Source organism: Streptomyces sp. NPDC004610 (genome assembly GCF_040609715.1).
In the GTDB taxonomy this organism is placed as follows: domain Bacteria; phylum Actinomycetota; class Actinomycetes; order Streptomycetales; family Streptomycetaceae; genus Streptomyces.
In genome coordinates, this window is record NZ_JBEXLA010000008.1 from 1 (window position 1) to 56,718 (window position 56,718).

At 72.6% G+C, this 56,718-nt stretch carries 48 protein-coding genes and 1 pseudogene (1 of these 49 only partly in view); 17 read left to right on the top strand and 32 right to left on the bottom strand.

What is annotated here, in order from left to right; translation table 11 throughout:
* Positions 1-1,282 precede the first annotated feature (1,282 nt).
* From ABZX40_RS10630 to ABZX40_RS10640, 3 genes are all read left to right on the top strand, one after another.
* Entirely contained in the window at positions 1,283-1,411 is a 129-nt protein-coding gene (locus tag ABZX40_RS10630; RefSeq protein WP_355746813.1) for a hypothetical protein, read from the top strand.
* 15 nt (positions 1,412-1,426) lie between these two features.
* Positions 1,427-2,191, top strand: coding sequence for a hypothetical protein (locus tag ABZX40_RS10635; RefSeq protein ID WP_355746816.1), 765 nt, complete (start codon positions 1,427-1,429; stop codon positions 2,189-2,191).
* A 220-nt stretch (positions 2,192-2,411) separates the two neighbouring features.
* The gene (locus tag ABZX40_RS10640; protein WP_355746818.1) at positions 2,412-2,972 is read left to right on the top strand and encodes a hypothetical protein; all 561 of its coding nucleotides are present in this window, start codon (positions 2,412-2,414) and stop codon (positions 2,970-2,972) included.
* A 164-nt stretch (positions 2,973-3,136) separates the two neighbouring features.
* Here the strand turns inward: ABZX40_RS10640 and ABZX40_RS10645 are convergent, their stop codons facing one another.
* Complete coding sequence (locus tag ABZX40_RS10645; RefSeq protein ID WP_355747026.1) at positions 3,137-3,604, bottom strand: hypothetical protein; 468 nt, start codon at positions 3,602-3,604, stop codon at positions 3,137-3,139.
* A gap of 616 nt (positions 3,605-4,220) precedes the next feature.
* Between ABZX40_RS10645 and ABZX40_RS10650 the strand changes: the two genes are divergently transcribed.
* Entirely contained in the window at positions 4,221-4,895 is a 675-nt protein-coding gene (locus ABZX40_RS10650; protein WP_355746821.1) for a class F sortase, read from the top strand.
* Between the two features lie 49 nt (positions 4,896-4,944).
* On the opposite strand, the gene ABZX40_RS10655 is transcribed toward ABZX40_RS10650, so the two are convergent.
* Complete coding sequence (locus tag ABZX40_RS10655; protein WP_355746823.1) at positions 4,945-5,799, bottom strand: polysaccharide deacetylase family protein; 855 nt, start codon at positions 5,797-5,799, stop codon at positions 4,945-4,947.
* Positions 5,800-5,976: 177 nt separating this feature from the next.
* On the bottom strand, positions 5,977-9,231 hold the full coding sequence (gene lysX, locus ABZX40_RS10660) for a bifunctional lysylphosphatidylglycerol synthetase/lysine--tRNA ligase LysX (RefSeq protein WP_355746826.1): 3,255 nt from the start codon (positions 9,229-9,231) through the stop codon (positions 5,977-5,979).
* 103 nt (positions 9,232-9,334) lie between these two features.
* Between lysX and ABZX40_RS10665 the strand changes: the two genes are divergently transcribed.
* Positions 9,335-9,814 carry a universal stress protein gene (locus tag ABZX40_RS10665; RefSeq protein ID WP_355746828.1) on the top strand — a complete coding sequence of 160 codons (480 nt, stop codon included), beginning with the start codon at positions 9,335-9,337 and terminating at the stop codon, positions 9,812-9,814.
* A gap of 8 nt (positions 9,815-9,822) precedes the next feature.
* Here the strand turns inward: ABZX40_RS10665 and ABZX40_RS10670 are convergent, their stop codons facing one another.
* Entirely contained in the window at positions 9,823-10,977 is a 1,155-nt protein-coding gene (locus ABZX40_RS10670) for a CapA family protein (RefSeq protein WP_355746831.1), read from the bottom strand.
* Between the two features lie 203 nt (positions 10,978-11,180).
* Between ABZX40_RS10670 and ABZX40_RS10675 the strand changes: the two genes are divergently transcribed.
* From ABZX40_RS10675 to ABZX40_RS10685, 3 genes are all read left to right on the top strand, one after another.
* Entirely contained in the window at positions 11,181-11,738 is a 558-nt protein-coding gene (locus tag ABZX40_RS10675) for a sigma-70 family RNA polymerase sigma factor (protein WP_355746834.1), read from the top strand.
* A gap of 158 nt (positions 11,739-11,896) precedes the next feature.
* Positions 11,897-12,412, top strand: coding sequence for a hypothetical protein (locus ABZX40_RS10680; protein WP_355746837.1), 516 nt, complete (start codon positions 11,897-11,899; stop codon positions 12,410-12,412).
* A 294-nt stretch (positions 12,413-12,706) separates the two neighbouring features.
* Positions 12,707-13,357 (top strand): zf-HC2 domain-containing protein, encoded by a 651-nt coding sequence (locus ABZX40_RS10685; protein WP_355746840.1) that lies wholly within the window; start codon positions 12,707-12,709, stop codon positions 13,355-13,357.
* 12 nt (positions 13,358-13,369) lie between these two features.
* Here the strand turns inward: ABZX40_RS10685 and ABZX40_RS10690 are convergent, their stop codons facing one another.
* The 3 genes from ABZX40_RS10690 to ABZX40_RS10700 all read right to left on the bottom strand — a co-directional run bounded on the left by ABZX40_RS10690 (position 13,370) and on the right by ABZX40_RS10700 (position 16,943).
* Positions 13,370-14,233 (bottom strand): DNA-formamidopyrimidine glycosylase family protein, encoded by an 864-nt coding sequence (locus tag ABZX40_RS10690; protein WP_355746843.1) that lies wholly within the window; start codon positions 14,231-14,233, stop codon positions 13,370-13,372.
* 120 nt (positions 14,234-14,353) lie between these two features.
* Positions 14,354-16,450 carry a SpoIIE family protein phosphatase gene (locus tag ABZX40_RS10695; RefSeq protein WP_355746846.1) on the bottom strand — a complete coding sequence of 699 codons (2,097 nt, stop codon included), beginning with the start codon at positions 16,448-16,450 and terminating at the stop codon, positions 14,354-14,356.
* Positions 16,451-16,559: 109 nt separating this feature from the next.
* The gene (locus ABZX40_RS10700) at positions 16,560-16,943 is read right to left on the bottom strand and encodes a hypothetical protein (protein ID WP_355746849.1); all 384 of its coding nucleotides are present in this window, start codon (positions 16,941-16,943) and stop codon (positions 16,560-16,562) included.
* A gap of 179 nt (positions 16,944-17,122) precedes the next feature.
* Here ABZX40_RS10700 and ABZX40_RS10705 point away from each other — a divergent pair, with 179 nt between their 5' ends.
* The gene (locus ABZX40_RS10705) at positions 17,123-18,538 is read left to right on the top strand and encodes a lipase maturation factor family protein (RefSeq protein WP_355746852.1); all 1,416 of its coding nucleotides are present in this window, start codon (positions 17,123-17,125) and stop codon (positions 18,536-18,538) included.
* Positions 18,539-18,559: 21 nt separating this feature from the next.
* Here ABZX40_RS10705 and ABZX40_RS10710 read toward each other — a convergent pair whose 3' ends face one another.
* The 8 genes from ABZX40_RS10710 to ABZX40_RS10745 all read right to left on the bottom strand — a co-directional run bounded on the left by ABZX40_RS10710 (position 18,560) and on the right by ABZX40_RS10745 (position 26,570).
* Positions 18,560-19,399, bottom strand: a complete 840-nt coding sequence (locus tag ABZX40_RS10710; protein ID WP_355746855.1) for an amidohydrolase family protein — start codon at positions 19,397-19,399, stop codon at positions 18,560-18,562.
* A complete protein-coding gene (locus ABZX40_RS10715) occupies positions 19,396-19,710 on the bottom strand; it encodes an L-rhamnose mutarotase (RefSeq protein ID WP_355746858.1) in 315 nt (104 codons plus the stop codon). Before ABZX40_RS10715 ends, ABZX40_RS10710 begins: the two co-directional genes overlap by 4 nt.
* Complete coding sequence (locus ABZX40_RS10720; RefSeq protein ID WP_355746860.1) at positions 19,707-20,642, bottom strand: aldo/keto reductase; 936 nt, start codon at positions 20,640-20,642, stop codon at positions 19,707-19,709. The genes ABZX40_RS10715 and ABZX40_RS10720 overlap by 4 nt, the downstream gene beginning before the upstream one ends.
* Complete coding sequence (locus ABZX40_RS10725) at positions 20,639-21,397, bottom strand: SDR family oxidoreductase (RefSeq protein ID WP_355746862.1); 759 nt, start codon at positions 21,395-21,397, stop codon at positions 20,639-20,641. Before ABZX40_RS10725 ends, ABZX40_RS10720 begins: the two co-directional genes overlap by 4 nt.
* The gene (locus tag ABZX40_RS10730; protein ID WP_355746864.1) at positions 21,394-22,743 is read right to left on the bottom strand and encodes an L-fuconate dehydratase; all 1,350 of its coding nucleotides are present in this window, start codon (positions 22,741-22,743) and stop codon (positions 21,394-21,396) included. The genes ABZX40_RS10725 and ABZX40_RS10730 overlap by 4 nt, the downstream gene beginning before the upstream one ends.
* Positions 22,744-22,880: 137 nt before the next feature.
* Positions 22,881-23,909, bottom strand: coding sequence for an ABC transporter permease (locus ABZX40_RS10735; protein WP_355746867.1), 1,029 nt, complete (start codon positions 23,907-23,909; stop codon positions 22,881-22,883).
* Entirely contained in the window at positions 23,902-25,503 is a 1,602-nt protein-coding gene (locus ABZX40_RS10740; protein ID WP_355746870.1) for a sugar ABC transporter ATP-binding protein, read from the bottom strand. The genes ABZX40_RS10735 and ABZX40_RS10740 overlap by 8 nt, the downstream gene beginning before the upstream one ends.
* Entirely contained in the window at positions 25,500-26,570 is a 1,071-nt protein-coding gene (locus ABZX40_RS10745) for a sugar ABC transporter substrate-binding protein (protein ID WP_355746873.1), read from the bottom strand. The genes ABZX40_RS10740 and ABZX40_RS10745 overlap by 4 nt, the downstream gene beginning before the upstream one ends.
* 227 nt (positions 26,571-26,797) lie before the next feature.
* Between ABZX40_RS10745 and ABZX40_RS10750 the strand changes: the two genes are divergently transcribed.
* Entirely contained in the window at positions 26,798-27,535 is a 738-nt protein-coding gene (locus ABZX40_RS10750) for an FCD domain-containing protein (RefSeq protein WP_355747029.1), read from the top strand.
* A 336-nt stretch (positions 27,536-27,871) separates the two neighbouring features.
* Complete coding sequence (locus tag ABZX40_RS10755; protein ID WP_355746876.1) at positions 27,872-28,522, top strand: HD domain-containing protein; 651 nt, start codon at positions 27,872-27,874, stop codon at positions 28,520-28,522.
* 196 nt (positions 28,523-28,718) lie between these two features.
* On the opposite strand, the gene ABZX40_RS10760 is transcribed toward ABZX40_RS10755, so the two are convergent.
* The 9 genes from ABZX40_RS10760 to ABZX40_RS10800 form a co-directional block, all read right to left on the bottom strand.
* Positions 28,719-29,129, bottom strand: a complete 411-nt coding sequence (locus ABZX40_RS10760; protein WP_355746879.1) for a DUF6281 family protein — start codon at positions 29,127-29,129, stop codon at positions 28,719-28,721.
* A gap of 12 nt (positions 29,130-29,141) precedes the next feature.
* Entirely contained in the window at positions 29,142-29,378 is a 237-nt protein-coding gene (locus ABZX40_RS10765; RefSeq protein ID WP_355746882.1) for a hypothetical protein, read from the bottom strand.
* Between the two features lie 414 nt (positions 29,379-29,792).
* The gene (locus ABZX40_RS10770) at positions 29,793-30,830 is read right to left on the bottom strand and encodes a GlxA family transcriptional regulator (protein ID WP_355746885.1); all 1,038 of its coding nucleotides are present in this window, start codon (positions 30,828-30,830) and stop codon (positions 29,793-29,795) included.
* 67 nt (positions 30,831-30,897) lie between these two features.
* Positions 30,898-33,918 (bottom strand): glycoside hydrolase family 38 C-terminal domain-containing protein, encoded by a 3,021-nt coding sequence (locus tag ABZX40_RS10775; RefSeq protein ID WP_355746888.1) that lies wholly within the window; start codon positions 33,916-33,918, stop codon positions 30,898-30,900.
* Between the two features lie 243 nt (positions 33,919-34,161).
* Complete coding sequence (locus tag ABZX40_RS10780; RefSeq protein ID WP_355746890.1) at positions 34,162-36,213, bottom strand: endo-beta-N-acetylglucosaminidase; 2,052 nt, start codon at positions 36,211-36,213, stop codon at positions 34,162-34,164.
* A complete protein-coding gene (locus ABZX40_RS10785) occupies positions 36,210-37,529 on the bottom strand; it encodes a glycosyl hydrolase (RefSeq protein ID WP_355747032.1) in 1,320 nt (439 codons plus the stop codon). Before ABZX40_RS10785 ends, ABZX40_RS10780 begins: the two co-directional genes overlap by 4 nt.
* A gap of 151 nt (positions 37,530-37,680) precedes the next feature.
* A complete protein-coding gene (locus ABZX40_RS10790; protein ID WP_355746893.1) occupies positions 37,681-38,598 on the bottom strand; it encodes a carbohydrate ABC transporter permease in 918 nt (305 codons plus the stop codon).
* Positions 38,595-39,569: a sugar ABC transporter permease gene (locus ABZX40_RS10795; protein WP_355746896.1), complete on the bottom strand. Its 975-nt coding sequence runs from the start codon at positions 39,567-39,569 to the stop codon at positions 38,595-38,597. Before ABZX40_RS10795 ends, ABZX40_RS10790 begins: the two co-directional genes overlap by 4 nt.
* A 6-nt stretch (positions 39,570-39,575) precedes the next feature.
* On the bottom strand, positions 39,576-40,868 hold the full coding sequence (locus ABZX40_RS10800) for a sugar ABC transporter substrate-binding protein (protein WP_355746899.1): 1,293 nt from the start codon (positions 40,866-40,868) through the stop codon (positions 39,576-39,578).
* A 316-nt stretch (positions 40,869-41,184) separates the two neighbouring features.
* Between ABZX40_RS10800 and ABZX40_RS10805 the strand changes: the two genes are divergently transcribed.
* From ABZX40_RS10805 to ABZX40_RS10815, 3 genes are all read left to right on the top strand, one after another.
* Positions 41,185-42,195: a LacI family DNA-binding transcriptional regulator gene (locus tag ABZX40_RS10805; protein WP_355747035.1), complete on the top strand. Its 1,011-nt coding sequence runs from the start codon at positions 41,185-41,187 to the stop codon at positions 42,193-42,195.
* A 97-nt stretch (positions 42,196-42,292) separates the two neighbouring features.
* Positions 42,293-42,958 (top strand): TetR family transcriptional regulator, encoded by a 666-nt coding sequence (locus ABZX40_RS10810; RefSeq protein ID WP_355746902.1) that lies wholly within the window; start codon positions 42,293-42,295, stop codon positions 42,956-42,958.
* A 277-nt stretch (positions 42,959-43,235) separates the two neighbouring features.
* Positions 43,236-44,792, top strand: coding sequence for an MDR family MFS transporter (locus tag ABZX40_RS10815; RefSeq protein ID WP_355747038.1), 1,557 nt, complete (start codon positions 43,236-43,238; stop codon positions 44,790-44,792).
* 109 nt (positions 44,793-44,901) lie between these two features.
* Here the strand turns inward: ABZX40_RS10815 and ABZX40_RS10820 are convergent, their stop codons facing one another.
* Together ABZX40_RS10820 and ABZX40_RS10825 are read right to left on the bottom strand one after the other, a co-directional pair.
* Complete coding sequence (locus ABZX40_RS10820; RefSeq protein ID WP_355746905.1) at positions 44,902-45,321, bottom strand: hypothetical protein; 420 nt, start codon at positions 45,319-45,321, stop codon at positions 44,902-44,904.
* A gap of 447 nt (positions 45,322-45,768) precedes the next feature.
* Positions 45,769-45,942 (bottom strand): hypothetical protein, encoded by a 174-nt coding sequence (locus ABZX40_RS10825; protein ID WP_355746907.1) that lies wholly within the window; start codon positions 45,940-45,942, stop codon positions 45,769-45,771.
* A gap of 457 nt (positions 45,943-46,399) precedes the next feature.
* Here ABZX40_RS10825 and ABZX40_RS10830 point away from each other — a divergent pair, with 457 nt between their 5' ends.
* A complete protein-coding gene (locus tag ABZX40_RS10830) occupies positions 46,400-46,960 on the top strand; it encodes a metal-dependent phosphohydrolase (protein ID WP_355746910.1) in 561 nt (186 codons plus the stop codon).
* Positions 46,961-47,265: 305 nt separating this feature from the next.
* Positions 47,266-47,499: a hypothetical protein gene (locus tag ABZX40_RS10835; protein WP_355746913.1), complete on the top strand. Its 234-nt coding sequence runs from the start codon at positions 47,266-47,268 to the stop codon at positions 47,497-47,499.
* A 16-nt stretch (positions 47,500-47,515) separates the two neighbouring features.
* Here ABZX40_RS10835 and ABZX40_RS10840 read toward each other — a convergent pair whose 3' ends face one another.
* From ABZX40_RS10840 to ABZX40_RS10860, 5 genes and pseudogenes are all read right to left on the bottom strand, one after another.
* Positions 47,516-49,045, bottom strand: coding sequence for an SDR family NAD(P)-dependent oxidoreductase (locus tag ABZX40_RS10840; RefSeq protein WP_355746916.1), 1,530 nt, complete (start codon positions 49,043-49,045; stop codon positions 47,516-47,518).
* Between the two features lie 658 nt (positions 49,046-49,703).
* Positions 49,704-51,047: pseudogene (locus ABZX40_RS10845) on the bottom strand (wax ester/triacylglycerol synthase family O-acyltransferase); the annotation flags it as partial.
* Positions 51,048-51,471: 424 nt separating this feature from the next.
* Entirely contained in the window at positions 51,472-52,692 is a 1,221-nt protein-coding gene (glgC, locus tag ABZX40_RS10850; protein WP_355746919.1) for a glucose-1-phosphate adenylyltransferase, read from the bottom strand.
* Between the two features lie 54 nt (positions 52,693-52,746).
* The gene (gene glgA / locus ABZX40_RS10855; RefSeq protein ID WP_355746922.1) at positions 52,747-53,898 is read right to left on the bottom strand and encodes a glycogen synthase; all 1,152 of its coding nucleotides are present in this window, start codon (positions 53,896-53,898) and stop codon (positions 52,747-52,749) included.
* 281 nt (positions 53,899-54,179) lie between these two features.
* Positions 54,180-54,929 (bottom strand): (2Fe-2S)-binding protein, encoded by a 750-nt coding sequence (locus ABZX40_RS10860; protein WP_355747041.1) that lies wholly within the window; start codon positions 54,927-54,929, stop codon positions 54,180-54,182.
* A 232-nt stretch (positions 54,930-55,161) separates the two neighbouring features.
* On the opposite strand from ABZX40_RS10860, the gene ABZX40_RS10865 reads away from it, so the two are divergent.
* Positions 55,162-56,352 carry a DMT family transporter gene (locus ABZX40_RS10865; RefSeq protein WP_355746925.1) on the top strand — a complete coding sequence of 397 codons (1,191 nt, stop codon included), beginning with the start codon at positions 55,162-55,164 and terminating at the stop codon, positions 56,350-56,352.
* A gap of 33 nt (positions 56,353-56,385) precedes the next feature.
* Here the strand turns inward: ABZX40_RS10865 and ABZX40_RS10870 are convergent, their stop codons facing one another.
* Positions 56,386-56,718: the end of a transglycosylase family protein gene (locus tag ABZX40_RS10870; RefSeq protein ID WP_355746928.1), read on the bottom strand. Its footprint extends 864 nt past the window's final position; only the last 333 of its 1,197 coding nucleotides appear in the window; the start codon falls outside the window, past its right edge; it ends in the stop codon at positions 56,386-56,388.

The window sequence follows — 56,718 nt, forward strand, 5'->3', positions numbered from 1 at the left end:
TGACGCCTGGACGGCGGAGGGCTTCGCGGCGGGGCGGCGGGGGGAGCCCCGCGCTGGGGCAGCAGCGGACGGGACGCGGGAAGGCGCCGGACCAGGCGCGGGCGGGACGGCGGGCGCGGGCTGGGGACTTGACGCCTGGACGGCGGAGGGCTTCGCGGCGGGGCGGCGGGGGGAGCCCCGCGCTGGGGCAGCAGCGGGCGGGACGCGGGAAGGTGCCGGACCAGGCGCGGGCGGGACGGCGGGCGCGGGCGGGCACGGCATCGGACTCAAGCGGGGCGCCGGGAGCGCCGGTGGACGGGGTGCGGCCGGTTGCGGGCAGGATGCCGGAGCGGCGGTGGGCGGGGCGCGGGAGGGGTGCCGGATCAGGCGCGGGCGGGACGGCGGGCGCGGGCTGGGGACTTGACGCCGGGGCGGCGGAGGGGGGAGCCCCGCGCCGGGGGCGGCGGCGGACAGAACGCGGGAAGGTGCCGTATCGGGCGCGGGCGGGACGCCGGACGCGGCGGTGGGCGGGGCGTCTGTGGTGTCGCGGGACGCGTGGGGCGGGGTGTGTCGGAACGCCGCGCGGCCGGGGTCCAAACCTCGTCGCTCCGAAATCCCCCTTTCGGGGCAATCCCCGGGTACCCGGGCGTGCCGTCCGGCACGGGCCCTCATGATCTGCGTCGTGCATGCACCCGAACGGACCCGATCCGCCGTCGCCCCCAGGGCGCTGGCCGTGTTGGCGCTGGCGTGGGCGCTGGCCGGCGCGCCCGCCGGGACGGCCACCGCGGACACCTGCGCCTGGGTTTCGACCGGCCCCGGCGGCACGGAGGCCGTGGCGGTCGCCGGGAGTGGCGGCACCAGCGCGGTGGCCGTCTCCCGGGGCGGTGGCACGGACACCGTGGCCGTCGTCGCCGTCGCCGGAGGTGGTGGCGGAGGCGGGATGACCTGGCCGACGCCGCCGACGTGTCCCCCGCCACCGCCCCCGCCCTGTCCCCCGGAACCGACGCCGACGCCGACGCCGACACCTACACCCACCCCGACCCCGACTCCTACCCCCACTCCCACCCCCACCCCGACTCCCACCCCCACCCCCACTCCCCCGAAGCCCACTCCCACGCCCGCCCCCACCCCGGAGCCGCCCCCACCCCCGCCCCCGGCACCCGCTCCCGCGCCGCCTCCACCGGCGCCCGCCCCTACTCCGACCCCCACCCCGACCCCCATCCGCACACCCACCCCGACCCCGACACCCACCCCCACCCCGACCCCGACCCCCACTCCAACACCCACCCCCTCGCCGACGCAGGTGAACTATCCGCCGTACCGGCCCGCGAACCATCAGCGGATCACCCATGGCGGTACATCGCCCGTCACCTTCGTCCTGCTCATCACCACGCCCGCAGTGATCGCCGTTGCCGCGCTGCGACCGCGCTGATTCTGGAGGCTTGTCTTGCCGGAATGGCTTGTTCTCACTCTCGCGATGCTGGCCGCCTGTTCCGTGGTGGTCATCATCACGCTCATCCGCAATCGCGCCGCCTCCGATGACGAGGACCCCTCCGAGACACCCGACGTCATCGAGTACATGACGATGTGGATCGGTGTCGTCTACGCCATCGTCCTGGGCCTGGCCATCGCGGGGGTCTGGGAGGCGCGCAGCATCGCCCAGGACCATGTCCAGGCCGAGGCGCAGGCGCTGCACGAGATCTCCGAGCGGGTGCGGGTCTATCCGGAGGAGGTACGGAACCGGATCCGGGACGATGTCAACACCTATGTCGGACACGTCGTCAGCACCGAATGGAAGACGATGGCCGACGAGGCAAGGATCACCGAGCGCGGCACCGAGCTGATGGATCGTATCCGCACCGATGTCACCGACTACCGGCCGCAGAACGACTTCGAGGCGCAGGCGTATCAGCCGCTGCTCGACCAGGTGACCGCCGCCGACCAGGCGCGCAACTCCCGGGCCGACTCGCTGGGGGCGACCATGCCCGGGGTGGTGTGGTTCGGGCTGCTGGGCGGGGCGGTGATCACCATCGGCATGGTGCTGGCGCTCCAGATCCGGCGGACCCCTCGGGAACTGGTCGTCGCCGGGCTGTTCTCCGCCCTGATCGCCTTCCTGCTCTTCCTCATCTGGGACTTCGACGCCCCCTACAGCCGGGGGGTCACGGCGTCGGTCGAGCCGTTCCTCAATCTGTTCCCCGGCATCGAGGGCTGACCGGACGGTCACCGCGGGCCGCCCGGCGCGGATCGCCACGCCGGGCCGGTCCCCCGGCCGTACCAGCGGTGTCCCTCCAGCGGCCCACAGTCATGCCCCATTCGCGCGACTGTGATCGCGCGCCTGTGCGGATCTCCCTAGCGTTTCGGTCATCGAGGTGCATTTCTGGCGCCTGCGGAACAGGTCCGCGGCTGCTCCTCGGGGACCCGGAGGATTCACCATGCGCGCGATACGCGTCGGCTCGGCCGCACTGCTGGCGGTCAGCGCCCTCAGCCTCACCGCTCCCGTCGCGCAGGCGCGCGGCGAGGAGGAGACCCGTCTGCGGGTGTCGGTGGCCCCGCAGACCATCGCCGCCGGCGGCCGGGTGACCCTGCGCGCCGAGGGCTGCGAACGCTCGGTCCGGGTCTCGTCGGGCGTCTTCGACGACGTCCACATCGAACGCGACCGGGGCACGGCGGTGGCCACCATCGACCGCGAGGCCAGAAAGGGCGCGGTGTACGAGGTCTCGTTCCACTGCGGGAACTTCCGGGAACGGGCCCAGCTCACCATCGCCGAGGGCCGCGGCTCCTCCTACGACGAGGGCTACGACGAGGGCGGTTACGACAGCGGGTACGACGACTCCTACGGCGACTATCCGCAGCGCGGGGTGCACGCCGGTGAGGGCGGCAGCTTCGGCGGGTTCGACCTCAAGGAGATCGGCCTCGGGTTCGCGCTGATCGCCGGGTCGGTCGGGGTGGCGTACCACCTGTCCCGGCGCCGCTCGGCCGAGCAGGGCGGCTGACCCGGGCCCGCGTCGGGTCGCGTGCGCACAGGGCTTCGCCCCGGATTCCCGTCGAGGGGTCCGGGGCGAAGCCCTGTGTCCGCGCTTGTCCGTGTTTGTCTGTGCTTGTCCGTGCTTGTTCGTGCGTGCGGGTCTCTTCGGGGGGCGGCGGTCGCCGCGTCCGGTCAGTAGCGCTTCTCGGCGCGGCGGCGCATCCAGAACACCCCACCGCCCAGCAGCGCGGCCCCGACCAGGCCGCCGCCGATCGCCATGTCGGTCGGGGTGGCCCCGTTGGTGGTGGCGCCGCCGAGGCCGCCGCGGACCCCGCCGATGACGGTGAAGGCACGCGGCCGGGTCAGGGTGCGGCCGTCGCAGTTGACCCGGATCTCGTAGGTGCCGGGCCGGGCGTCGTGGTGGACGGTGGCATGGGCCCGGGAGGTGTCGTTGGCGCCCCGGACCGGGGTGAGGGTGGTGGTGCGGAAGGCGTTCGAGGACGCGGCGCCGCCGTTGCGGCAGCCGTCGACCGTGATGGTCAGCTGACCGCCTCTGGCGATGACCCCGGGCCTGGCGACGATGTTGCGGGGTCCGCCCTGGCCGCCCCGGTCCCCGAGACCGCCCCGGTCGCCGAGCGACTCGCCCCGGTCGGACAGCACCTCGCCCCGGTCGGAGAGGACGCCCCCGCGGTCCTCCGCCAGGACATCGCCCCGGTCGCCGAGACCGTCGCCACCGCCTTCGCCTCCGATTCCGCCCCCGCCCCCGCCCCCTCCGCCGATCCCGCTGCGGTCCTCCAGTTCGGCTGTGTCCCCTTGGCCCGGGTTCTCCCAGGCGACGGCCGCGGGGGCGGCGAGCCCCACGACGGCGACCGCGGCGACCGAGGCCGCCAGGGTTCTGGCAGTACGCATATGCTCCTCCGCGGAAGGCGCCCCGGGAATCCGTCCCCGGTCTTTGAGCGAGAAAGCACCTCCCAGAAAGACCCTCAGTTGCCGTGCCCGCACGCGCATTTCGGCGATGGTCCGTACCGGTGAGAGAGGGTGTGGCAACACGCCGGGGGAAATCCGCGCAATCGGATATTGCCGCAGGTCACGGACCGTCAGAAAATTCCTGTCCGCCCCGACTCGTATGGCGCACCGGGCGGGAATCGAATGGCGCACCGGGAAAGAGAGGGAGCCACCCGTTCGCATCTGTCCCCGTGCCGGTTCGCGCACCGCCCTTTAGCGTTTCATCATGCGCGACTGACGTGGCGACGGCCGCGTCGAGAGGGGATGGCGAATGTCTGCTTCCGAGCTGACCGAGCTGGCGGAAGAGGAGGAGCGGCGCAAGAAGCGCGCACCCTGGGGCGTGATAGCGCTCGTGCTGCTGACCGGTCTCGCGCTCATCCGCAATGGCTCGGGAGAATTCGACGTGGGCCCGCCGCAGCCCGCGTCCGCCGCCGCCAACAGCCAGGCCCCGACGCCCGGCACCACCTTCGGGACGGGGGTGTCGCCACTGCCGTACGCGATTCCGGACCGGGTGCGGATCCCGGGGATCCAGGTGGACGCGCCGATGATGCCGGTGGGGCTGGACGCGGCCGGCTGGGTCGACGCGCCGCCGCCGGAGGACCCCAACCTCGCCGGCTGGTTCACCGGCGCGGTCTCGCCCGGCGAGAAGGGCACCGCGGTGGTCGTCGGCCATGTCGACAACAGCCGCGGCCCGGCCGTTTTCTACGGCCTCGGGGCACTGAAACAGGGAAATCATGTCGAGGTGACCCGCAAGGACGGAAAGAGCGCGGTGTTCGAGATCTACGGCATCGAGGTCTTCGAGAAGAACAATTTCCCCGGCGACCGGGTCTACGCCTCCAAGGGAACCGCCGAACTCCGGGTCATCACCTGCGGCGGCGGCTTTTCCCAGCAGAACGGCTACGACGGGAATGTCGTCGTCTTCGCCCGCCTGGTCGAGGTCCGCTGAGGGACCCCGGCCGGGCGCGGAGGTCGGCGGCGGAGGTCGGCGGCGGGGGTCAGGCGGGGCGGCGGCGGGGCACGGTGAGGTAGTAGCCCGCGTCGAGGAGCTGGGGCAGATAGTCGCGCAGGGCGCTCACACTCTGCGAGCGGTCACCGCCTGCGTCGTGGGAGAGCACCACGACACCCGGTCCGGCGCCCTCGTGGACCCGGTCGACGATGGTGCGGGTGCCGGGGCTGGTCCAGTCGAGGGTGTCGACCGTCCAGGCCAGCGGCTCCATCCCGAACTCCGCGCCGAGCTGGAACGCGGCCCGGTTCCAGGCTCCGTAGGGGGCGCGGAACCAGCGCGGCCACTCCCCGACCGCCTTCTCCACCACCTCGCAGGTGCTCTCCATCTCGCTGCGGATGGCGGCCCGGCCGAGCCGGGTCAGCAGCGGATGCGACCAGGTGTGATTGCCGATGACATGACCGGCGTCCGCCATCCGCTCCAGCAGGTCCCGGTGTTCGAGGGCCATCTCCCCGCACACGAAGAACATCGCGGGCACGTCGTAGGCGGCGAGGGTGTCGAGGATGTCGGGGGTGTAGCGGGGGTCGGGGCCGTCGTCGAAGGTCAGCACCATGGTGCGGCCGATGTCGTCCATGCTCAGCAGCGGTTCGGTACGGACCGGGAGGCGGGCGGGGGCGGTGCGCGGGGCGGCGGGGCCGGTGATCGGCTGGAGGCGGTAGGCGGACGGCTTCTGCGGGGCTCGGGCGGGGGCACCGGCGGCGCCGGTCGCCTCCGGCGCGGAGGAGGCGGGTTTCGGGCCGGGGCGCAGGGAGAACAAGCCCGCGGTGCCGGCTGCGCCGAGCGCGGCGAGGCCGCCGAGCAGGGCGCGGCGCCGGGTGAGGAAATGGTCCTTCGTCTCCTTCGTCATAGGTCATGGGTCGCCCAGGAGGGGGGTGGGGCCGCGCAGCGACACCGGGGTGGGGGTGGATTTGCACTCGGGCGGCGGAGCAGGGGGGTGGGTGCGGCGCCGTCGTGGTCGATCGCGCCGGTCCCAGCACCCCTGAAAGCCTTGTCCCGAGCGATGGCTGGAGAGCCCCCTCGGGTCTCAACGACTGCGGACGAAGGGGAACAGGAGGGTTTCCCGGATCGGTAGGCCCGTCAGGAGCATGATCAGGCGGTCCACTCCGATACCCAGGCCGCCCGTCGGGGGCATGGCGTATTCGAGGGCGGTCAGGAAGTCCTCGTCGAGTTCCATCGCCTCCGGGTCGCCGCCCGCCGCCCGGAGGGACTGGGCGGTGAGGCGGCGGCGCTGTTCGAGCGGGTCGGTGAGTTCGGAGTAGGCGGTGGCGAGTTCGGTGCCGAAGGCGACCAGGTCCCAGCGTTCGGCCAGCCTCGGGTCGGTGCGGTGCTGCCGGGTGAGCGGGGAGACGTCGGTCGGGAAGTCCTTGTAGAAGGTGGGCAGCCGGGTGGGGGCCTCGACCAGCCGCTCGTACATCTCCAGGACGATGTCCCCACGGCCGGCGTCGGGGGTGTACGGGATGTGCGCGCGGTCGCAGAGGCGGCGCAGGGCGGGCAGGGCGGTGTCCGGGGTGATCTCCTCCCCCAGGGCGTCCGAGAGGGCGCCGTGGACCGTTCTGACCGGCCAGGGGCCGGAGATGTCGTGCTCCTCGCCGTCCCGGTGGACGACGGGGCGGCCGAAGGCGGCGGTGGCGGCGCTCTGCACGAGGTGCCGGGTGAGGTCGAGCATCACGTCGTAGTCGGCGTACGCCTGGTACGCCTCCAGCAGGGTGAACTCGGGGTTGTGCCGGGGGGAGACGCCCTCGTTGCGGAAGACGCGGCCCAGTTCGAAGACCTTCTCCAGGCCGCCGACGCAGAGCCGTTTCAGATACAGCTCGGGGGCGATGCGCAAGGGGAGGTCGAGGTCGTAGGCGTTGATGTGGGTGGTGAAGGGGCGGGCGTTCGCGCCGCCGTGGGTCCGCTGGAGGATCGGGGTCTCAACCTCCAGGAAGCCCCGGTCCAGCAGGCCCTGGCGCAGCGCCTGGACGGCGGTGGAGCGGGCCCGGACCACCGCGCGGGCGCCGGGGCTCACCGCCAGGTCGAGCGCGCGCATCCGGACCCTGGTCTCCGGGTCGGTCAGGCCCCGGCGTTTGTCGGGCAGGGGGCGCAGGCACTTGGCGGTGAGCTGCCAGGAGGTGACGAAGAGGGTGGGTTCGCCGTGGTCGCTGTGTCCGGCGTGGCCGGTGGCGGTGATCTGGTCGCCGGGGTCGGTGTCCGTGCGGAAGGCGGTGAGGGCGGGGCCGGAGCCGTCCCGGGTGAGGGCGAGCTGGCCGTCGCCGGAGCCGTCGCGCAGGGTGACGAAGAGGATGCCGCCGAAGTCGCGGACGCACAGGATCCGGCCGGCGACGGTGGCCTCGCCGTGGGCGGGGAGCGCGGTGAGGGCGTGGGTGCGGGGCGGGACGCCGACGGGGTAGGGGTCGGTGCCTTCGGCGCGCAGCCGCTCCAGGGTGCGGCGGCGCAGCCGCGTCTGCTCGGGGAGCCCGGCGAGGGGGTCGGCGGGGGCGGGGGGCGGCGGTGGGGTGGCCGTGACGGCGGGTCGCCCGGGGTCGCGGGACCGGCCCCTGCCCCGGAGTCGGCGCAGGGACGGTACGGGGACGAAGCCCTCGGCGATGCCGGAGGCCAGGCCGATCCGGGCGAGCGAGACGGCCTCGCCCCAGCAGAGGAAGCGCGGGTACCACGTGGGGTGGTACTTGGCGTTGGAGCGGTACAGGGCCTCCAGCTGCCACCAGCGCGAGAAGAACAGCAGCAGTCGGCGCCAGAGTCTGAGGACCGGTCCGGCGCCGATCCGGGCGCCCTCCTCGAACACCGACCGGAACACGGCGAAGTTGAGCGAGATCCGCCGCACCCCCAGCCCGGGGGCGGCGGCGCACAGCTCGGCCACCATGAACTCCATGACCCCGTTGGGCGCGGAGCGGTCCCGGCGCATCAGGTCCAGGGAGACCCCGTCCGGGCCCCAGGGCACGAAGGACAGCAGCGCCAGCGGCTCGCCGTCCGCGCCGAGCGCCTCCACCAGGAGGCAGTCGCCGTCGGCCGGGTCGCCGAGCCGGTCCAGGGCCATCGAGAAGCCCCGTTCGGTCTCGGTGTCCCGCCAGGTGTCCGCCCTGGCGACGACCCCGCGCATCTCCTCGCCGGTGAGGGCGGCGTGCCGGCGGATGCGGCTGGTGGCGCCGGTACGGCGGACCCGGTGCACGGCCTGCCGGGTGACCCGCATGTCCCGGCCGTCCAGATCGAACGCGGCCACCTGGAGGACCGCCTCGTCACCGAGTTGGAGGGCGCCGAGCCCGGCGCGGGCGAACGCCCTGGCCCCGTCCTCGGAGGCGCCCATCACGGCGGGCGCCCAGGCGTGGCGGCGGGCGAGGTCCAGCCAGGCGGCGATGGCGTGCGGCCATGCCTCGCGGTCGCCGACCGGGTCCCCGCCTGCCAGGCAGACGCCGGTCTCGACCCGGTAGGTGACGGCCGCCTTGCCGCTGGGCGAGAAGACGACGGCCTTGTCGCGGCGGGTGGCGAAGTAGCCGAGGGAGTCCTGGCCGCCGTGGGCCGCGAGCAGGGCGCGGATACGGTCCTCCTCGTCGCCGTGCAGGGCGGCTTCCAGGCGCTGGGAGCGGAACAGGGCGGCGGCGGCGTTCAGCAGGGCGAGCGCGCCGAAGAGGCCGAGCAGGAAGGCGAGCTGACGGGGCGGACGGCCGTCGAAGTCGTTGCCGGTGACGAGGCCGCCGCAGACCCGGTCGGCGGCCCAGGCCAGCCGCCCGCTCTCCGGCAGGTTCCCCGGGAACAGCTCCACCAGCCCCCAGCCGACCAGGATCGCCGCCACGAGCCCCCCGGCCAGCACGGCGAGCGCCCGCCACACCGCGCCGCGCCGGGAGTCGGCGTAGAAGGCGTCGCGGGCCACGATCAGCAGGATCAGGGCGAGAGCGCAGACGATCAGCGAGGCCAGGGAGTCGGCGTACAGGCCGAGCGCCACGCCGAGGGCGTCGACCAGGACCAGCAGACCGAGGTAGACGACGACCAGCCACCAGGCGACCCGTTTGCGGGCGGCGGTGGCGGCGGCCAGCAGAAAGAGGAAGACGGCGTACGCGAGGTTGGCGCTGACGGGGACGATGACGGCGTCCAGGACATGGACGAGCGGGCGCAGCGCGACGCGCAGCGGCGGGATCAGCGCGAGCAGGGCGCAGAGCAGACCGAGTGCGCCGAAGAACGCGGCGAAGCCCTCCGGGACCCTGCCGAGGCCGCGGCCCCGGCCTGCGTCGCGGTCCCGGTCCGGTGCGGTCCGGGGCCGGGCCGGATCGTCCTGGGTGGCGCTCATGCCTCGACTGTAGGAAGGGCGGGCCCGCGTCGCCCGTCGGCGGACCGGTGGCCGATGCCGTACGGGAGGCGGCCGGAGCGGGGCGTTCCGATAGCCTCGGGGCGTGACGGAACGGGAATCCAGACGGTTCGAGGGGTCCGATCGGTTCGAGCGGGGCACCGACGGCCCGAAGGTCATCGTCGTCGGCGTGGACGGCTCCGACTCCTCGCTGCGGGCCGCCGCGTACGCCGCCGGGCTCGCGCGCCGGCAAGGTGCGCTGCTGGCCGTGGTGTACGTCCAGCCGATGATCGCGGCGGGCGCGGCGCTGGGGGCGCCGGTCGCCGACACCACCGGGGAGATCGCGGAGGAACTGGTCGCCCAGATCCGGGACGCGACCGAGCGGACGCGCGGGATATTCGATGTGCGCTGGGAGTTCCACACGTTCCGCGGGGACGCGTACAGCGGGCTGGTGAGGGCGGCGGACGAGCTGACGGCGGACGCGGTGGTGGTGGGGGCGTCGGAGCGGGCGGGGCACCGGATCGTGGGGTCGGTGGCGGTCCGTCTGGTGAAGGCGGGGCGGTGGCCGGTGACGGTGGTTCCCTGACGCGGGGGCTACTCCCCCATCACCAGCCCGTCCTGCTCCGCCCCCCTGCTGAGGACCACCTCCCGGATGCCGTCCCGGACGGAGACGAATTCGGCGCCCTGCTCCAGGGCGCGGTTGAGGTTGAGGACGCGGCCCGCGTCGATGTCGTACAGCTGGGGGATGTACTCGGCCTTGGTCACCTGCCAGCGGGTTCCTTCGCGGGTGGGCGGGGCGAAGGTGAAGCGGCCCAGGGTGGACTGGTTGCCGCGGGGGTCGAAGGCGCCGTCCGGGTCGAACATCTGGCCCGCGATCTGGTCGCCCATCCCATAGATCACCCAGGTGCCGTTGACCTTCTGGTACGCCTGGGGGACATGGGCGTGGGTGCCGAGGATGAGGTCGATGTCGGGGCGGCTGCCGGTGCGGGAGGCGGTGAGCCGGTCGGCGAGCCGGAGTTGCTCCTCGTCCGGGTCGTCCTGCCACTCGGTGCCCCAGTGCATGGAGACCACCACCACATCGGCACCGGCGCGGCGGGCGGCGCGGGCGTCGGCGACGATCCGCCGCTCGTCGGTGAGGGAGACCGCCCAGGGCTGGTCCGGGGGCAGCGGGATGCCGTTGGTGCCGTAGGTGTAGGCGAGGTGGGCGACCTTGGCCGTGCCCGCCGCGTAGAGGGTGGCGGTGGCGGACTCGGCCGCGGTGCGGGCGGTGCCGGAGTGGCGCAGCCCGGCCCGGTCCATGGCGTCCAGGGTGCGGGCGATACCGGCGGCGCCGTCGTCCAGGCTGTGGTTGGAGGCGGTGGAGCAGCCGTCGTAGCCGGTGCGGGCGAGGCCGGCGGCGACCTCGGGCGGGGATTTGAAGCTGGGGTAGCCGGTGTAGACGCCGTCCTCGCCGTAGACGGTCTCCATATGGCACAGGGCCAGATCGGCGCGCTCGACGACCGGTCGGACCCCGGCGAGCATCGGGGCGAAGTCGTGGCCGCCGTCGGCCGCGTCGTAGCGGGCCCGTGCGATGACCGACTCGTGGGGGAGGACGTCACCGGAGGCGACGAGGGTGAAGCCGCGGGGGGCGGCGGAGGGCGCCGGCTGTCCCGACCGGTCGCCGGGATCCCGCTGCTGGGCCTGGCAGGCGGCTCCGGCGGCGAGGACGACCGTCAGGGCGAGGGCCACCTGTCGGCTGCGTGCGATCATCTCTGGTCACCTCTCGGGTGCCTCAGGCCGCCTCAGCGGAGTCCTATTTTCATATGAATAGGTACGAAAGCAGCCGCCTTCCCAAACGGTCCCGGCCGGTCCGTTAACCGTTCGTCGTACCGTTCGCCGACGCGTTCGACCGTCCGCCGCAGGACCGTGCGCCTCCTCTGGGCGGATCCGGACCGCTGCGATGCCATACGCGCATGACGGCCGCAACCACCCTGATGACCGGGACACACGGGACGACGACCGCCGAGCACGAACTCGCCGAGGTGCAGCGCGAGCACGGCCGGTCCCTCTTCGCACTGCTGCTCAGGCTCTGCGACGGCGACCGGCAGCGGGCCGAGGACCTCGTCCAGGAGACCCTGGTCCGCGCCTGGCAGCACCCCGAGGCACTGCGCACCGACGCCTTCGACTCCGTACGGCCCTGGCTGCTGACGGTGGGTCGGCGGCTCGCCATCGACGCCCGGCGGGCCCGGCAGGCCCGGCCGCCCGAGGTCGGTGACGCGATCCTGGAGAACGCCCGGGTGAGCGCCGACCACGCCGAGCGGTCGGCCGCGGCGGTCGATGTGCGCGAGGCTGTGAAGACACTCACGCCGGAGCACCGGGAAGTCCTGGTGCTGGTGTATTTCCAAGGGGCGAGTGTGGCGGAGGCCGCCCAGGCGCTGGGCATCCCGCCCGGTACCGTGAAGTCGCGCGCCTACTACGCGCTGCGGGCTCTGCGCAGGGTGCTTCCGGGATATGCGACTGACCTGCGCTGAAACCGGCCGCTGGGTCAAGCCTTCGTAAAGTGCCTTGCTGAGTACCCCGGTTGAGTAATCGTCTGTCCTTGTCCGTGTTCCGGATCGGGGGGCCGACCGCCCGACCCGGGCCCGGCGATTCGTGGGCGACGCGCACGCACGGAGGAAGGCGGGAAGGGATGCGGCACAGAGGGCATCAGAGCACGGACGGTACCGACGGCGGAGAACTCACCGTCCCCATGGCCTGGTTGTACGCCGAGTACATCGCCGACGAGCTGCTGCGGACCGGCGATCTCATGCCGCCGACCTCGTTCGAGTTCCGGGCCGGGCGGGACGCGCTCGCGCTCACCGTCTTCCTGTCGGACACCGACGGCGAACTCTCCGGCATCCGGGTGGTCACCCAGTTGGAGACCTGGCTGTCGCTGACCGCCTACGACCAGCCGTGGCAGGACTGGGTGCGGGAGCGGATGGACCAGGTGACCGCCGAGACGGCCGACTCGGGGCGGCACTCACCCGATCTGGACCTGGCCGAGGCCGCCTGGCGCTGGCTCCAGGAGACCGAACTCCTCGCCCCCGACCTCAACGCCGTGCCCGGCGGGGCGGCGCCGGTGGGCGAGGACGAGGGGCCCAAGGTGTGGACACCGGCGTGGCGGCTGGGGCTGCCGCTGGGGCATCTGGCGATCCATCTGTTCTGAGCTATTTGTGCTGAGCCATCGCTGCTGAGCCATCTGCTCTGAGACATCTGTGCTGAGCCATCGGTGCTGAGCCTTCTGTTGTGATCCGGCGGTTCCGGGTCCGGCTGGTCCTGGGAGGTGCCACCCATCCGCCCGCCCCGCCGCTCCGAATCCCGGGGTTGGGGTCGGCGATTCTCCGGTGGCTTGAGTGATTCGGCGGTGCGGTGCGTACCGGTGGGCGAGCACGGAGTGACCCCGCACGGAGTGATCCCGCAGGAGTGACCCCACCCGCACCCCAACGGCACGAGGATTCGCATGAGGTCCCTGGAACGGCATCGTGACGTCGCCGCCTACGCGCTCGGCGTGCTGAACGAGGCGGATGCCTTCCGCTTCGAGGACCACCTCATGGAATGCCCCCTGTGCACCGCCCGGGTGACGGAGTTCGGGCCGGTCTCCCGGCAGCTGATGCTCTACCGACGGGCCACCCCGCGCACCGTCCACCCCCTGGCCGGACCCGGCCCCCGGCTGCTGGACCGGCTGCTCGCCGAGGTCGCCGTACGGCGCCGGGCCGGACGCCGCCGGATGCTGTACGCGGTGGCCGCGTCGGTGGTGTTCGCGGTGGCCGGTCCCGCGCTGGCGGTACTGGCGGGCGGCGGTGAGCAGAAAGTGCGGGTCGAGGCGACGGACCCGCGCTCCGGGGTCTGGGCGCAGGTCACCGCCGGGAACGAGATGTGGGGCAGCGAGGTGGAGCTGAAGGTCAAGGACGCGGCGGGCCCCCGCCCCTGCCGGCTGGTCGCCGTCAGCCGGGACGGCACCGAGGAGACCGTCACCAACTGGACCACCCCCCGCCGCGACGCCCGCCCGAACACCATGCGCGGCGGCGCGGCCCTGCACCCCGACGAGATCCTGCGCTACGAGGTGCGCTCGGCGGACGGCGAGACCCTGGTGACCCTGCCCGGCCGCTGAGCCGGGCGCCCGCTACTTCAGCAGCCGGGACATCCTGCGGTCGGCGAGCGGCTTGCCGCCGGTCTGGCAGGTGGGGCAGTACTGGAGCGAGGAGTCGCTGAAGGAGACCTCGCGGATGGTGTCCCCGCACACCGGACAGGGCTGCCCGGTCCGGCCGTGGACGCGCAGCCCGCTCTTCTTCTCGGCCTTGAGCCGCCCGGCCGCCAGTCCCCGGGAGCGCTCGACCGCCTCGGTGAGGGTCTCGCGCAGGGCGGAGTGGAGCCGGGTGGTCTCCTCCGGGGTGAGGGACGCGGCCAGCTTGAACGGGGACATCTTCGCCGCGTGAAGGATCTCGTCGCTGTACGCGTTGCCGACCCCGGCGATCAGGCTCTGGTCGCGCAGGGCGCCCTTGAGCTGCCGTCGCTCGCCGGCCAGCAGCGCGGCGAGGGCGGCCTCGTCGAAGTCGTCGGCCAGCGGGTCGGGGCCGAGCCGGGCGATGCCGGGGACCTCCCGCGGATCCTGGACGACGTACACCGCGAGCCGCTTCTGGGTTCCGGCCTCGGTGAGGTCGAAGCCCTCGCCGGTCTCCAGGGCGACCCGCAGGGCGAGGGGACCCTTGCCGGGCTTGGGCGGGCCGTCGGGCAGCCGGTCCCGCCAGTGCAGCCAGCCCGCGCGGGCCAGATGGGTGACGAGGCGGGGCCCGCCGCCGGTCTCCAGGTCGAGGAACTTGCCGTGCCGCCGCACCGCCACGACCTCCCGGCCCTCCAGCGCGGAGAGCGGCGGGTCGTAGGTCTTCAGCACGCTGATGGCGACCGGCAGGACCCGGACGATCTCATGGCCGACCAGGTGGTCGGTCAGAAAGTCCTTGAGGGCCTCTACCTCGGGAAGCTCGGGCATACGTTCCAGAGTGCCACTGGTGTCCCACCGGCACCGGGTGGGTGGGGCTGCGCGAGGTGCCACCGGTGCCGGGCCCGCGCCGCCCCGGTCAGTGGCTCAGTACCTCAATGACTCACTGCCTCACTGCCTCAGCGGGACCCCGAACTCGCACCACACGCACTTCCCGCCGCCCCGCGCCTCCACCCCCCACACGTCCGCCATCAGGTCGACCAGCATCAGACCGCGCCCGGAGACCCCGGACGTCCCGGCCTCGCGGCGCCGGGGCAGTGCGCTGGAGGTGTCCTCGACCTCGACGCGCAGTCGGCGTTCGGCGCCGCCCAGCACCCGCAGGGTGACGATCGCGGCGCCCTCGGTGTGCATCAGGGCGTTGGTGATCAGCTCGTCGGCGACCAGTTCGACATCGTCGGCCCGGTCCACCGCGCCCCACGCCCGCACCGCCGCCCGGATCAGATGGCGGGCCTCGGCCAGCGCCTCCGGGTCGCCCGGGGCCACATGCTGCTGGAGCCGTCCGCCGGACTGCGGGGCGTCCAGACCCCGGCGGCGCAGCACCAGCAGCGCCACATCGTCGTCGCCGCCGCGCTCGTCGGCCTCGTCGATCAGCAGGTCGGCGAGTGCGCGCACATCCTGCGGGCCACCGGCGATGAGGGCGGTGAGGGTCTGCATCCCGTCGTCGAGGTCGGTGCCGGGCTGTTCGACCAGGCCGTCGGTGCACAGCAGCAGGGTGTGCCCGGGGTCCAGCTCTATGGTGCCCACCGGGTACTCCAGCCGCCCGAACTCCGCCGACAGCCCGAGCGGCAGCCCGCCCTCGACGGGGACGCGGCGGCAACTGCCGTCGGTGGTACGGACCAGGGGGTCGATGTGCCCGGCGCGGACCACCTGCACCACCCCGGTGGCGAGATCTGCCTCGGCGTAGAGACAGGTCGCGAAGCGGTCGGTGTCCAGTTCGTGGAGGAAGACGGAGGCGCGGGCCATCACGGTGGCCGGGTTGTGGCCCTCGGCGGCGTAGGCGCGCAGCACGATCCGCAGCTGGCCCATGACGGCGGCGGCATGGGTGTCATGGCCCTGGACATCGCCGATGGCCGCGCCGACCCGGCCGCCCGGCAGCGGGATCAGGTCGTACCAGTCGCCGCCGATGTCACGGCCCTTGGCTCCGCCGATGGCGGCGGCCCGGTAGCGGACGGCGACATCGGCGCCGGGCACGCTGGGGATGGTGCGCGGCAGCATGGCCTGCTGGAGGCCCTCGGCGATGTCCTTCTCCTGTTCGTAGAACATCGCCCGCTGGAGGCTCTGGGCGATGCTGCTGCCGAGGGCGACCAGGATGTCCCGCTCCTCGTCGGTGAAGCCCTGCCGGTCGCTGTAGAGCAGGCCCATGGCGCCGATCGGGCGGGCCTGGACGATCAGCGGGAGATAGGCGGCGGCGGTGATGTCGAGGCCGGTGATGTGCGGCCAGAGGATCGGATAGCCCTGGGCGAACTCGTCCGGCGACTCGATGAAGCGGGGGCTGAGGGTGCGCACCACCTCGCTCATGGGGTACGGCTCGTCTATCCGGGTGACCCGGGTGCCGGGCACGAAGCTGCCCTCGGGGCCCTCGGCGATCAGCCGGATGCGTCCGGCTTCCACCAGGCCCATCACCAGGCTGGTCGCGCCCAGATGGGTGACGCCATGGGTGTCCTTGAGGACATCGATGACGTCCTGCACGGTCCGGGCGTGGGCGAGGGCGGCCGTGGTCACCTGGACGACATTGCCCTGACGGGGGCGGAGCTCGTCCTGCGCGGCGGTGGCCCGGCCGTCGCGGGCGGCCAGCTCGCGCAGTTCCTCGGTGGCGTCCCGGACGATGCCGACGATCCGGTTGGGGCGCCCGCCGTTGCCGTCCCGCCGGATGTAGCCCTGGGTGTGGGTCCAGCGCAGGGTGCCGTCGCGGCGGCGGACGCGGAAGTAGGCGCCGTAGTTCTCGCTGCCGTCCTTGATGGCATGGGCCACCAGGGCGTCCAGGCGCAGGCCCTCGCTCTGCGGGACGCGGTCCCCGAGGGACTCGGGGTCGCCGTCGAACTCGCCGGGCCGGATGTCGAAGATCTCGTGCGCCCGCGCGTCCATGTGGAAGAGCCCGGCGTCGAGATCCCAGTCGAAACTGCCCATGCGGTTGAGCGCCAGGATCGGTTCCGGGTGGGCGGGCCAGTCGTCCGGGAGTGACAGGGCGCTCGCTCCCCGATCAACCATGCGCCTACCTTGTCAGGATTTGACCGATTCTTCGACTTGTCTGGACAGCGGGTCGCTCCGCGGGTCGGTTCCGGTTCGCTGTGCGGGTGAGCCTCGGGTCAGCCGCAGGTCACTCGTCGACCAGCCCGTCGGGGTCGTCCGGGACGAGTCCGCCACCGTCCCGGAGGTCGGGGAGTTCGGGGACGCGGTCGGGGCCGATCTCGTCGTCGAGGGGTGCCTCGCTCAGCCCATCCGGCTCACTCAGCCCATCCGGCTCACTCGCCTCACCGACCCCATTCGACTCACCCGAGTCACCCGACTCCTCCGACTCCTCTGGGGCCGCCGCCTCCCTCCGCTCCACCACGCACTCCGGCGCCTCCCGACCCGGAGGCTCCGGGTCCGCCGCGTCCGCATTGGTCGCCCCGTAACCGGCGACCATCAGGGCCGCCAGGGTCACCGACAGGGCACCGGCGAGCCGGGCCCCGCCCTTCGGTATGCCATCGTCGTCACGCACCGTGCTCTCCCGACTCCCGAGGGTCGATTCCTCCCCATTGTCTGCTTCACCCGCTCGGGTCACGCAAATGGAAGAACCTGAGAGAACGCCGGAGAACCCGGCGAACCCGGCCCTGCCGGACGGCAGAATGCGGGCGGCGGGAGACCCTCAGCAGACCGGGACAGGAGGCGCGCACGGCCGTGGACTGGTTCACCGCATCCGGGTACGAGCTGAGCCGGCTGGTCTTCCAGCGGGCGCTGGCCGCCGTGTACCTCGTGGCCTTTCTGACGGCGGCGCTCCAGTTCCGGGCGCTGATCGGGCGGCGGGGCATGCTGCCGGTCCCCCGGTATGTCGCCCGGGTCCCGTTCCGGCGGGCGCCCAGCGTCTTCCAGCTCCACTACTCCGACCGGTTCTTCGCGCTCTGGGCATGGTCCGGGGCGGCGGTGTCGGTGGCGCTGCTCGCCGGGGCGGACTCCCTCGTACCGCTGTGGGCGGGGCTGCTGCTGTGGCTGCTGCCCTGGCTGATGTACCTGTCGATCGTGAACGTCGGCCAGACCTGGTACGCGTTCGGCTGGGAGTCGCTGCTGCTGGAGGTCGGCTTCCTCGCGGTGTTCCTCGGCAATGACGAGGTGGGGCCGCCGGTCGTGGTGCTGTTCCTGCTGCGCTGGATCCTGTTCCGGGTGGAGTTCGGCGCCGGGCTGATCAAGCTGCGCGGGGACCGCTGCTGGCGGAATCTGACCTGTCTCTACCACCATCACGAGACCCAGCCGATGCCGGGCCCGCTGAGCTGGTTCTTCCACCGGCTGCCGAAGCCGCTGCACCGGGTGGAGGCGGCGGCGAACCATGTCACCCAACTGGTCGTCCCGGTGCTGCTCTTCACCCCGCAGCCGGTCGCCTCGGCCGCCGCCGCGCTGATGATCCTCACCCAGCTGTGGCTGGTGCTCTCCGGGAACTTCTCGTGGCTGAACTGGATCACCATCGTGCTGGCCCTCTCCGCGATCCGCTTCCCGTCCTCCGAGACCACCGGTACCGCCACCGCTTCGGCCCCGCTCTGGTACACCGTCCTGGTGCTCGCCGTGTCCGCGCTGCTGCTGGCGCTGAGCTATCGGCCGGTGGCCAACATGGTCTCCCGCCGCCAGGTCATGAACCGCTCCTTCGACCCGCTCCACCTGGTCAACACCTACGGCGCCTTCGGCAGCGTCAGCCGGGTGCGGCACGAGGTGGTGATCGAGGGCACCGCCGACCCCGGGCCGCCGGGCCCGGACACGGACTGGCGGGAGTACGAGTTCCGGGGCAAGCCCGGCGATCCCCGGCGCTGGCCGCGCCAGTTCGCCCCCTACCATCTCCGGCTGGACTGGCTGATGTGGTTCGCGGCGCTGTCGCCGGGCTATGCCGACGACTGGTTCGGGGCGCTGGTGGAACGGCTGCTGGCGGACGACCGGGACACCCTGCGGCTGCTGCGCCGCTCCCCGTTCCCGCCCGGCGCCCCGCCCCGCTTCATCCGCGCCCGCCTCTACCGCTACCGCTTCACCACCTGGCGGGAGCTGCGGGAGACGGGCGCCTGCTGGGAGCGGACGTATGTCCGGGAGTATCTGCCGCCGACCCGGCTGGGGTAGGCGGACCGGAGGTCAGGCGCGTCAGAGGCCGTACACCCGTGTCGCCGTGCCCGTGAAGAGGGCGTCCCGCTCCCCCGGGCTCAGGGCCGCCGTCAGTTCCCGGGCCGCCGACACCACCCGGCCGTAGGAGGCGGCCAGGGTGCACACCGGCCAGTCCGAGCCGAACATCAGCCGGTCCGGGCCGAACGCCTCCAGCACGGTGTCCGTGTAGGGGCGCAGGTCGGCCACCGTCCAGGACGCGAGGTCGGCCTCGGTGACCAGACCGGAGACCTTGCAGACGGTGTGCGGCAGCGCGGCCAGCGCGCGGATCCCGGTCGCCCAGGGTTCCAGTTCCCCGGCGGCGACGGGGGGTTTGCCGAGATGGTCGAGGACGAAGGTGAGGCCGGGGTGCGCGGCGGCGGCCCGGACGGCGGCGGGGAACTGGTGCGGGACGACCAGCAGGTCGTAGACCAGCCCGGCGTCCGCGACGGCGGCCAGGCCCCGGTGGACGTCGGGGCGCAGCAGCCACTCGGGGTCGGGTTCGCCCTGGACCTGGTGGCGGATGCCCTTGAGGCGGTCGCCGCCGGGCAGGGCACGCAGCCCGGCGAGGGCGTCGGCGGCACCGGGCGCGGTGAGGTCGGTCCAGCCGACGACCCCGGCGATCAGTTCGTGTCCGTCGGCCAGGGCGAGGAACTCGGGGGTCTCGTCGGCGACGGTGACCGTCTGGACCAGCACCGTGCGGTCGACCCCGGCGGCGCGGGCCTCGGGGGCGAGATCGTCGGCGGTGAAGTTCCGGCGCAGCGGCGCCAGCGCGGGCCCGGTGATCCAGTCCTGGTCGCGGACGGTCAGATCCCAGACGTGGTGGTGGGCGTCGACGGTCATGGCAGCTCCCACACGACGGGCAGTCCGGCGTCCGCGCCGGTGGCGGAGTAGTCGTGGACGACGTCGAGGAGTTCGGCCATCCGGGCCTGCCAGGCCGCGTTGAGCGGAAGGCATGCCGGCTCGGCGAGGAGCCGGGCGTAGTCCTCGCACTCCAGGAGGTGGAAGAGGTCGACCCCGCTGCGGCAGATGGTCCAGGAGGTGGCCCCGGCGGCGCGGATCGCGGCCGTCAGTTCCTCGGGGACCTCGCGGTGGGCGGCCTCGTACCGCTCGACGTGGTCCGGGCGGATCCGGGTGTGCAGGGCGATCCTCATACCGGGACCCCCTGGACGCCGTCGTCGGCGAGTTCCCGCCAGAAGGCGGCCGGGACGGGGGTGCGGAACTGCCGGGCGCAGTCGTCGGCCTCGGCGGCGGAGCGGGCACCGACCAGGACGCCGGTGACGGCGGGGTGGGCGGCGCAGAAGGCGAGGGCGGCGGCGCGCAGGGTGATGCCGTGGCGTTCGGCGGTCGCCTTGAGGCGCAGGGCGCGATCGAGGAGGCCGGGGGGTGCGGTGGCGTAGTCGTAGGTGCTGCCGGGGCGGGGGTCGGCGAGGAGACCGGAGTTGAAGGCGCCGCCGATGACGACCGCGACGCCGCGTTCCCGGGCGGCGGGGAGGAGGTCGGTCAGGGCGCTCTGGTCGAGCAGGGTGTAGCGCCCGGCGCAGAGCACCACGTCGATGTCGGTGTCCCGGACGAAGCGGGTGAGCAGGGCGGACTGGTTCATCCCGGCGCCGATCGCGCCGACGACGCCCTCGGAGCGGAGTCTCTCCAGCGCCGGGTAGCCCTCGCGGAACGCCTGCTCGGCGTGGTCGTCGGCGTCATGGAGGTAGACGGTGTCGACGCGGTCGAGGCCGAGGCGTTCGAGGCTGGCGTCCAGGGTGCGGCGGATCCCGTCGGCGGTGAAGTCCCAGACGCGGCGGTGGGTGGCGGGGACGGCGAAGCCGTGGGCGAGGTCGTCGCCGGTGCCGTCGGCCGGTTCCAGGCGCCGGCCCACCTTGGTGGAGACGGTGAACTCGGTGCGGGGACGGCCGCGCAGGGCGGCACCCAGGCGGCGTTCGGCGAGGCCGAGGCCGTAGTGCGGGGCGGTGTCGAAGGCGCGGACGCCCCGGTGCCAGGCGGTGGTCACGGTGGCGTGCGCCTGCTGGTCGGTGACCTCGGTGAAGAGGTTGCCGAGGGGGGCGGTGCCGAGGGCCAGGGCGGCGGTCACCGGGTGGCCGCCGGGCGGAGCCGGAGTCCCTGCATGCCTCCGTCGACGGCGAGGGCGGTGCCGGTGGTGGCGCCGGACAGGGGGCTGGCGAGATAGGCGATGGCCCCGGCGACCTCGGCGGCCGTCACCAGTCGGCCGGTGGGCTGGCGGGCCTGAAGGGCGGTGCGTTCGGCGGCGGGGTCGTCGGCGGAGTCCAGCAGACGGCCGACCCACGGGGTGTCCACGGTGCCGGGGTTGACGCAGTTGACCCGCACGCCCTCGCGGACATGGTCGGCGGCCATGGCGAGGGTGAGGGAGTACACCGCGCCCTTGGTGGCGCTGTAGAGGGCGCGCTGGGGCAGCCCGGCGGTGGCGGCGATGGAGCAGGTGTGGACGATCGCCGCGTGCGCGGAGTTCCGCAGATGCGGGAGGCAGGCGCGGGCGGCGCGGACCATGCCGAGGACATTGACGTCCATGACCCGGTGCCACTCGGCGTCGTCGTTGTCCTCGACGGTGCCCTGGGCGCCGATGCCCGCGTTGCTGACCAGGATGTCCAGCCCGCCGAGGTCGGCGACGGCCGCCGCGACCGCCGTCCGCACGGAGGTGTCGTCGGTGACATCGGCGCGGTGGCCGATGAGGGGTTCCCTGACGGACGACGGGTCCAGGTCGAGGACGGCGACGCGGGCGCCGCGGGCCGCCATCAGTTCGGCGGTGGCCCGGCCGATGCCGGAGGCCCCGCCGGTCACCAGGGCCCTGAGGCCCTCGAAGTCGTTCATGCCGCCCGTCCCTTCCCGCTGCTCCCGGTGGTGAGGTCGGCGGCCCAGAAGGTGCCGCCGGGGTAGGTGTAGCGCTCGATGGACCCGGGCCGCATCTCGGCCGAGAACCCGGGCGCGGTGGGTGCCCGGTAGTGACCCTCGCCGATCACCACCGGGTCGCGGAAGTGCTCGTGCAGATGGTCGACGTACTCGATGACCCGGTCCTCGGTGGTGCCGGAGAGGGCGAGGTAGTCGAACATCGAGAGGTGCTGGACTAGTTCGCACAGGCCGACGCCGCCCGCGTGCGGGCAGACCGGGATGCCGAAGCGGGCGGCGAGCAGCAGGATGGCGAGGTTCTCGTTGACCCCGCCGACCCGGGCGGCGTCCAGTTGGAGGACGTCGATGGCCCCGGCCTGGAGGAGCTGCTTGAAGACGATGCGGTTCTGGACGTGTTCGCCGGTGGCGACCTTGACGGGGGCGACGGCCGCGCGGATCGCGGCGTGGCCGAGGACGTCGTCGGGGCTGGTGGGTTCCTCGATCCAGTACGGGTCGAACGGGGTGAGCGCCTCGGTCCAGCGGATCGCCTCGGCGACGTCCCAGCGCTGGTTGGCGTCGATGGCCAGCCGGATGTCGGGGCCGATCACCGAGCGGGCGACCCGGCAGCGCCGGATGTCGTCGGCGAGATCGGCGCCGACCTTCAGTTTGATCTGCCGGTACCCGTCGGCGACGGCCTCGGCGGCGAGCCGGGTGAGTTTGGCGTCGTCGTAGCCGAGCCAGCCGGGGGACGTGGTGTAGGCGGGGTAGCCGTGCTCCAGGAGCCGGGCGCGGCGCTCCCCGATGCCCTCGCGGCCCCGGCGCAGCAGGTCGAGGGCGTCCTCGGGGGTGAGGGCGTCGGAGAGGTAGCGGAAGTCGATCTGCCGGACCAGCCACTCGGGTTCGGCGTCGGCGAGGAGCTGCCAGAGGGGTTTGGCGGCGCGTTTGGCGGCGAGGTCCCAGACGGCGTTGACGACCGCGCCGATCGCCATGTGCATCACGCCCTTCTCGGGCCCCAGCCAGCGCAGTTGGCTGTCCCCGACGAGGTCCCGGAACAGCGATCCGGGGTCCGCGCACAGCTCGTCCACGGACCGTCCGACGACATGGTGGCGCAGGGCGTGGATCGCGGCGACCTGGACGTCGTTGCCCCGTCCGATGGTGAAGCAGAAGCCATGCCCTTCCGGCTCCTCGTCGCCGTCGGTGCGCAGCACGACATACGCGGCCGAGTAGTCGGGGTCCGGGTTCATCGCGTCGGAGCCGTCCAGCTCGCGCGAGGTGGGAAACCGGATGTCGTGGGTGTCGACCGCGGTGATGCGGGCGGGCGTCGGGCTCACGGAGGGCCTTTCGGACGGCGATGGGGGCGGCGAGGGGGGCGGAGTGGTGGACCAGGGGGGCAGGGGGTCGGTCCTGGGCCCGGCCGATCGGGGAGGGCGGTGTCGGTTCTGGGTCGGGCCGCTTGGGGAAAGCGGCGTCAGTCCTGGGCCCGGCCCGTGGTCACGCGGGCGATCATCAGGGCGACCAGGATGATTCCGCCGTAGATGGCCTGGATCCAGAACGAGGGGACCTGGGCCAGGGTGAGCAGGTTCTGCACCACGCCGAGGAGGAGGACGCCGGTCAGGGCGCCGAACATGGTGCCCTTGCCGCCGTCGAGGCTGATACCGCCGATGACGGCCGCCGCGAACACGGTGAAGATCATGTTGTTGCCCTGGTTGGCGCTGATCGCGCCGACATATCCGGTCTGCATGATCCCGCCGATCGCGGCGAGGACCCCGGCGACGACGAACACCCCGAGCATCACCCGCTCCACCCGGATCCCGGCGGCGCGGGCGGCCTCCGGGTTGCCGCCGATGGCGTACAGGGCGCGGCCGACGCGGTGGTACCGGAGGACCAGTCCGGCCACCGCGAAGGCGGTCCCGGCGAGCCACACCGACAGCGGGATGGTGAGGAAGGTGGTGGTGGCCAGGGAGTAGAAGGCGTCGGGCATACCGAACAGGGTCTTGCCCTCGGTGGCGCCGACCAGCAGTCCGCGCAGCACGATCAGCATGGCCAGGGTCACGATGAACGCGTTGAGCCTGAACTTGACGACGAGGACGCCGTTGAGGGCGCCGACCGCCGCGCCCGCGACGAGGACGGCCGTCAGGGCGAGCCCGGCGGGGAGTTCGGTGCCCCAGCCGGAGGCGGCGGCGGGCAGCACCAGCAGGGCGCCGACGGCGGGCGCGACCCCGACGACGGACTCCAGGGACAGATCGAACCTGCCGGTGATCAGCACCAGGGACTCGGCGAGCACCACCATGGCGAGGGCGGCGGAGGCGCCCAGGATGGAGACGAGGTTGCGCTCGGTCAGGAACGAGTCGTTGACCAGCGCGCCCAGGATCAGCAGCAGGACGAGGGCGGGCAGCAGGGCGAGTTCCCGGGCCCGGCGCAGCAGTACGGTCCTGGCCGCGGGGGCGGGGGCGCGGGTGCCCGCGGGCACCCCTGTCATGGCCTTGGTGTCAGCCATGGTGGTCCACTCCTTCGATGGAGGCGATCAGCTCGTGGTCGTGCCAGCCCGCCGGGTGCTCGGCGGCGATCCGGCCGTGGAAGAGGACGAGGACGCGGTCGCAGCGGCGCAGATCGTCGAGTTCGTCGGAGACGACGAGGACCGCGATGCCGTCGTCGCGGGCGCTGTCCATCCGGGCCAGCAGGGATTCCTTGGACTTCACATCCACCCCGGCGGTGGGGTTGATCAGCACCAGCAGCCGGGGGTCGGAGGCGAGGGCGCGGGCCATGACGACCTTCTGGGCGTTGCCGCCGGAGAGGTCGGAGACGGGCTGGTCGGGGCCCTCGGTGTGGATGTCGAGCCGGTCGACCAGCTCGGCGGCGACCGCGCGGCGCCGCTCACCGCCGACGAACCCGAACCGGCCGAGCCGGTCCAGCACACTCAGGGTGGCGTTGTCGCCGACGGTCATCGCGGGCACCAGTCCCTGGTCGTGCCGGTCGCGCGGCACCCAGCCCACCCCGGTGTCCAGCACCCCCCGGACATCACCGAAGGGCAGCGGTGTCCCGCCGATCGTCGCGGTGCCGGAGGTCGGGGTGTGCAGTCCCGCGAGGGTCTCGGCCAGTTCGGTCTTGCCGCTGCCGCTGATCCCGGCGAGCCCGACGACCTCGCCCTCGCGGACGGTGAGGTCGATGCCGTCGTACGCGGGTGAGGTGAGGCCGTGGACGGCGAGCAGGACGGGGGCGTCCACTGCGGCGGGGGCGGTGCGGTGCCGGTCGGCGCGGTCCTCGACGCTCTCGCCGGCCATGGCCTCCACGAGGGCGCGGCGCGGGAGGTCGGCGACGGGGGCGGTGGTGATCCAGCGGGCGTCGCGGAGCACGGTGACGGTCTGGCAGACCTCGTAGACCTCTTGGAGGTGGTGGGAGATGAACAGGAAGGTCACCCCGGAGTCCTGGAGGGTCCGCATCCGGCCGAACAGGCGCTCGATCTCCCGTTTGTCGAGCTGGGCGGTGGGCTCGTCGAGGATGATGAAGCGGGCGCCGAAGGAGAGGGCGCGGGCGATCTCCACCAGTTGCCGGTCCTCGACCCTGAGGTCGGCGGTGCGGGCCCCCGGGTCGACCCGTACGTCCCAGGTGGCGAGGAGTTCGGCGGCCTCGGCGCGCAGGGTGCGCCAGCTGATGAGGCCCCGGCGCAGCGGCCGGCGATCGATGCCGTGCCTTCCCGGGGGACGACCCCCGGACCCTGGGCCGGACCTCGACGCGGACCGGGTCGAGCGCGCGGCGTGGATCTCGGCGAGGAAGAGATTCTCGGCGACGGTCATGTCCGGGACGAGGGTCGGCTTCTGGTAGACGCAGGCCACCTTGCGGCGCCAGGCGTCACGGTCGGCGAGCGGGGGCGCCGGTTCGCCGTCGAAGCGGACCGTGCCCGCGTCGGCGGCCTGGAGGCCGGTGAGGATCGAGACCAGGGTGGATTTGCCGGCGCCGTTGCGGCCGACGAGGGCGTGGGACTCACCGGGCAGGACGGTGAGCCGGCCGTCGCGCAGGGCGGTGGTGGGGCCGTAGCGCTTGACGATGTCCCGGGCCTCCACCAGCGGCCGGGGTGCAGGCTGCTCGCTCATCCGACGGTGTTGCCCCACAGCTCGGGGTCGTCCACGTTCTCCCTGGTGACCAGCGGGGCGGGCAGCTGGTCCTCCAGGATGCCGCTGGGCAGCTTCACGATCTCGGAGCCGTGGTCGGTCGGGCCGGGCTCGAAGGTCTTCCCCTGCATCGCCGCCTTGATGTAGTACATGCCGTACTTGGCGTACAGATCGGCGGGCTGGGAGACGGTGGCGTCGATCTCGCCGTTGCGGATGGCCTCGTACTCCTGGGGGATGCCGTCGTTGGAGACGATGGTGATGTGGCCGTCCTCGCCGGTCTTCTTCAGCAGGTTCTTTGATTTCAGGGTCTGGAGGGTGGGCGCGAGGTAGACGCCCCCGGCCTGCATGTAGATGCCCTTGATGTCGGGGTTGGCGTTGAGGAGTGTGTCCAGTTTGGAGGCGGCGGTGTCGGACTCCCACTTCGCCGGGATCTCCAGCACCTCCAGCTCCGGGAACTTCTCCTGGACGCAGGTGCGGAACGCCTCCGAGCGCTCCCGGCCGTTGACCGAGGCGAGGTCGCCCATGATCTGCACGACCTTGCCGGACGGGATCTGCCCGCCGAGGTACTCGCACGCCTTCTCGCCGTACGCCACGTTGTTGGCGCGGACCACCATCGCTACCTCGCCCCGGTCGGGCGCCACGTCCACGGCGACGACGGGGACGCCCTTGCGTTCCGCCTGGTCGAGCCCGGCCTCGATGGCGGCGCTGTCCAGCGGGGCCACGACCAGGCCCTTCACACCCTGGTTGAGCTGGTTGTTGATGTCGGTGATCTGCTGGGAGGGGTCGCTGTTGGAGTTGACCGTCTTCAGCGCGTCGACGCCCTCCGCGTCCGCCATCTTCGGCACATAGTCGTTGTACGACTGCCAGAACGGTGAGGTCAGCAGGGGCAGGATCACCCCGACCTGCCCCTCCCCGCCGGCGCCCGCGGCGCCCGTGCCCCCCGTGTCCTCGGTGCTGCCGCACGCCGTGAGCGCGAGGGCGGCACCGACCGCCACCGCCAGGGCGCGCGATGCGCGTGCGGGAGCGAAACGCCCAGTTCCGTCGGCCATCTGCCAGCTCCTCAAGAAGCGTGATCGAGCAGTTGCCCGCATATTTATCAGACCACTTCGCGCCGTCAACACCCCACGGACGCCAAATTCCGCGATTTCCGGGGTACTTCACGACCGAGTGGTCCGACCACATCCGAAGTGGTCCGACCACTTCCCGGCATTCCCGGTTAGACTGCGGCGCACCCGGCGACTGGAGGAGTGGCGTGAACGAGACGGCGACGACGACGGTGACGGCGGAGGCCGGGGCCGGTGACGCGTCCGCGCCCGCGTCCGCGCCCGCGCCGAAGGGCACGGTCACCCAGCGGGCCATCGAGCAGATCAAGGCGATGATCACCGAGGGGCTGCTGGAGCCGGGGCAGCGGCTGCCGACCGAGCGCGATCTCGCCGCCCAGCTCGGTATCTCCCGCAGTTCGATGCGCGAGGCGATCCGCGCGCTGACCGTGCTCGGCGTGCTGGAGGCCCGGCACGGCTCCGGCATCTATGTCACCCAGCTCCAGGCCGGTGATCTGCTGGAGACGTTCGGCGTGGTCGCCGATCTGTCGCGCGGGCCCCGGCTGGTGGAACTCCTGGAGGTGCGCCGGGTCCTGGAGTCCACGGCGACCGCGCTGGCCGCCGCCCGGATCACCCCGGCGGCCCTCGCCGAGGTCGAACGCCATCTCGCGGCGATGAACGCCACCGAGGACCCCGAGCAGATCCTCGCCCACGATCTCGCCTTCCACCGCGAGATCGCCACCGCCGCGGGCAACGAGACCATGGCCGCGATCCTGGAGGGCCTGTCCTCGCGCACCTTCCGCGCCCGGGTCTGGCGCGGCTACCAGGAGGAGGGCGCCTTCGACCGCACCCGGCGCGAGCACGCGGCGATCCATCGCGCACTGGCGGCCCGGGACCCGGAGGCGGCACGGGCGGCTGCGGCGGCACATGTGGGCGAGGTGGAGGAGTGGCTGCGGGCACAGCTACGCGGCTGAGCCCTACGGGCTGGGGGGTGTGCGGCGCGGGCCGGGGCTGGGGGGTGTGCGGTACGGGTTGGGGCTGGGTGGTGTCCGGTACGGGCTGGGGCTGGGCGATGTCCAGTACGGGCTGGGGCCGGGTGATGTCCAGTACGGGCTGGGCGACGTCCGGTACGGGCTTGGTGCTGTCCGGTACGGGCTAGGGCTGGGCGATGTCCGGTACCGGCTTGGTGCTGTCCGGTACAGGTTGGGCGATGTCCGGATCCGAGGGTCACGCGTCCGTACGGACACCTGTGGGCCCCGGTCCGGTGCGGTTGATTGGAGGTGAGCACACAACCGCAGGAGGCAATCCCGATGACCACCACCTCACCCCATGAGATCGCCGGTATCACCGTGCCGGACAGCGCCCTGGTCCGCGAGGCCACCGAACTGGTCCGCGACGCGGCCTCCGATGTGGTGTACCACCACTCCCGGCGGGTCTTCTTCTGGGGTTCCCTGCGCGGCCGGGCGCGCGGTCTGGCCGCCGACCCCGAACTCCTCTACGTCGGCGCCCTCTTCCACGACCTGGGCCTGACCCGGCGCTACCGCACCGCCGACCAGCGCTTCGAGATCGACGCGGCCGACGAGGCCCGCGCGTTCCTGCTCCGGCACGGGATCCCGGCCGGGTCGGCCGATCTGGTCTGGCAGGGCATCGCGCTGCACACCACCCCGGAGATCCCCTGGCACATGGCCCCCGAGGTCGCCCTGGTCACCGCCGGTGTGGAGGCGGACGTCCTGGGCCTGGGCCTGGGTGAGATCGGTGACGAGGCGCTGAAGCGGGTCGTGGCCGAGCATCCGCGTCCCGACTTCAAGCGGCGGATCCTCGCGGAGTTCACCGACGGTCTCGCGCACCGCCCGGCGACCACGTTCGGCAATGTCAAGGCCGATGTCCTGGAGCGGTATGTGCCGGGCTACCAGCGGGAGAACTTCGTCGACATCATCCTGAACTCCGACTGGCCCGAGTGAGCCACCCGCCGGTCGGCGACGCCCGCCCCGCCGCCGGGAATCCGGCGGGGCCCGGCCGACGGGTTCACCGCGTGACCGGCCGACGACTCCCCACGCATCGGCCGGTCACGCGTTCTCCATAGGGGCGAGCACGCGCCGCGGTACTCGCCCCGGCTCGGGCCGAGGAGAGCAGCCACGCGAACCGATTCAGCTGGGTTCAGCTCGATTCGGCAAGTCTCCGGACTTCCTCCGGAATCTCACTTCCCGTGTACACGGCGAACAGCCGGGCGCTCGTCGGCGAGTCACCCACCGCTACGGCAATCGCGGGCGGTACTCCCTCGATGGCGTAGACGGGCTCCTCCACAGCCGGGTCGGAGGGAGTCTCCCCACCGGTGTCGTCGCATGGCGGCTGGGTGGCGACACCCAGTTCGTCCGCGGCCGTGAACTCCACGTTGGCGACGTTCTCGTAGGTGCGGCCCTGGTAGATGAACTGCGCCGGGCAGGAACCCGCCGACTCGCCACTGCTGTGGGAGGCCACCTCCGCGTCGTCCCCTGCTCCGCAGGCGCCGGCACCGACGAGTACCCCGGTCACCAGGGCCGCAGCGGCCCATCCCGTGAGCCGAGTCATGAGCCCACCCCCTCAGTAGATCCAGATGAAGGGTGCCATGGTGAGATCGGGGTGGGCGGACGAGACATGGTCCATGCCGAACACATGGCCCGCCTCATGCGTTCCGACCGCCCGGACGTCGTAGTGAGCGGTGCACGTGCTGGGCGGGTTGTTGGTGAAGTCGTTGTCCGTCGTGTTGTACCGGACATCCGCCTCGATCAGTTCCCGCAGGCTGGAGGTCGTCCCGGCCACGGTCCACGAGCAGGTCACGGCGAGATGGCCGTTGGCCAGGTCACCCGCGTCCCAGGTGTTCTGCTTGTCCCGTGGCGTGCACTGGCTGGAGGCGTTGATGTCCGCCTCGTAGGTGGACGTGCCTTTGTAGCTGGAGTCGGCGTCGACCGTATCGGCGATGCCGCAGTCGTTGTAGTTTCCGGTGATGTTGTTGATGGCGTCCGCGAAGGCGACCTGGTGCAGGCCGCCATGGCTCCGACGGCTGCGGGTTCGTCGGCCGGGGCCGGGTGAGCGTCACCGATCCGGTAGCTGATGACGCCATCGGCGGCGACGGACACGGACAGCCCGTCGGCCTCGCCCCCGGCGGCTTCGAGCGCGTCGACACGGACGGCCTCCCCTCGCTCGGGAACGACGACGCCCACCGTGCCGTGAACGACGGTGCGCCCGCTGAGGTCACAGTCCTTGGAAGCCTCGCCGGTCGGAAGCCGATCGACTGTCAGCTCCCCCTCGGCCGGGCGTCCCTCGCCCCGTCGACCGGAACCGCTCCCGGTACGCCCCCGGCGTGATCCCCAGCAGTCGGCGGAACGCGCGCCGCAGGGTCTCCACCGAGCCGAAGCCGCTCGCGCGTGCCACCGCGTCGAGCCCGTCGTCGCCGCTCTCCAGCAGCGCCTGCGCCGCCTCCAGCCGCACCCGCTCCACGAACTCCGCGCCGGTACCGCCGGTCTCCGCGCGGAACAGCCGGGACAGATGGCGCTCGCTGACCCCGGCCGTGCGCGCCATGGAGGCGAGGGTGTGGTCCGCGCGCGGGTCGGCGGTCACCGTGTCCAGTACCCGCCGTACCGCCGAGTCCGGCGGGTACTTCGCGCTCTGCCGCACCGAGAACTGCGACTGACCGCCGGGCCGGGCCATGAACACCACGAGCTGCCGGGCCGCCGCGCGGGCCACCTCCGGGCCGAGGTCGCCCTCGACCAGCGACAGCGTGAGATCGATCCCGGCGGTGATCCCGGCCGAGGTGATGAACCGCCCGTCCCGGACGAAGATGGCGTCGCTGTCGACCTCGACCTCCCGGTAGCGGGCGGCGAGATCGGCGGCCAGCCGCCAGTGGGTGGCCGCCCGGCGCCCGTCGAGCAGTCCGGCCGCGGCCAGCGGAAACGCCCCGGCGCAGATCCCGGCGACCGTACCGGCATCGCCCGCGAGCCGCCGTACGGCGTCCAGCAGCGGGACATCGGCGACCGCCGCCCACCAGTCGGGGCGGCCGGGCACCATCAGGGTGTCGACGGGGAAGTCGACGTCCTTGAGGGCGAGGTCGGGGACCAGCCGCAGCCCGGCCGTCGCGGTCACCGGCCCACCGTCCACCGAGGCGGTGGTGATGCGGTAGGCCCCGCCGTGCTCATTGGCCGCCGCGTACACCTCCAGCGGTCCCGTGACATCGAGGATCTGCACGCCCTCGAAGACGACCATCAGGACCTGGTGGGGTGGTGCCGTACGCATCCCCCGATCCTCGTGGGCGAGGGCGGGCCGGGGCAAGCGGAGCCCCCGCCCGCCCCGGCCACCCCCCTCACGCCCGCCGCAGCCGCAGCGTGACCAGCTCGAACGGCCGCAGCCGTACGGGGATCAGCCTGCCGTCCGCCTCCGGGGCGGGCGGGTCCGCGAGGGGGCGTTCCAGCAGGTCGGTCACCTCCACCCCGGCGATCTCGAACCCGGCGGTGAGCGTGGCGCGGGCCCGGCCGCCGTGCGCCTCGTGGAAGCGGACCACGACATCGCCGCTGCCGTCGTCGGCCAGCTTGACGGCGGTGACCACCACCGCGTCCCGGTCGGCCGAGACCAGCGGGGCCACCTCCCCGGCACCGGTCAGCGCCCGCTCCGGCTGGTTGATCCGCCAGCCCTCCCGGACCGCGTCCCCGATGGTCGCGCCCACCACCAGCGCGTGCCGGAAGCGGTGGACGCCCTGGTCGGTCTCGGGGTCGGGGAAGCGCGGGGCGCGCAGCAGGGAGACCCGGACCGTGGTGGTCGTACCGAGGTCGCCGTCGGTGCGGACCGTGCGGGTGATGTCATGGCCGTAGGTGGAGTCGTTGACGACGGCGACGCCGAAGCCGGGCTCCTCCACATGGACGAAGCGGTGGTTGCACGCCTCGAACTTGGCTGCCTCCCAGGAGGTGTTGGTGTGGGTGGGCCGGTGGAAGTGGCCGAACTGGGTCTCGGACGCGTACCGCTCGGCGTGCACATCGAGGGGGAAGGCCAGCTTGAGGAACTTCTCCGTCTCGTGCCAGTCGACCTCGGTGTCGATGAGGAGCCGCCGTTCGCCCGGCGGCAGCGTCAGCACCTGGACCACCCGGGAGTCGCCGAAGCTGCGCACGATCCGTACCGAGTCGCCGCCGGGGCCGGGGGTGACCTCGTCGGCGGCGGTGAGGTCGGTGACCGTGTTGCGGTAGAACTCGTCGACGTCCCAGGCGTCCCACATATTGGGGAAGTCGGGGTGCAGCTGGAGCAGATTGGCGGCCCGGCCGGGGGCGATGGTCTCGCGCCCGGCATCGATGTCATGGGCGGAGACGACGAGGCCCGAGGCATCGACCGCGATGCGGAGCAGCCCGTTGTCGAGGAGGTGGCCGCCGCCGTCGCGGGGGGTCAGGGTGGTGGCACCGGCGGGGACGGCGGGGGCGGCGCCGCCAGCGGGGACGCCGTGGCGGGCGTGGGGCGCGGCGTTGAAGACGAGGGGGGTGGTGCCCTCACCGGCGAGCGCGGACTGCGCGGCGGTGATGATCGTCTCCAGTTCGGCGGCGATCCGGTCGTAGGTGGCGCGGGCCTCGCGGTGCACCCAGGCGATGGACGACCCCGGCAGGATGTCGTGGAACTGGTGCAGCAGCACCGTCTTCCAGATGCGGTCCAGGTCCTCGTAGGGGTAGGCCGCTCCGGTGCGGACGGCGGCGGTGGCCGCCCACAGTTCGGCCTCGCGCAGCAGGTGTTCGCTGCGGCGGTTGCCCTGCTTGGTCTTCGCCTGGCTGGTGAGGGTGGCGCGGTGGAGTTCGAGGTACAGCTCGCCGACCCAGACGGGCGGTTCGGGGTACTCGGCGACGGCCTTGGCGAAGAAGTCGGCGGGGGTCTCCCAGGTGACGGTCGCGGAGCCTTCGAGGTCGCGGAGCCGGGCCGCCTTGGCGACCATCTCGCGGGTGGTGCCGCCGCCCCCGTCGCCCCAGCCGGTGGGGGCGAGGGAGTGCCGGGCGCGGCCCTTGTCCTTGAAGTTGCGGGCCGCGTGGGCGATCTCGCTGCCCTTCATGGAGCAGTTGTAGGTGTCGACGGGCGGGAAGTGGGTGAAGATCCGGGTGCCGTCGATGCCCTCCCAGCGGAAGGTGTGGTGCGGGAACTTGTTCGTCTGCGACCAGGAAATCTTCTGGGTGAGCAGATACTTGGCCCCGGCCGCCTTGATGATCTGCGGGAGCCCGGCGGCGAAGCCGAAGGTGTCCGGCAGCCACGCCTCGTCGTTCTCGATGCCGAACTCGTCCAGGAAAAAGCGCTTGCCGTGCACGAACTGGCGGGCCATGGCCTCCGAGCCGGGCATGTTGGTGTCCGACTCGACCCACATACCGCCGGTCGGCACGAACCGGCCCTCGGCGACCGCCTCCTTCACCCGCGCCCACACCTCGGGCCGGTGGTCCCTGATCCACGCCCACTGCTGCGCCTGGGACATGGCGAAGACGAAGTCGGGCTCGTCCTCCAGCAGGGCGGTCATGTTGGAGGTGGTGCGGGCGACCTTGCGGACCGTCTCGCGCAGCGGCCACAGCCACGCCGAGTCGATATGGGCGTGGCCGACGGCGCTGACGCGGTGGGCGGAGGGGGCGGCGGGTGTGGCGAGGACGCCTTCGAGTCGGGCGCGGGCGGCGGACGCGGTGCCGTTCACGTCCTGGAGGTCGATGGCGTCCAGTGCCCGGTCGACGGCGCGCAGGATCTCATGGCGGCGGGCGGAGTCGGCGGGCAGCTCGGCCATCAGCTCGCCGAGCACCTCCAGATCGATGACGAGTTGCCACACCGTCTCGTCGAAGACCGCGAGGTCCATGCGGGTCAGGGTGTACTGGGGGTCGGTGCCGGCGGTGTCCTTGTCGCCGAGCCGGGTGGGCAGGAAGGGGTGGTAGTCGAGGATGACGGGGTTGGAGGCGGCCTCGATGTGCAGGGTCACGGTCTCGCCGCCCGCCACCGGGGCGCCGATCCGCACCCACTGGTTGCGGGGGTTGAGGCCCTTCACCGGGGTGCCGTCGGGCCGGTAGACCAGGCCCTCGCACTGGAAGCCGGGCATGTTCTCGTCGAAGCCGAGGTCGAGGACCGCCTCGACGGTCCGCCCGGCCCAGCCCTCGGGGACGGTGCCGGTCACCCGGAACCAGCTGGTGCCCCACGGAGCACCCCATCTGGCGCCGACCGCGATCGGCTCGGGTTCGGCCGCGAGGCCCTCGGCGACCGGGACCGGTTCGTCGGGGGCGTGCCACACTGCCACGTCGAGCGGCACGGACTCGGGGTGGACGGCGGGGCGGATGCGTTCGTCGAGGACACGCTTGAGCCGGCCTTCGACGAGGCTGCGGTCGTCATGCATACGGGGTGCTCCGTAGATCGTTTCGTGGTGCGGTGGTGATGTTGCCAGGGGGCCTGGTCAAGGGCCGGGGCGGGGGCCTGATGGGGGGCGTCATCGGGGGACCTGATCAGGGGGCCTGATCAGGGGTGGTGGTCCCACCACCAGGCGGTGGTGGGCCCGGCGGGGGTGGGCCAGTCGGTGGTGGGCCGGGCGGTGGTGGGCCCGGCGGTGGTGGGCCAGGCGGTGGTGGGCCAGGCGGTGGACCTACCAGGTGTGGGTCACGACAGCAGGTGTCGACGACGAGTACAGCTCCCCCACCGAGCGCACTTCGAACCGTGTCGTCCCCTCCCCCGGTTCCGGCACGAGCCCGCCGGCGAACCAGGCGAGCTGGCCCGTGCCCCCGAGGAACCGCCTGCTCCCGTCGGGCAGCACCCGGTGCACGGAGTAGTGGCGTACGGTGCCGGGCGCCGCCGCCCAGCCCAGGCGCAGTTCGCCGCCGGAGGAGGCGGTGACCCGGGCGTCGGTGGGGGCCGCGGGGGCGCCGGGGGTGGCGGAGGTGGCGCGGACGGCGAGGTGGCCGAGCCGCCAGCGGACGGTGCCGGTGCCCGTGCCGGTGGGGGTGAGCCGGACGCCGAGCGCCCGGACGGTACCGCTGAGCCCGGTGAGCCGTGTCGTCACCGTCTGCCAGCTGTTGACCGAGTTCACAGGGAAGTAGGTGTACGGGGGTGTCGCACCGGGGGTGGTGGGTTCGGCGGTGGCGACGGCCAGTTCGACGTTCACACCCCCGGCGTCGGTGCGGGGCGTCAGGTCGACAACCGAGTCAACACCGATCGCCAGCTGTGTCGCGTACAAGTCGATGATCACGGGGGCGGTGAGTTCACCCTCGACCAGGAGGCTGCTGCCGCCCCGCCAGGCGTCCGCGAAGTCGAAGGCCACGGCAGGCCGCGTGCCCGAGGTCCGGACGACCCATTGCCGGGAGGGCAGCCGGTCCTGGAGCCCGAGATGGTTCCACGGCCGGTCCGAGGTGACCTGCCCGTCCTCGTGATACCGCAGCCCGTGCCCGGTGTTGAAGACGCTCGCGAACGGCAGGGACGTCACCGTGGAGCGGTCGGCGACCACCACGGCCGGGGCCCGCCACGGGTCGGCGGTGTCCGGGCGGGTGGGGTCCAGCGAGCGCCCGCTCCAGAACCGGTTGTCGGCGGCGTGGAAGTCCTTGGGCGCGCGGGCGTTCGCGGGCAGGTGGTTGCGGGTCCACTCGGGCCGGTAGAGGCCGAGCGAGACGACGTGGGCGGAGGTGCGCGGGACGATCGCGTCCCAGTTCACGCTGGAGCCCGAACCGTTGGACTCGACGTCCACCCCGGCCCACAGCTCGTAGCGGCTCCGGCCGAGTTGCTGAGCGCGGTTCCCGGAGGACACCAGGCTGCTCGCCGACCAGCGGAAGTCGAGGAACATGTCGTCGGCGGCCTGGAAGAACGGCTCGTTGCGGGCGTTGAGCGCCCCCTGCCAGCTCACCGCGCCGCTGGTGGTCATGGAGTCGTACCAGGTCACCCGCTGTCCCTCGGCGGTGGCGAGGGTCTTCAACTCACGCAGGAAGCCCTGCATGGCGGTGCCGAGGGCCGCGTCCCCGCCGCCGGTCTCGGCGTTGACGAACCAGCCGTCGAAGCCGTACGCCTTGGCGACCGCGACCAGTTGCGCGGCGAGCGGGTAGCGGCCGGTGCCGTCCCGCTGGACCAGGTCCCGGGTCCATTGCAGCTGGCCGCCGTAGGCGGCGGGCGGCAGGAAGACATTGCCGAGGACCCGGACGCCGTGCCGGTGGGCGGCGTCCACGAGGGGCGCGTTGGGGGCGAGGACCAGGCCCTCGCCGGAGGAGCCGCCCCAGAAGACCAGTTCGTCGAGGTAGGACCAGTGGGTGGGGGCGTAGTAGTCGGCGGTGGCCGAGCCCTGGGAGGGGTTGCCCGCGGTCGGCCCGAAGGAGACCAGGGACTGGATACGGGCCTGTCCGGTGCGGGCCGTGCTGTTGGCGGGGGTGGGGGTGAAGCGGGCGGCGAGCGGGACGCGTGAGGCGTTGAAGGCGAGGTCGGGGTCGTCGGCGGCCCGCCAGCTCTTGAGGCTGCGCCAGGTGATGCCGGTGCCGGGGGTCCCGGCGGGCAGCGAGTCGGGGTACCAGTACGAGGCGTACGGCTGGAGCGGGGTGGCGAGGGCGTCGGCGGTCCCGGGGCCGGTGGCCGGGGTCGCGGCGGCGGGGAGGGCGGGCAGCGCCGGGAGCAGGGCGGCGCTCGCTCCGGCGAGCAGCACGGTGCGTCTGGTGGGGTTCACGAGCGGGTGCCTCCTTGTGGGGTGGGGAGTACCTGGTCGGACGTGACGACTTCGGTGATGCCGCGCGCCGCCAGGTGCTGCTGGTCGGTGGCGCGGGTGTCGAGGACGGTGGTGGGGCGGGCGCCGTCGGCGGTGAGCCGGAAGAAGGCGTCGTAGACGGGGCCGCCGGGGGCGCAGCGGGAACGGGTGGCGGGGTCGGCCGGGACGACGAGGGCGGTGGTGCGCGGGGCCGGTGCGGTGGGGGCGGTGGCGGTGGGGGTGCTGGCGGCGGGGGTGGTGGCGGCGGGGGGTGCGGCGTGGGCGGCGGCCCGCGCGCGGGCGGCTTCGGCGGCGCGGGCCAGGACCCGGGCGGTGTCCTTGGGGGTGCGGTCGTTGGTCAACAGCCCCAGACCGTATTCCAGTTCGGGGAAGTCGGCGAGATCGCGGGAGACGTCGTGGGAGCACCACCAGGTGATCCCGAAAAGATCCGGACAGTCCAGGGCGTGTTCGATCGTGGCCTCGGTGAACGCGGCGGCGTGCTCGGGCGGGATCAGCGGGGCGGGGGCGCCGACCTCCTGGAGCCAGACCGGGCGGTGGGGTGCGTCCGCCCATGCCTTGCTCAGTTCGATCAGATAGGCGGCGTGGTGCTCGGTGGGCACGGAGAGCCGTCCGTGGCGCTGGGCGGTGCCGTTGAACACCCAGGAGTGGACGGCGGTCATGGTGCCGTGCCGGGCGGCCTGGGCGGGGGTGAAGGGCTGGTCGTCCTGGTACCAGGTGGCGTCGTACTCGGCGTGCAGATGCAGCTTCCCGGGGGCGCCCTCCTCGCAGGCGGCGAGCATCCGGGTGAGCCAGGCGTCGATCTCGTCGGCGCTCGCGCGGTCGGGGTCGGGGTGGGGTCCGGCGGAGAACTGGTTGATCTCGTTGCCGAGGGTCATCCCGAGGAAGTTGGGCCGGTCGGCGAGGGCGGCGGCGAGGGTGCGCAGCAGCTGGGCCTGGCCGTCGAGGACCTCGGGGTCGGTGAACAGATTGCGGCGGTGCCAGGTGCGGGTCCAGGCGGGCAGGAAGTCGAAGCTGCTCAGATGGCCCTGGAGGCCGTCCACATTGACGTCGAGTCCGCGTTCACCGGCGGCGTCCACCAGGGTCACGAGCTGTTCGACCGCGCGCGGGCGGACCAGCGATCGATTCGGCTGGAAGTACGGCCAGAGCGGGAACACCCGGATGTGGTCGAGTCCGAGCGCCGCGATCGAGTCGAGATCGGCGCGCACGGAGTCGGCGTCGAAGTCGAGCCAGTGGTGGAACCACCCTTCGCTGGGGGTGTAGTTGACGCCGAAGCGCACGGCAGCAGCAGAAGACATGAGGGTCCCGGTTCGGTTGTGCGGGGGTGCTGTTCGGGTGGGGGCGGGTCGTGTTCGGATGAGGGTGGGAGGTCTGCTGGTGATCGAACGATCAGGTGATCACCAGCGGGCGATCACCATCAGGTGATCACGCTCAGCCCTTCACCGCCCCCTCCCCCACCCCGCGGAAGAAGTACCGCTGGAGGCAGGCGAACAGCAGGATCAGCGGGGCGACGGCGATGATCGTTCCGGCGGCGACGAGGCGTTCGTCGTTGGCGAAGGTGCCGTGCAGATAGTTCAGTCCGATGGTGAGCGTGAACTTGGACGGATCGCTCAGCACGATCAGCGGCCACAGGAAGTCGTCCCAGGCGCCCATGAAGGCGAAGATGGCGACGACGGCCAGGGTGCCCTTGACGGACGGGAGCGCGATGCGCAGGAACCGCTGCCAGACGTTGGCGCCGTCCACGAATGCGGCTTCCTCGATCTCGTAGGGCACGTTCAGGAAGGCGTTGCGCATCAGCAGGACGTTGAGCGAGGCGACACAGCCGGGCAGCAGCACACCGAGCAGGGTGTTGTTCAGGCCCAGCTCCCGCATGGTGGTGAACTGGGCGATGATGATGCCCTCCACGGGCACGAGCATCGCCAGGACGAAGGCCAGGGTGGCGGCGCGGCGGCCCCGGTAGCGCAGCCGGGCCAGGGCGTATCCGGCGAGGGCGGCGCCGACGCAGTTGGTGACCACGTTGGCGACGGCGACCTTCAGGGAGTTGAAGGCGTAGTCCCAGACGGGGATGGTGTCGGCGACGCGCTGGTAGTTGTGCAGGGTCGGCTCGCCGGGCAGGAACTTGGGCGGGGAGCTGAAGATGTCCTCGGTCGGCCCCTTGAGCGAGGTGGACAGCTGCCACAGGAACGGGCCGATCATCAGCGCGAGCACGGCGAGCAGCAGGGTGTAGCGCAGGGCGAGTTCCCAGCCGGGGATGCGGCGGCCGTTCTCGTCGGTGAGCCGCCGCCGGGGTGCGCGCCGGGCCGGGGCGGGCGGTGCTTCGTTGGGGCGGGTCTTCTCGATCACGCTCATCGGTCCTCCTTCCGGTCGGCGCGCAGCACGAGCAGCATCAGGATCACGGTGACCACGAACACGACCACGCTGATCGCGGAGGCGTAGCCGACCCGGCCGGTGAGTCCGGTGCCGGTGCGCTGGACGAGCATGACGAGGGTGGTGTCCTCGCCGGCCGGTCCGCCGGTGGGTCCGGCCATCAGATAGACCTCGGAGAACACCTTGAAGGCGGCGACCGAGGAGAGCGCGCCGACCAGGACCATGGTGGAGCGGACGGCGGGCACGGTGACGGTCAGGAAGCGGCGGACCGCTCCGGCGCCGTCGACGGAGGCGGCCTCGTGCAGTTCACGTGGGACGTTCCCGAGCGCCGCCAGATAGATGATCATGTAGTAGCCGAGGCCCTTCCAGACCGTGACGGTCATGGCGCTGAGCAGCAGCAGCCACTGGTCGCTGAGGAAGCCGATCCGGCCGACGCCGATGGTCTCCAGGACCGCGTTGACCAGGCCGCGTTCGTCGAGCAGCCAGACCCAGATCAGTCCGACCACGACGATCGAGGCGACGACCGGGGTGTAGAAGGCGGAGCGGAAGAAGGTGATGCCGGGGATGGTCTTCTGCACCAGCAGGGCGAGCAGCAGCGGCAGGATCACCAGGGCGGGGACCACGCCGAGGACATAGAGCGAGCTGTTGCGCAGACCGATCCAGAACATGTCGTCCTGGAGCATCTCGCGGTAGTTGGCGAGGCCGATGAACTCGCCGGGGATCAGGGTGCGGCGATCGGTCAGGGAGTTGATCAGTGTGGAGATGAACGGATACAGAACAAACGCGCCGATGATGAGCAGTCCGGGCGCGGCGAACAGCCAGGGGCTGGTGGGCAGCTGACGCTGCACCCGGGATTCGGGGGGTACGGGACGCCGTACCCGGGAGTCGGGGTGCGCTGGACGCCGTACCCGGGGGGCGGGGCCCTTGGCCCCGGGGATCGCGGGACTCGCCATGGTGACTCAGCCCTGCTGCTGAAGGAGCCGGTCACACGCCTTGACAGCGTTGTCAAGAGCGCCTTGGGGGCTCTCCTTGCCCTGGAGCGCGCGGGCGACGGCGTTGCGCAGTTCGACCTTCATCTGTTCGCTGAACAGCACCGGTGTGTAGTTGACCGCCTTCTTGAGCGACTGGGCGGCGGCCACCCGGACCCGGGTCTCGTCGGTGCCGTCCTCCTTGGTGAAGTACGGGTCGTCGAGCGAACCGGCGGTGCTCGGGAAGATGGCGACCTGCCGCGCGAAGGACATCTGCCGGGTGGCGTCGGTGACGTAGTGCGCGAACGCGACCGCGGCGGGCTTCTTCTGGGTCTGTGCGTTCACCATCACCCCCATCACGTACATGTTCACCTGACCGGTGCTGGTGATCTGATCGGTGATGCCGATGTTGTCGTACAGATTCGGCGCCTGCTTCTTGAAGTTCTCCAGGTCGAGCGCGCTGCCGGGGTTCATGGCGACGGCCTCGGTGAGGAACTTCTTCCCGGCGGCCTCGGGGGTGGCGGTGAGCGCCTGCGGGTCGAGCGCCTTGGCGTCGTACAGCTCCTTGTACCGGGTGAGGAGTTCGACCCCCTTGGCGTCGTTGAAGGCGAAGCCGGTGCCGTCGTCGTTCATCAGCGGGACGCCGTAGCGGCCGAAGTCCTCGATGGTGGGGACATTGGCGAGGGTGGCGACCTCGCCGTCGGTCTCCTCGGCGATGCGCAGCGCGTCGGCGAAGAGTTCGTCATAGGTCTTCGGCGGCTGCTCGGGGTCGAGTCCGGCCTTTTCGAAGAGCGACTTGTTGTAGAAGAGCGGGCCGGTGTTGAGGTACCAGGGGAAGGCGTAGGTGCCGGTCAGGCCTGGTATCTGATGGCTGGCCCAGGCACCCTCCAGATATTCCTTCCGGTACTGGGGCGCGGCCTGGTCCAGGTCGAGCGCGAGTCCGGCCCTGGCGAGCGGGGCGGCCAGGTCGGGGGAGACGTTCACGACATCGGGCAGGGTGCCGCCGGCCGCGTCCGCGCTGATCTTGTCGGCGTAGCCCTCGGCGGGCTGGTCGACCCACTTGACCTCGGTGCCCGGGTACTCCTTCTCGAAGTCCGCGATCACGCCCTCGAAGTAGTCCTTGAAGTTGGCGCGGAGGTTCCAGGTCTGGAAGGTGATGGCGCCCTCGACCTTGCCCGAGGCGTCGGTGGAGCCGCCGCCGTCGCCCCCGGAGCCGCAGGCACTGAGCGGCACGAGGACGACTGCGACAGCAGCGGCGGCGAAGGTCCGGCGGGAAATGCGCACGACGATGTGCTCCTTTGCGGCGGTGAGGTCCGGTGACGGCCGGGATGAACCGGAGGTGTCGGCCAGACCTTGCACTCGGTTCCGGGGAAAAGTCAATGCATTCCGTTGCGCTAAAGCATTAGGCCACACAAACTCCCAGCTCAGGCAGGGTAGTTGAGGAGCCTTGCGGGAGATCACTAATGCGCTTTAGGATGCTGCCACTCAAGCGCATTAGTGCATCGCCTCCCGCGCCACGCCGGGTGGCGGTCTTTCGAGTGGGGATTCACGTGGGGAGCAGCATGTGACGGGCAGGCGGTCGCCCGCGCGCCGGCCGACGATGAAGGACATCGCACGGCGTGCCGGGGTCTCCGAGAGCGCGGTCTCCTTCGCGCTGAACGGGCGTCCGGGGGTCTCCGAGGTGACCCGGGACCGGGTGCGCCGGGTCGCCGAGCAGCTGGGCTGGCGGCCGAGCACCGCGGCCCGTGCGCTCTCCGGGGAGGGCGCGGCGACGGTCGGCTTCGTGCTGGCCCGGCCCGCTGACACGCTCGGCGTGGACTCCTTCTTCCTCCAGTTGGTCTCCGGTATCCAGGAGGTGCTGGCGGAGCGGCATCTCGGGCTGCTGTTCCAGATCGCCCGGGACATCGCCGACGAGTGCGAGGTCTACCGGCGCTGGTGGGCCGAGCACCGGGTGGACGGCGTCCTGGTGGTCGATCCGCGCACCGACGACCCGCGCCCGGCCCTGCTGGACGAACTGGGCCTGCCCGGCGTGGTGATCGGCGGCCCGCCCGGCGAGGGGCACCCGCTCCTGTCCACGGTCTGGGCGGACGACGCCGGGGCCATGGCCGCGGTCGTGGACGAGCTGTACGCGCTGGGGCACCGCCGGATCGTGCACATCGCCGGGCTCGCCGGACTCGCGCACACCGAGCGCCGGATCCGTGCCCTGCGCGCGGAGGCCGGGCGGCGCGGGCTCACCGAGGTGCGGTCGGTGACCACCGACTACTCGGACGCGGAGGGCGCGGCGGTGACCCGCCGGGTGCTGTCCGGGCCCACTCCCCCGACGGCCCTGGTCTACGACAACGACGTGATGGCCGTCGCCGGGGTCGCCGCCGCCTCGGGGCTGGGCTTCTCGGTGCCGGGTGAGGTGTCGGTGGTGGCCTGGGAGGACTCGGCGCTGTGCCGGATGGTCCGGCCCTGGCTGTCCGCGCTGTCCCGGGACACGGTCGAGTTCGGCCGTACGGCGGCCCGGGAGCTGACCGCGCTGCTGGACGGCGGCCCGGCCCGGACCGTCCAGGTACCGGTACCGCGACTGATCGAACGGGAGAGCACGGGGCCGGTACGGGGTGGTTAGGGGCGGTTCGCGCGGGTGACCAGGCGCTTCACGAACCCTGACCGCCCGCTCGTTAAATAATTTTGCATGACATGCACTTTTGCATACCATGCAAGCCATGCCGGAGAAGAGTGCCGCCGCGGGCGGTGGGCTGCGGGAGCGGAAGAAGCGGGCCACCCGTGCCGCGCTCGCGGAGGCGGCGGTACGACTCGCCGCCGAACACGGAGTCGAACAGGTCACCGTCGAAGCGATCAGCGCCGCGGCGGGTGTCTCCGTGCGCACGTTCTTCAACTACTTCGACACGCGCGACGACGCCTTCGTGGTGATCGACTCGGAGCTGAGCACCCGGGTGCGCGACGCCGTCCTCCACGCCCCGCCGACCGTCCCGCCGCTCGACGCGGTCCGGGACGCCATCGCGGCCGAACTCGTCGAGGCCGAGGAGCAGCACGAGGTGTGGCAGTTGCACGCCACGGTGCTGCGCGCCGCCCCGCATCTGCTGGTACGCGCCCTCGGCGCGCACACGGCGGAGGAGACCGGTCTCGCGCTGGCCGTCGCCGAGCGCCTGCGCGGCGCTGCGGCAGGCGCCCCCGGTCCGGTCGCCGCCTGCGGCGAGGAGCGCCGGAACCTGGAGCTGTATCCCCGGCTGCTGGCCGCCGTCGCCGGTACGGCGGTCCGGGTCGCCGTCGAGCACTGGAGCACCCGGCCCGAGGAGCGCCGCTTCGCGGAGGTGTTCCGGGAGACGTTCACCCTCCTCGCGGCCGGACTCCCGGCTCCGCCGGGCTGACCCCCGACGGACGCCGGACACCCGCCCGGCACCGGCCCTCGCGCCGCGCCCCCGCTACGGCCCCGCACCCCGTACCCGCCCCTCGTCCCTCCCCCCGTCCTTCTCCCCCGTCCTTCTCGCGCGCCGCCCGAGCGGCTTCGCCCCGCCCCGCCCCGAGTCCGCCCACTCGCGCGATCACCTGATCGTTCGATCGCCCGATCACCCAACGATCATCACCGTGGAAAGAGCTGTCGTGACCGCACCACCCGAGACGCTCGAACAGGCGTCGCCCACCGCCATGACCCACCGGCAGATACTCCAGGCCATGTCCGGTCTGATGGCCGGTATGTTCGTCGCGATCCTGGCGGGCACCGTCGTGTCGAACGCGCTGCCCCGCATCATCGCCGACCTGAACGCCAGCCAGTCGTCCTACACCTGGGTCGTCACCTCCGAACTGCTGGCGATGACCGCCACCGTGCCCCTGTGGGGCAAGCTGTCCGACCTCTACAACAAGAAGCTGCTGCTCCAGCTGTCGCTGGCGATGTTCGTCGTCGGCTCGCTGCTCGCCGGGTTCTCCCACAACGTCGATCTGCTGATCTTCAGCCGGGTGATCCAGGGCATCGGCGCCGGTGGTCTGACCGCGCTCGCCCAGGTCGTCATGGCCGCCATCATCCCGCCGCGCGAACTCGGCCGGTACGCGGGCATCTTCGGCGCCGTGTTCGCCGTGGGCACGGTGGCCGGGCCGCTGGTCGGCGGGGTGCTGGTGGACACCGAGTGGCTGGGCTGGCGCTGGTGCTTCTTCATCGGCGTGCCGTTCGCGCTGCTCGGTATCGCCCTGCTCCAGCGGACCCTGCGGCTGCCGACGGTGCGGCGGCGCACCGTGCGGATCGACTGGCTCGGCGCGTTCCTGATCGTCGCGGGTGTCTGCGCGCTGCTGATCTGGGTGTCGCTCGCGGGCAACCGGTTCGACTGGGCGTCCTGGCAGACCGCCGCGCTCACCCTGGGCGGCGCCGCGCTGCTCCTGGGCGCGGTGTTCGTGGAGGCGCGCACCCCCGAGCCGGTCATCCCGCTCGACATCTTCCGCAACCGCACGGTCACCCTGACCACCGTGGCCAGCCTGTTCGTCGGTGTCGCCATGTTCGGCGGCACGGTCTTCCTCTCCCAGTACTTCCAGGTCGCGCTGGGCAAGTCGCCGACCGTCGCCGGGCTGATGAGCCTGCCGATGATCCTCGGTCTGCTGGTCTCCTCGACCGTCGCCGGGCAGGTGATCAGCAGGACCGGCAGATGGAAGCGGTACCTGGTCGCGGGCGGGATCATCATGACCGCGGGTCTCGCGCTGCTCGCCACGATCGGCGCCGACACCCACTTCGCCCTGCTCAGCCTCTACATGGCCGTCCTGGGCATCGGCGTCGGCATGCTGATGCAGAACCTGGTGCTGGCCGCCCAGAACGACGTCCCCGCCGCCGAACTGGGCGCGGCCACCTCCGTGCTGTCCTTCTTCCGCAGCATGGGCGGCACGATCGGTACGAGTGTGCTCGGCGCGATCCTCGCCAACCGGGTCGCCAGTGAGATCACCAAGGGCCTCCAGGAGACGGGCGGGGCCAGCGGGGCGGCGGGCGGCTCGGGTGGCGGCGAGTCCTCGCACGCGGTCCCCGACATGACGACGCTGCCCGAACCGATGCGCGGCATCGTGGAGCACGCCTACGGGGTCGCCACCGCCGATCTGTTCCTGATCGCCACGCCGTTCGCCCTGCTGGCGCTGATCGCCGTGGTGTTTATCAAGGAGAAGCCGCTCAAGACGACCAGCGGCATGGAGCGCCTCGCCGAGGAATCGGTGGCGGAACGGGTCGGCTGAACCAGCCGGTCCACCGACACGCCCACGGTCACGTCGTCCACCGCGAGGACCGCCGCTGTGCCCGCGTTGATCACGGTGGCCTCGACGCTTTGCGCACCTGATCGTTCGATCAGCGAATGGGCCGAACGAGCAGCGCGGATCGCCAGTGCGCGTCCTTCGGCCGCTGACCGAGCGCGACAACGTTGTTCCCGGCTCCGGCCTCGGCCGACGGGAACAGGAACGGGACGCCGTCGGCCTCGATCGGGCCCTCGGGCAGTTCCTCGCCGGGGAAGGGGTAGCCGGAGCCGTCGAAGTTCCCGCCGTGCGCTCCGGCCGTGTCGATGCCGTCGTTGTCGAAGTAGGCGTCCAGGGGGACCGGCACCGGGTCCGGTACGGGCACCCAGGGACCCGCCGCGCCGTCCGCGTCCGTCATGGCGTCGGCCTCCCCTGCCGCGGCGTACGCCCCGCCCGCACCGGCGAGCGGCAGAGCGGCGGCGGCTGTGGCTCCCGCAGCCGCGCCCAGCACCGTGCGTCTTGGATATCTGGCCATGAAGGCTCCAAGCGGCTTGATTCATCGGATGTCTTGAGAGTGGGTGGAGTTCCGATGACTGTCAACGGGGTGCGCTAGGGCCTGAGTTGAGAGAGTCGTCCGATGTCAGGCGGAAGCCGCGCCCGGCGGGTCGGGCGGGGCGAGCGGGGCGAGCGCGTAGGGCGGGTCCGACGGAAGGGGCCCGGGAGGGGCGCACGGCTTGGATGCGTACCGGCGAGTACGGGGCCGGGTCGGGCGGCGTCGGGCCGGAGGGCCCCCAGGGGCCGTATACGACGCCGGGAAGGCGTTACACACCGAGAACCCGAACGGCGGGGGGGGGGAGAGACGGACGGATGCGCACCGGCGGGGAGAAGGGAGCCGGAGGCCGCATGGACGTGATGGGGGCACGTCCATGCGGGCGTCGATCGCGGAGGGTCCGGCGGGACGGTCCCGCGCGGATCCGGTCGGTCAGTCCACGCTGGGCAGGATGTGCGGCTCGGCGAGGTCGTCCTCGTAGCCCGCCAGGCGGATGGGGGCGGACCTGGCCCACACATCGAGGCTGCCGATCTCGCCCGGCCTGCGGTCCGCGCGCTGCGGACGTTCCTTGGGGCGCTGATCGCGATCTGTCTTCTCCGGTGTCACCGCGCACTCCTTATGTGTCGGGTCACCCTCGGGGCATCACCGGCCACGTTGCGCTCCGGCGCCTGACGCCCGTTCGGGTCTGTCTTGAACGGTCGGACGCGGTGGCGCCGGCAACTGTGAGAGAGAAGGCCGTGATGAACCGGCTTGTCCCGGGACGGACCATGGGTGTGGGTGGGACCCCTTGAAGCTGTCCGTCGCCCTCAGATTAACCAGATGAGCGGGCCTCCGCTCGATAGGGCTGAAAACAACGGGTAACTATCGGACATCGCCGCGTGCTCGCTCTATCCATTTCTACACCCGTTTGTTACATAATGCGTCATTTTGGAGTCACCCGTTCGGCGGAGCGTGACGAACGGAGCCGCGAGCCGGTCACCCCGTTCAGATGCCGTTGGCTGGGGCGAAAGCTCGCCATGCTCTGCTGCCTTCCGGTACCGCCGGATCGCGGGAGGACTGACGCATGGAGCTGCGCAGTGTCGACGAGCTGATGGACCTGCTGCACGCGTGCCGGGGTGCCCGGGACACCCCGGACGGCACCGGCGACCCGGTCGATCCGCACGATCACGCCCTCCGGACCGCCGCGCTGCTGCGCCGGAGCCGCCCCGCCGACAAGGAACTCCAGGTGGCCGGGCTCGTCCACGGCATCGGGCAGTTGCTGCGGCCCGGTGACGACGCCGGGCACGCCGACCGCGCCGCCGACGCGGTACGCGCCCTGCTCGGCGAACGGGTCTCCCGTCTCGTACGGCTCCATGTGCCCGCCGGGCGCTATCTCGCCGCCGTGTCGCCGGACCGGGGGCTCTCGCCGCGGAGCGCGCTGACCCTGCGGGCGCAGGGCGGGCCGATGAGCCCGGCCAAGGCCGCCGCCTTCGCCCGGGACCCGCTCGCCGAGGACGCGATCGCGCTGCGCCAGGCCGACGACGCGGGCAGGACCGCGGGGCTGGACGCGGGCGTGCTGGAGGACTGGCGGACGGTACTGGAGCTGGTCGCGGCGCGGAACTCCCGCCTGGGGGCGATGGACTGACCCGGGGCGGCCCTCACCGCACCGGCCGGTGAGGGCCGCCCCGGCACACCCCGCGTGCCGCGCACGGCACACCCGGCGGCGCCGCCCTGTGCTTCCTCCCACCCCGGCCCATCGACCGTCCCTCGCCCCCGTCCCGCGCTCCCTGCCCTGCGCTTCTCCCCCGACCTCCGGCCCCGGCCCCCCGCCGTCGCGAATGGCAGCCCCCTGGCCCCGATGCGATCGTGGAGAAAGCGTTCGCCGGCAGGCACACCCCCGGCGCATCGACCGGGACGCTCCGGTGGACGGTCGCGGAAGGTCGACCCGATATGAGCGACATCAACCCGCCGCCTCCCACCCACGAGGCCCCCGCACCGCCGCCCCCGCCGCCCTCTCCCCCGTCCGCCCGGGGCACCGCCCACCACCACCGGGACCTCTCCCGGACCGTTCTCTTCTACGCGCTCGCGCTCGCCGCCCTGCTGCTCGGCATTGCCGCGCTGCTGGTCGGTATCGCCTGGTCGGACCTGGCGGACACGGCCGACAACAGCCGCCCCTTCTGGTGAGCGGGGCAGTGCCCACCTACCACTTACCAGGGGCGTAGTCCTTGAGGAAGACGCCGTACAGATCCTCGCCGCCCTCGCCGCGCACGATCGGGTCGTAGACCCGGGCCGCGCCGTCGACCAGGTCGAGCGGGGCGTGGAAGCCCTCGTCGGCGAGGCGCAGTTTGTCGTAGTGGGGGCGCTCGTCGGTGATCCAGCCGGTGTCGACCGAGGTCATCAGGATGCCGTCGGTCTGGAACATCTCGGTGGCGCTGGTGCGGGTCACCATGTTCATCGCGGCCTTGGCGGCGTTGGTGTTGGGGTGCCCGGCGCCCTTGTAGCCACGGCTGAACACGCCCTCCATCGCGGAGACATTGACGACATGGGCGCGCTTGCTCCGCGCCGTGCGGGCGGCCTCCGCCATCACCGGGCGGAGCTTGCTGATCAGGATGAAGGGGGCGGTGTAGTTGCAGAGCTGGGTCTCCAGCAGTTCGACCGGCGAGATCTGGTCGATGCTCTGCACCCAGGTGTTGGAGTCCACGACATCCGGCACCAGGCCGCCCGCGTCGATGGCGGTGCCGTCGCGGTGCCGCTCCACGCTGGCGTTGCCCGCGACCAGGGCGAGATCGGCGACCTGCTGGGCGTCCAGGCCGGAGGTGCCGAGCGGCAGGGCGGCGAGTCCGTCGACCGCGCCGGAGTTGAAGGCGCCGATCACATGCTGGGCGGGCAGTTCCCCGGCGGGCAGCGGGGCGCTCTCGCCGTCGACCAGGGCGGCGTACGCGGACGGCAGCCGTCGTACGGTCTGGGTGGCGTTGTTGATCAGGATGTCGAGCGGGCCCTGGGCGGTGATCCGGTCGGCGAGGGCGACGACCTGGGCGGGGTCGCGCAGATCGATGCCGACGACCTCCAGGCGGTGGATCCAGTCGGCGGAGTCGTCCATGGCCTTGAAACGGCGGACGGCATCCTTGGGGAACCGGGTGGTGACGGTGGTGTGGGCGCCGTCGCGCAGCAGCCGCAGGGCGATGTACATGCCGATCTTGGCCCGGCCGCCGGTGAGCAGGGCGCGCTTGCCGGTGAGGTCGGCGCGGGCGTCGCGCTTGGCCCGGTTCTCGGCGGCGCAGTCCTGGCAGAGCTGGTGGTAGAAGTAGTCGACCTCGACATAGCGGGTCTTGCAGACATAGCAGGAGCGGGGGCGCTGGAGTATCCCGGCGATGCGGCCCTGCTCGGTGCGGGAGGAGGGCAGCAGGCCCTCGGTCTCGTCGTCGATGCGCTCGGCGGAGCCGGTCGCGGTGGCCTCGGTGACCGCCTTGTCGTTGGCGGTCTTGGCGGCCCGGCGCTCCTGGCGGCGGCGCTGCTTCACGGTGCGGTAGAGACCGGCGGTGGCGCGGCGTACGGCGATGGCGTCGGGGTGGTCGACCTCCAGCCGGTCGAGTTCGGCCAGCACACCGAGGCAGACGGCGAGCCGCTCGGGGTCGATGCCGGGCCCGAACACCGCCGTGTCCGGGGCCGTCGCCGCGTGCGGGACGGTCACCTCGTCCGGGGTCGCCGAGCCGTCCTGTGTCACCGTCATCGCCGCTGCCGTTCCCTGCTGCCCGCGCGGCGCTCCGTCCGCGTCCGCTGTCCGAACCGCGAATTTTACGGAGCGCCGGGCCCGGGATCCAAACCCGTCAGCGGGGGGTGAGACCGGGCTCGCGGGGTGTGACGGCCGTCCCCGGCCCGGCGGACCCGGGCGACGGCTCGGTTACTGGGGCCGAATCGGGCACCCTCGCCCGTACCGCCCCCGCCTCTTCCGGCCCGCACGCCACGACCGGCACCCTGACCCGCGTCCCGGGCCCTGGGGTCCGGGTTGGCGTCCCCGGACCGGGGTCCCGAGCCGGTGTCTCCGGACCGGAGGCCCGAGCCGGCGTCTCCGGCGCCGGATCCCGGGCAGGCGTCCCTGGCCCGGAGGCCCGAGTCGGCGTCTCCCGCGCCGGATCCCGAGCAAGCGTCCCCGGCCCGGAGGCCCGAGTCGGCGTCTCCGGCGCCGGATCCCGGGCAAGCGTCCCTGGCCCGGGGGTCCGAGCCGGCGTCCCCGGCCCGGCGCCCCGAGCCCGCGTCCCACGCCCCGGATCCCGAGCCGACGTCTCCCGCTCAGGATCCCGAGCCGACGCCCCCCGCCCCACGCCCCGCGCCGACGCCCCCGCCCCGTAGGCCGCCGCCCCGAGCCCCTCCATGCCCGGCCTCTCCGGCTCGCACGCCGTGATCAGGGCGGCCACCTCCTCGCGCACCGCGTCCGCGAGGCGGTCCAGGTCGGGGACGGCCCGCGCGTCGGCGACCAGGCCGAAGTGGACCTGGCCGCGGTAGGTCGACATGGCGACGGCGAGGGACTGGCCGCGGGCGAGCGGGGCGTAGGGGTGGACGGCGGTGAGCGGGTTGCCGCCGAGCCTGAGGCAGAGGCCGGGCAGGGGCACGCTGGTGACCAGGATGTCGAACCAGAGCCGGGCGGCCTGCGCGGCCAGCGGTCCGCCGAGCCGGTGGCCGAGCGGCGGGACATGGTCGGCGAGCAGCGCGACCGCGCCCGCGCCCCGGCCGGGTCCGGCGTCCTTGTTGCGGTCCATGGCGGCGCGTACGGTGCCGAGCCGGGCGAGCGGGTCCGGGTCCTCGACCGGGAGCCGTATCAGGTAGCCGGAGAGGCGGTTGCCCTGCGGGTGGGCGGTGCGGGGGCGGCGCTTGGAGACCGGGATCAGGGCGCGCGGGCGGACGCCCTCGGTGTCCTCACCGCGCGCGTCGAGCCAGCGCCGCAGCGCCCCGGCGACGACGGCGATCAGTACGTCGTTGACGGTGCCGCCGACGGTCTTGCGGACGCGGTGGACGTCGTCCAGGTCGATGACGACCCCGGCGGTGCGGCGGGTGCCGCTGGGCTCGGCGGTGAGGCCGGGCGCGGGGCGGGCGGTGAGGGTGGAGAAGGCGACGGAGGCGCCGATGTCGACGGCGCGGCCGACGTCGGTCACGGCAGCGGTGAGGGCGTCGCGGACCAGGCCGGGCAGACGGCGCACATCGGGCAGGCGGGAGCGGCGGGGTTCGGGGCGGCGCGGGCGCGGGGCGGGCAGGTCCATGGGGTCGAGGATCGCGGCGGCCAGGGTGAGGGCGCGCAGTCCGTCGGCGAGGGCGTGGTGGAACTTGAACAGGACGGCGAAGCCGGTGCCGTCGGCGCCGGGCAGCACATGGGCCTCCCAGGGCGGGCGGCCACGGCGCAGCGGGCGTTCCATGAGCCGGCCGGCCTCGCCCTGGAAGTCGGCGGTGGGGGCGTGCAGCCGGATGTGCTCCAGCGGGTCGAAGTCCGGGTCGGGCTCGCGGGTGGCACCACCGGCGGCGAGCGGGCGGAGCGGTCCGGGCGGCTGCCAGACGTCCCGGATCCGCATGCGCAGTCCGGGTACGCCCGCGGCGCGGGCGGCGAGCAGGTCGGCCGCGTGGGCACCGGCGGTGGGTGAGTGCGCGGCGAACACGCCGAGGGCGCCCAGGTGCATGGGGTGCCCGTCGGTCTCGATGTTCCAGAACGCCAGATCGAGGGGTGCGAGCGGGTCAGGGGTCACGGCTTGCCTCGCGTAGAGGACGGGTGGGCAAGCAGTGAACAACGCCCGGACAATTACGGTCAAGTACGATCAGGCTACACTCAGTTAACAACGGATTAAGTCAGGGAGCGTCCGACCTCCTCGATCACGCTGGTCACAGGGGTCACATGACCCGTTCGGCGGCGCGGTCCGGGCCGCGCGCCGGGAGCGTACGCGGGCGCGGCGCGGGGGCGCGACATGGGTGAATTTCGGCCACCCGGGCCACACCGGGGCCACCGAGGACCACCGGGGGCCACCCTCAGCCACCCGGGGCCACAGGGGCCCGCGCAAGCCACCCGGGGGTCCTCCGCAGCCACCCACGACCACCCACGACCACCGCCGCCCACCGCCGCCCACCGGGGATCGTCCCGCACCACCCCCGAGCGTCCGTCCCGTCCGGCGGCGGCTACGACACCCGCTGGCCCTTGCCCAGGGCGATCACACCGCTCTTGGAGACGGTGTACAGCTCGGCGTCCCGGTGCGGGTTGACGCCGATCGTCGCGCCCGGCGGAACCTCCACGTTCTTGTCCAGCACCGCCCCGCGCACCACCGCGCCCCGCCCGATGTGCACGTTGTCGTGCAGCACCGAGCCCTGCACCACCGCGCCCGGATCGACAACCACCCCGGGTGACAGGACCGACCGGGTGACCTGCCCCCGGATCAGGCACCCGGAGCTGATGATCGACTCGCTGGCCATCCCGCCCGCGTTGAACCGGGCCGGGGAGAGCTGGTTGGAGTGGGTGTAGACGGGCCACTGCCGGTTGAACAGGTTGAACGCCGGGCGCTCGGCGATCAGGTCCATATGGGCGTCGTAGTACGCGTCGAGCGTGCCCACGTCCCGCCAGTAGCCCTGGTCCCGGCTGGTCTCGCCGGGGACGTGGTTCTCGTGGAAGTCGTAGAGCAGGGCCTCGCCGCGGTCGGTGAGCTGGGGCAGGATCGAGCCGCCCATGTCATGGACCGAACGGGGGTCCTCGGCGTCCCGCTGGAGCGCCTCGATCAGCACCTTGGTGGTGAAGACGTAGTTGCCCATGGAGGCGAACACCCGCTCGGGGTCGTCGGTCAGCCCCGGCGGGTCGGCCGGCTTCTCCAGGAAGCGGTCCACGGTCCGGCCGTCCGAAGCGGGCGAGATCACCCCGAACGCCGACGACTCCGCGCGCGGGACCCGCATCCCGGCCACGGTGACGCCCGCGCCGCTCTCGATGTGCTGGGAGATCATCTGGCGCGGGTCCATCCGGTACACATGGTCCGCGCCGAACACGGCCACGTACTCGGGCTGTTCGTCGTAGATCAGGTTCAGGGACTGGAGGATGGCGTCGGCGCTGCCCAGGTACCAGCGCGGGCCGAGCCGCTGCTGGGCGGGGACGGGGGTGATGTAGTTGCCGAGCAGGCTGGACATCCGCCAGGTGGTGGTGATGTGCCGGTCCAGCGAGTGCGACTTGTACTGCGTGAGCACACAGATCCGCAGGATGTCGCCGTTGACGAGGTTCGACAGGACGAAGTCGACGAGCCGGTAGGTGCCGCCGAAGGTGACCGCGGGTTTCGCGCGGTCGGCGGTCAACGGCATCAGGCGCTTGCCCTCACCACCCGCCAGTACGATCCCGAGTACGGAAGGCCCTCCACGACGCATGGCCGCTCCCCTCACCCCTGGTTGTGACCCATCCATGCCCTCGCGCCCGGCGTACTACGCCTGTTCGAGGACCTCCTGGTAGAGCCGGACGGTCCGGCGCGCTATCGCGTCCCAGCCGAACTCCTCGACCGCCCGCGCGCGTCCCGCCCCGCCCATCCGGCGCGCGGCGCCAGGATCGGCGAGCACGGTGTCCAGCGCGGTCGCGAGGCCCGTCTCGAACTCCCCGTCGACGTCCACCAGCAGGCCCGTCTCGCCGTGCGCGACGACCTCCGGGATGCCGCCGACCCGCGACGCCACCACCGGGGTGCCGCAGGCCATGGCCTCCAGGTTGACGATACCCAGCGGTTCGTACACGGAAGGGCAGACGAAGACGGCCGCATGGGTAAGCAGCTGGATCACCTCGTCGCGCGGCAGCATCTGCGGGATCCAGTGCAGTCCGGCGCGGACGCGGCTCAGTTCCTGGAACAGCTCACGGAACTCGCGGTCGATCTCGGGCGTGTCGGGGGCGCCCGCGCACAGCACCACCTGGGCGGCCAGGTCGATGCCGCGCACCGCGCGCAGCAGATGGTCCACGCCCTTCTGGCGGGTGATCCGGCCGACGAACAGCACATAGGGCCGCTCCCGGTCCAGACCGATCCGGTCCAGGACGTCGGTGGCGGGGTCGGGCCGGTACAGGCTGGTGTCGATGCCGTTGTGCACGACATGGACCCGGCTCTTGTCCAGCGCGGGGTAGCAGCCGAGGATGTCGTCGCGCATGGCGGCGGACACGGCGATCACCGCGTCGGCGGCCTCCACGGCGGTGCGCTCGGCCCAGCCGGACAGGGCGTATCCGCCGCCCAGTTGCTCGGCCTTCCAGGGGCGCAGCGGCTCCAGGGAGTGCGCGGTCAGCACATGGGGGACGCCGTAGAGCAGTTTGGCGAGATGGCCGGCGAGATTGGCGTACCAGGTGTGGGAGTGGACCAGTTCGCGGTCCTCCAGCCCGGCGGTCATCGCCAGGTCCACGGAGAAGGTGCGCAGCGCGTCATTGGCGCCGTCGAGGGCGGACCAGGGCCGGTGGCGCTGGACGCCGTCACTGCGGCCCTCGCCCCAGGAGTGCACGTCCAGATCGACCAGCGCGCTCAACTCCCGCGCCAGGAACTCGACATGGACACCCGCACCGCCGTACACGTCCGGGGGGTACTCCCGGCTCAGCAGTCCCACACGCACCCGGAGCCCCCTGTCGCTTTGGCCGGTTCAGACATGGTCACCCACAAGGGGCCCGTGGGGAAGAGCGCATGGGGCGCGTGAGACGACGGTCACCGCGCGGGGGCGATACGGGCCGGGGAGGCTGCCCGAACGGGCGGCGCGGTGTCCCCCACCCGCGCGCGGGTGTCGTGTACGGCGTACGGCGCTCAAAGGCGGCCCTCGCACCGGGCGCGCGGGGCACCCGGCCACAGGCGTCCCTCGTCCCCTCCCGGGTGCGCGGTGCGGCCCCGGCATCGCTCCCCTCACCCCCTCCCCGGCACCCGGCTCAGGCCGCAGTCGCCGCACAGGCCGCCGCCCGGCACCCGGTAGTAGAGGCAGCAACTGCGGCGCCGGAAGGCGGTTCCCTCGAAGGTGCCCGTACCGGCGAGCGGCGGGTGGGTGAACAGGGCGCGGGTCAGCGCCCGTGAGCGGGCGGCGGCATCCTCGCGGCCGTTGCCGCGCGCCCAGCGGTCGAGTTCCCGGGCGGCCCCGGCGAGCGCGGAGGCGGCGTTGCCCCACAGCAGTCCGTCGGCGAGCGGGACCTGGGCGCGCAGGGCGCTGTGCAGGGGTTCGAGATGGCCGCGCAGCACACTGTCGGCGACGGTGGCGGGGTCGGCGGGGCGGGGGCGCACCTCGGTGAGCAGGAGATCGTCGGGGGCGCTCGCGTCGGGGTCCCAGCGCAGCAGCCGGGGGTCCAGATCGGGGACGCGGCCGTAGAGGGCGGCGCAGCCCAGGGTCACCGACCAGAGGCGGGCGGCCAGGCCGAGCTGGGCGATCGAGGCGGCGACGCGGGGCTCGGGGGCGTGGAGCGACCGGGCCACCTTGCGGACACGGAAAGTCAGCGGAAACGGGTAAACATCCGATGTCGAGTTTTCGTATGCTTGTGCGAGCGTCGGTGACGACGTGAGGGGGGCCCGCTCCGGATCCACGGTCGTGCGCAGTACGAAGAAACCGCCGAGCGGCCGGAGCGCGGTGAGTGCCGGGTCGAGTTCCACGAACAGCAGTAGTACCAGGGCCCGCTGGCCTCGCGTCCCAGGTCACGGGGCGCGGCGCCCGGCGGCCGTACCCCGGGGGTCGCCCCCCTCTGGGATGACGGGGCGCGCTGAGTACTCCATCGGCAGTAGGACTCATTGAGTGCTCAGGTACGACGACGGGAAGCGATCGAGGGGGCATCGTGTTGGCTATGAAAGACGATCGTTCGCCGCGCCGGGTTGCACGCCCCGGCCTGACGCAGAGGAGCCGCCCATGAGCGCCCTCGCGTTCTCCGTGCTGCTGTCGCTGGTGTCCGCCGTGGCGTACGCGGGCGGGGCCATCGTGCAGGAGCGCGTGGCGGAGGCGTCGTCCGCCACGGCCGGTGAGCAGTTCGCGCCGCTGCGCCGCCCGGCGTGGTGGTTCGCGGTCGCGCTGAACGGCCTCGGCGGGCTGCTGCATGTGGTCGCGCTGGCCTTCGGCCCGCTGAGCGTGGTCCAGCCGCTCGGCGCGCTCACCATAGTCTTCGCGCTCCCGATGGCGGCCATGTTCGTCGGCCGCAAGGCGGGGGCGACGGCCTGGCGGGGCGCCGTGATGGCGACGCTGGGTCTGGCCGGGCTGCTGTCCCTGGTCGGGAGCACGGGCTCGCGGTCCCTGAGCGACGGCCAGCAGCTCACGGCGTTCACGGTCACCGCCCTCGTGGTGATGGCCCTGATGGCCGCCGCCCGCGCGGTGGGCCGCAAGCCGGTGGCGCGCAGTGTGCTGCTGGCGCTGGGCTCCGGTATCGCCTTCGGTATGTCCTCGGTGTTCACCAAGACCGTGGCCGTCGAGTGGGCCGGTGGACCGTCCCTCACCGAGCTGCCCGCGCTGCTCGCGATCGGGGTGCTGGCCGTCGCCGGACTGCTGCTGTCCCAGGCGTCCTACCGCGGCGCCGGACTGGCCGCGCCGCTGGCCACGCTGACCGTGGTGAACCCGGTCGTCGCCGCGGCCGTCGGGATCACGATGTTCGGTGAGACCTTCCGCTACGGCACGACGGGCACCACCCTCGCGCTGAGCTGCGGGGTGGTCGCGGCGGGCGGGCTGATCCTGCTGACCACGGAGCGCATCCACCGCACCTCGCAGCCGCCCCCCGGCGCGTCCGAGCCGGCCGCGTCCCAGGGACCGGACATGGGTGGCGCCCAGCGGGTCGCCGTCCGCGCCGGAGAGGCCCTGGAGGAGGCGCTGGACGCCTTCGTGCCGGGCCCCGCGCCCGACGGCGACGGCCGGACCGACGGAATCGGCGGTCCGGTACGGGCGAGCCGTACGGCGGTGCCCCGGACACCGCGCGTGCCGGTCACCTCGTCCACGGCACCGGCGACCGTGCCGGACAGCCCGGCGGGCCTGATGAACCGCCCCTATCCGGTGTACGGCGGCCCGTTCGTGCCGCTGCCCCTGCTGGACCGGCACCGCACCAGGGTCAGATCCTGACCCCGCCGGACGACGGCGCCCGGCGGGGACGCGTCAGACCTTGACGCCGCCCGCCCGCAGATAGGCCAGGGGGTCGATGTCCGTACCGAAGCCGGGCCCCGTCCGCACCTCGAAGTGCAGATGCGGGCCCGTGCTGTTGCCGGTGTTGCCGGAGCGGCCGATGCGCTGCCCGGCCGTCAGGGACTGTCCGTCCTTCACGCTGATCGCCGACAGATGGGCGTACTGGCTGTAGCGGCCGTCGGAGTGGCGGATGACCACCTCGTAGCCGAACGAGCCGGACCAGCCCGCGCTGACCACCGTGCCCGCGCCGATCGCCTTCACGGAGGTGCCGGTGGGCACGGGGAAGTCGACGCCGGTGTGGTAGCC

Excerpts from the sequence above, each read along its gene's own strand:
- ABZX40_RS10805 (WP_355747035.1), top strand. The coding sequence starts at position 41,185 with ATGAAGGACATCGCACGGCGTGCCGGGGTCTCCGAGAGCGCGGTCTCC.
- ABZX40_RS10695 (WP_355746846.1), bottom strand. The coding sequence starts at position 16,450 with ATGGTTGATCGGGGAGCGAGCGCCCTGTCACTCCCGGACGACTGGCCC.
- ABZX40_RS10760 (WP_355746879.1), bottom strand. The coding sequence starts at position 29,129 with ATGACTCGGCTCACGGGATGGGCCGCTGCGGCCCTGGTGACCGGGGTA.
- ABZX40_RS10820 (WP_355746905.1), bottom strand. The coding sequence starts at position 45,321 with ATGGCCAGATATCCAAGACGCACGGTGCTGGGCGCGGCTGCGGGAGCC.
- ABZX40_RS10835 (WP_355746913.1), top strand. The coding sequence starts at position 47,266 with ATGAGCGACATCAACCCGCCGCCTCCCACCCACGAGGCCCCCGCACCG.
- ABZX40_RS10725 (WP_355746862.1), bottom strand. The coding sequence starts at position 21,397 with ATGAACGACTTCGAGGGCCTCAGGGCCCTGGTGACCGGCGGGGCCTCC.
- ABZX40_RS10795 (WP_355746896.1), bottom strand. The coding sequence starts at position 39,569 with ATGGCGAGTCCCGCGATCCCCGGGGCCAAGGGCCCCGCCCCCCGGGTA.
- ABZX40_RS10685 (WP_355746840.1), top strand. The coding sequence starts at position 12,707 with ATGAGGTCCCTGGAACGGCATCGTGACGTCGCCGCCTACGCGCTCGGC.
- ABZX40_RS10675 (WP_355746834.1), top strand. The coding sequence starts at position 11,181 with ATGACGGCCGCAACCACCCTGATGACCGGGACACACGGGACGACGACC.
- ABZX40_RS10840 (WP_355746916.1), bottom strand. The coding sequence starts at position 49,045 with ATGACGGTGACACAGGACGGCTCGGCGACCCCGGACGAGGTGACCGTC.
- ABZX40_RS10770 (WP_355746885.1), bottom strand. The coding sequence starts at position 30,830 with ATGCGTACGGCACCACCCCACCAGGTCCTGATGGTCGTCTTCGAGGGC.
- ABZX40_RS10745 (WP_355746873.1), bottom strand. The coding sequence starts at position 26,570 with ATGGCCGACGGAACTGGGCGTTTCGCTCCCGCACGCGCATCGCGCGCC.
- ABZX40_RS10830 (WP_355746910.1), top strand. The coding sequence starts at position 46,400 with ATGGAGCTGCGCAGTGTCGACGAGCTGATGGACCTGCTGCACGCGTGC.
- ABZX40_RS10865 (WP_355746925.1), top strand. The coding sequence starts at position 55,162 with ATGAGCGCCCTCGCGTTCTCCGTGCTGCTGTCGCTGGTGTCCGCCGTG.
- glgC (WP_355746919.1), bottom strand. The coding sequence starts at position 52,692 with ATGCGTCGTGGAGGGCCTTCCGTACTCGGGATCGTACTGGCGGGTGGT.
- ABZX40_RS10715 (WP_355746858.1), bottom strand. The coding sequence starts at position 19,710 with ATGAGGATCGCCCTGCACACCCGGATCCGCCCGGACCACGTCGAGCGG.
- ABZX40_RS10735 (WP_355746867.1), bottom strand. The coding sequence starts at position 23,909 with ATGGCTGACACCAAGGCCATGACAGGGGTGCCCGCGGGCACCCGCGCC.
- ABZX40_RS10810 (WP_355746902.1), top strand. The coding sequence starts at position 42,293 with ATGCCGGAGAAGAGTGCCGCCGCGGGCGGTGGGCTGCGGGAGCGGAAG.
- ABZX40_RS10655 (WP_355746823.1), bottom strand. The coding sequence starts at position 5,799 with ATGACGAAGGAGACGAAGGACCATTTCCTCACCCGGCGCCGCGCCCTG.
- lysX (WP_355746826.1), bottom strand. The coding sequence starts at position 9,231 with ATGAGCGCCACCCAGGACGATCCGGCCCGGCCCCGGACCGCACCGGAC.
- ABZX40_RS10755 (WP_355746876.1), top strand. The coding sequence starts at position 27,872 with ATGACCACCACCTCACCCCATGAGATCGCCGGTATCACCGTGCCGGAC.
- ABZX40_RS10790 (WP_355746893.1), bottom strand. The coding sequence starts at position 38,598 with ATGAGCGTGATCGAGAAGACCCGCCCCAACGAAGCACCGCCCGCCCCG.
- ABZX40_RS10680 (WP_355746837.1), top strand. The coding sequence starts at position 11,897 with ATGCGGCACAGAGGGCATCAGAGCACGGACGGTACCGACGGCGGAGAA.
- ABZX40_RS10815 (WP_355747038.1), top strand. The coding sequence starts at position 43,236 with ATGACCCACCGGCAGATACTCCAGGCCATGTCCGGTCTGATGGCCGGT.
- ABZX40_RS10650 (WP_355746821.1), top strand. The coding sequence starts at position 4,221 with ATGTCTGCTTCCGAGCTGACCGAGCTGGCGGAAGAGGAGGAGCGGCGC.
- ABZX40_RS10640 (WP_355746818.1), top strand. The coding sequence starts at position 2,412 with ATGCGCGCGATACGCGTCGGCTCGGCCGCACTGCTGGCGGTCAGCGCC.
- ABZX40_RS10710 (WP_355746855.1), bottom strand. The coding sequence starts at position 19,399 with ATGACCGTCGACGCCCACCACCACGTCTGGGATCTGACCGTCCGCGAC.
- ABZX40_RS10670 (WP_355746831.1), bottom strand. The coding sequence starts at position 10,977 with ATGATCGCACGCAGCCGACAGGTGGCCCTCGCCCTGACGGTCGTCCTC.
- ABZX40_RS10740 (WP_355746870.1), bottom strand. The coding sequence starts at position 25,503 with ATGAGCGAGCAGCCTGCACCCCGGCCGCTGGTGGAGGCCCGGGACATC.
- ABZX40_RS10775 (WP_355746888.1), bottom strand. The coding sequence starts at position 33,918 with ATGCATGACGACCGCAGCCTCGTCGAAGGCCGGCTCAAGCGTGTCCTC.
- ABZX40_RS10690 (WP_355746843.1), bottom strand. The coding sequence starts at position 14,233 with ATGCCCGAGCTTCCCGAGGTAGAGGCCCTCAAGGACTTTCTGACCGAC.